Raw genomic sequence first — 56372 nt, forward strand, 5'->3', positions numbered from 1 at the left:
ACGGTGCCGCAATGAACTAAGCGAGTGCCGGAAACGCCCGAAGCTCGCGTCCGGTATCGGCGGACGCCAAGGAATCGTCAGCGATGGTCATGATGGTGCACCGCAGCGTCGCCGCGGAGCAGAGCGTGGAGACGCCGTATCCGGAGTCGCCGTGGGTCGTGATGAAGTTCGGCGGCCGGAGCGTCGCCACGGCCGAGAACTGGGCGAAGATCGCCGGACTGATCCGCGCCCGGCTCGACGAAGGCGTCGTGCCGGTGATCGTGCATTCCGCGCTCGCCGGCGTCTCGAACGCGCTGATCGCGGTGCTCGATGCCGCCGAGCAGGGCGACTCGGTCGATGACGCGCTCGCGCAGATCAGAAAGCAGCACGTCGACCTCGCGCGGGCGCTCGGCGTCGACGCGGGCATTCTCGACGACCTCTTCGAGTCTCTCGGGCAAACGATCGCCGGCGCCCGGCTGATCCGCGAGGTCAGTCCGCGCGTGCACGCGCGCGTGCTCGCCGCGGGCGAGCTCGCCGCGACGACGCTCGGAGCGGCCTACCTGAACCGCGTCGGGCTGCCCGCCGTTTGGCAGGACGCGCGCACCTTGCTGACCAGCACGAGCTCGCGCAACCAGACGGAGCGGGCGCAGTTCCTGTCGGCGCGCTGCGATTACGCGCCGAACGCCGAGCTCCAGAAGCGCTTCGCCGCGGTCAAAGGCTTCGTCCTCACGCAGGGCTTCATCGCGCGCAACGCCCAGGGACAAACGGTGCTGCTCGGCCGCGGCGGCTCCGATACTTCCGCCGCGTACCTCGCCGGCATGCTCGAGGCGCGGCGTCTGGAGAACTGGACGGACGTGCCCGGCTTCTTCAGCGCCGATCCCAAGACCGTGCCGTCCGCGCGGCTCATCCGCAGCCTGCACTACCAGGAGGCGCAGGAGATTGCGTCGGCCGGCGGCGGTATCCTGCATCCGCGCAGCATCTCGCCGGTGCGCGGCTCAGGCATTCCGCTGTTCATCAAGTGCACCGCACACCCCGAATGGGAAGGCACGGTGATCTCGGCCGCGCCCGGCGACGACGTTCCGCAGCTCAAGGCGATCTCCCATCGCGGCGGCATCACGCTGTTCGCGTTGGAGTCGATGGAGATGTGGCATCAGGTGGGCTTTCTCGCGGAGGCGTTCGCCTGCTTCCGCGAGCACGGCATCTCCGTCGACCTGATCTCGACGTCGGAGAGCAGCGTCACGGTGTCGGTCGACGCGAGCGCGAACAGCGCGGACCTACCGACCCTCGAGGCGCTCGCCGAGGATTTGCGCCGCCTTTGCCGCGTCACGCTGATCCACGATTGCGCGGCGATCACGTTGGTCGGCCGGCGCATACGCACGATCCTGCATGAGCTGAGCTCGGTGCTCGAGCTTTTCGAGGAGTATCAGGTCCACCTCGTGACGCAGGCCGCGAACGATCTGAACCTGACTTTCGTCGTCGGCTCGGAGCACGCCTATCGCCTCGTGCAGCAGCTGCACGGCCTGCTCGTCAGCCGCTTCGAAGGCGGCGTGTTCGGTGCGACGTGGGAGCAGCTGTCGGCCGGAGTGCCGGCCCCGCCGCCCCCGGCGAAGCCTTGGTGGATGGATCGCCGCGACGAGCTGTTGCGCCTCGCGCACGAGCGCGGCGCCGCCTACGTTTACGACCGCCGCACGATCGAGAAGGCGATCGACGCGCTCGGGTCGCTGCGCTCCGTCGACGCGGTCTTCTACGCGATGAAGGCGAACGCGAACCCGGACGTGCTGCGCATCGTGCGCTCCCGCGGCGTGAATTTCGAATGCGTGTCGCCCGGTGAGATCGAGCGGGTGCTGCGCCTCTTTCCGGACATCGACCGCAAGCAGGTCCTGTTCACGCCGAACTTCGCACCCCGGACCGAGTACGAGTGGGCGCTGGAGCAGGGCGTGTGGATCACGCTCGACAATCTGTATCCGCTCGAGTTCTGGCCCGCGCTCTTCGGCGGCGCGGAGCTTTTCATCCGGATCGACACGGGGCAAGGACGCGGGCACCACGAGCACGTGCGCACGGCGGGCGCGCATTCGAAGTTCGGGGTGCCGCTGTTCGAAGTGGACGAGCTGCAGCACCTGGTCCGAAAGGCCGGGGCGAAAGTCGTCGGCCTGCATGCGCATACCGGCAGCGGCGTGCTCACGCCGGAATCGTGGCGCGACACGGGGCAGCAGCTCGTCGCGCTCCTCGAGCGGTTTCCGGACGTGCGCTACCTCGATCTCGGCGGCGGCTTGGGCGTCCCGGAGAAGCCCGGGCAGCGGCCGCTCGACCTCCGCGCGCTCGACGCGTCCCTCGCGGAAGTCAAGGAAGCGTGCGCCGGGCTCGAGATCTGGCTCGAGCCGGGCCGCTTCGTCGTCGCGCAAGCCGGCGTGCTGCTGACGCGCGTGACGCAGACGAAGGGAAAGGGCGACATGCAATACCTCGGCGTCAACACCGGCATGAACAGCCTGATCCGGCCGGCGTTGTACGGGGCGTATCACGAGATCACGAACCTCACGCGGCTCGGCGATGCGGCGACCGAGGTCGTCACCGTGGTCGGGCCGATTTGCGAGACCGGCGACCGCTTGGGATCCGACCGTCTGCTGCCGGTCAGCGCCGAAGGGGACGTGATCCTGATCTCGAACGTCGGTGCCTACGGCTTTGTGATGAGCTCGCGCTACAACCTCAGGGAGCCGGCAGAGGAAATCGTGATCTGAAACGCGCGGCCGCTGCTGGCGGCGGACCGCGGGGCGGCACTACACTTTCGCTTCCCGGGGGAAAGTCACGGTCAGAGTCATGGAAACCTGGCCGCGACGACGCCGGTTCACTACGGACGAGTATCACCGCATGGCCGCGGTCGGCCTACTCGCCGGGAACGTGCGGGTCGAGCTGGTCCAAGGAGAGATCCTCGACATGCCTCCGATCAATGCCGGACCGGCGAGCCTCGTCGACAAGCTGAACCGGCTGTTGGTCCGGGCCGTCGAAGACCGGGCGATCGTGCGCGTGCACGGCACGGTGTGTCTCGATGCCGACACCGAGGTCGAGCCGGACATTGCGCTGCTCGCGCCGCGCGCGGACTTCTACCGCGCCGCGCATCCGAAGGGGACGGATACGTTCCTCGTGATCGAAGTCGAGGACGACGGGCTGCAGCACGTTCTCGACGTCGAGCTTCGCCTCTACGCCCGTCACGGCGTGCCGGAGGTATGGGTCGTCGACATCGCGAGCGGCGAGCTCATCAGCTACCACAGGCCCTCCGCGGGAACCTATCTGAATCGCTCGGCCAGCCGCGCGCCCGGCGTCGTGCCGCTCGCGGCGCTGCCCGGCGTCCATGTGAATCTGTCGGAGCTCTTCACGAGCTGATTCCCGCCGGAGCGGCCGCCGCGCGTGCCCGTCCGGCCGCACAGCCGGCGCGGGCGGCGGCCGTCACAGCCGCGGTCCGGGCGGCGCCGCACAGCGGTGACCGGAGCGGCGGCCGCACGGCCGCGGCGCTTGCCGGCAAAGCGTAGCGCAAGCAGGGCCTAAGGCGGCGGCGCGGGCGGACGCGCTCGGCCTTTGATCAGCGGCCGGCGTGCCGGCGCTCGAGCTCGGCGACGACGTCCTCGAGACGCAGATCGCGCAGGCGCAGCAGGAGCAGCAGGTGATAGACCAGATCCGCGGCCTCGGCCGCGACCCGCTCCCGATCTTGAGCGGCCGCGGCGAGCGCGAGCTCGACGCCTTCCTCGCCGAGCTTCTGCGCGACTTTCACGACGCCCTCCCGGGCGAGGCGGGCCGTGTAGCTCTCCGCGGGAGCATCCGCGGCCAGACGCTCGTCGATGACGCGCTGCAACGTCTCGAGAAACGCGGTGTCGCTCATTGCGGCGGCTCCCCTGCCGGAGGGCGGACGGCGATGCCAGCGCCGAGCAGGTAGCGCTTCAGCTCCGGAATCGTGATCGACGCCGAATGGAAGACGCTCGCGGCGAGCGCCCCGTCGACGCGCGCCCGCTCGAAGACGTCCTTGAAGTGCTTCATCTCGCCCGCGCCGCCTGAGGCGATCAGCGGCAGGCGCACCGCGTCGCGAACGAGCGCGAGCTGCTCGAGGTCGTAGCCGCGGCGCACGCCGTCCTGGTTCATGCAGTTCAGCACGATCTCGCCGGCGCCTCGGTCCTCGGCCTCGCGCACCCAGTCGAGCGTGCGCCTCCGCGCCGGACGCGTGCGCTCGGGATCTCCGGTGTATTGGTAGACGTAATAGTCGCCGTCCTCGGCGCGCGTATCGACGCCGATCACGACGCACTGCGACCCGAAGCGGCGGACGAGCCGGTCGATGAAGTCCGGGTTCTCGAGCGCCGGCGAGTTCACCGAGATCTTGTCCGCTCCGAAATTCAGGATCGCCTCGGCGTCCTCCAGCGTGCGGATGCCCCCGGCCACGCAAAACGGGATGTCGAGGATGCGCGCAACGCGGTTGACCCAGCTGCGATCGACGGTGCGCCCGTCGGGGCTCGCGGTGATGTCGTAGAACACGAGCTCGTCCGCGCCCTCGTCGCGGTAGCGCTCCGCGAGCTCGAGAATGTCGCCCATCACCCGGTGGTTGCGAAACTGCACGCCCTTGACCACGCGGCCGTCACGAACGTCGAGGCATGGAATGATGCGTTTCGTCAGCATGGCTCAAGAAGCATGGCTCAAGAATACGCGGCGATCTCGGCGACGCTCAGCCGCCCCTCCAGAAGGGCCTTGCCCGAGATCGCCGCGGCGACACCGGTGGCGGCGAGCGCCGCGAGATCGGCCGCGTCGCGAATGCCGCCGGAAGCTTGCAGTGCGAGCGCCGGCCACCGGCGCACGCATTCAGCGTAAAGGTCCACGTTCGGCCCGCCCAGCATGCCGTCGCGCGCGACGTCGGTGCAGAGCACGTGCCGCAGCCCGTGCGGCGCGAACCGCTCGACGGCGTCTGACAGCGTGAGCTCCGACGTGCGCCTCCAACCGTGCGTCGTGACGAACGGCGTGCCGGCGCCGTCGATTCGCACGTCGAACCCGAGCGTGAGGCGCTCGGCGCCGAACGCCTCGAGCCAATCCGCGACGCGCTCGGGCTCGACCACCGCAAGGCTGCCGAGGACGACGCGGTCCGCGCTTTCGAGCGCGCGCTCGAGCGCCGCGCGGTCACGGATGCCGCCGCCGAGCTGCACCTGCAAGCCCTCCGCACGCATCGAGCGCACGAGCGGCAAGTTCGCCGGCGCGCCGGCCGCGGCGCCGTCGAGATCGACGACGTGCAGCCATTCGGCGCCGAGCGCGCGGTAGCGCGCGGCGAGCGCGATCGGGTCCGCGTCGTAGCGCGTCTCCTTCTCGAAGTCGCCTTGGAGCAGGCGAACGCAGCGTCCGCCGCGAATGTCGATCGCCGGGATCAGCCGCATCGCTCACATGCTCAGGAAGCTCTCGAGCAGCCGCGCGCCGAGCGTCGAGGAGCGCTCCGGGTGGAACTGCGCACCGAAGAAGTTGTCGTGCTCGACGATCGCCGAGAACCGGATGCCGTGCTCGGAAACGGCGCGCGTGTACGGCCCGATCGGGACCGCGTAGCTGTGCAGGAAATACGCGAACTCGCCGTCGGCGAGCCGCTCGGTGAGCCGGGAGCGTCCCGTGACGGTCACCCGGTTCCACCCCATGTGCGGCACGGACACGTCGCTCGACCGCGGGAAGCGCACGACGTCGGCCGGGATCACGCCGAGGCATTCGGCGTCGTCCTCCTCGGAGGACCGGAACAGAAGCTGCATGCCGAGGCATATGCCGAGCACCGGGCAGCGCAGCGACCGCACGACATCGGCGAGGCCCGCGTCCGTGAGACGCTCCATCGCGTCGCGGGCAGCACCGACGCCCGGCAGGATCACATGGCTCGCCGCGCGCACGCGGTCCGGGTCGGTGGTGACCGGCGCGTTCACGCCGAGCCGCTCGAGGGCGAAGCCGAGCGACGCGAGATTCGCGCCGCAGCACCCGATCACGACCGGGTCGGCGGGCCGCGGCGCGGGCGTGCGGGCCGGGGCGCGCGAGGTCACAGCTTCCCCTTCGTCGAAGGCAGCGCGTCGCCCGTACGCGCGATCGCGCGCCGCAACGCCCGGGCCACGCCCTTGAAAGCCGCCTCGACCATGTGATGGGTGTTCTCGCCGCGCAGGCGAATGTGCAGCGCGGCCCCGAGCGCCTCGGACAGCGAGCGAAAGAAATGCGGCACGAGCTCGGTCGGCAGCTCGCCGACCCGCTCGCGCGTGAACCGCCCCTCGAACACGAGATACGGGCGTCCTCCGAGATCGATCGCGACTTCCGCATCCGCCTCGTCCATCGGCAGCAGAAAGCCGTAGCGCTCGATACCGCGCTTCTCTCCGAGCGCGCGCCGCAGCGCCTCGCCGAGCGCGAGCGCGACGTCCTCGACCGTGTGGTGCTCGTCGACGTCGAGGTCGCCGCGGCATTCGACCTTCAGCGCGAAGCCCCCGTGCTTGCCGAGCTGCTCGAGCATGTGATCGAAGAAGCCGATGCCGGTGTGCGCGACGGGCTCGACCTCGCGGTCGAGGTCGACGTCGACGCGCACGTCGGTTTCGCGCGTCGTGCGCCGGACGCTCGCGGCGCGCGGCCGGTCGAGGAGCGCATGCGCGACGCCCGCCCAGCTCTGCTCCGCGGGCCCTTGCTTCGCGACGACGAACCCCGCGATGCCGATGTTCTCGGCCAGCTCGAGCTCCACCGCGCCGCGGCCGACGACGGCCGAGCGCTCGCGATCCATGACGCCGGGCGCGAGGAACTCGCGCACGAGGCCGACGGCCGGCGGCCGGCAGCCGCAGGCCTCCTCGTCGGCATGCGGGCAGACGAGCGCCGCCGCGAACGCGATGCCCTGCGACGCGAACAGGGCGCGCAGGTACGCGTCGGCGCGCTCGAAGTCCGGTCGCCGGAAGCTTTCGCCGCCGAGCCCGGGCTGGCGCGAGACGATCACGATCTCGTAGCCCGCCGCGTGCAGCCGGCCGAGCGCGGGAATCACGCCGGGCATCGGCAGCACCTTCTCCGGGGCATCCACCCGGCCGTCGGCGGGCGCCTCGATCAACGCGCCTTCGCGGCCGACGAAGAGCACCTTACGCATCGCCGAGCTCCTTCGCGCCGGCCACGGCCTGCAGCAGCCGATCGTTGTCCTCGGGCCGGCCGACGGTGATCCGCACGCAGTTGGCGAGCGCATCGTCGGCGAACGTTCGGACGAGAATGCCCGCGCGGTGCGCCGCGTCGCGGAAGCCGCGACCGTCGCGGGCGCGCACGAGAATGAAGTTCGCGGCGCTTGGATACACCTCGAGCACCTGCGGAACGTCGAGCAGCGCGCGCGCGAGACGCTCGCGTTCGCGCTTCAGGACGGCGATCCGCTCCTGCGATACGCGCAGCGAATCCGCGGCGAGCGCCTTCAGAACGAGCTCGATCGACGGCGTCGGGAACGTATACGGCGGAAGCACGTTGCCGAGGAACTCGACGACCTCGGCGGCCGCGATCAGCGCGCCGCAGCGCACTCCGGCGAGCGAGACGAACTTCGACAGCGTCCGCAGCAGCACGACGTGGTCGTAGCGCTGCTGGAGGTCGAGATGGTTTTCGTCGGCGAATTCGTGGTAGGCCTCGTCGATCACGACGAGCGCCTTGCCGGCGAGCGCGGCGCAGATCGTCTCGACGTCGGCGCGCGGGACCGAGTGACCCGTGGGGTTGTTCGGCGTGCAGAGGAAGACGATCTTGGTCGCGGCGTCCACCGCGTCGAGCACGGCGGCCGTGTCGAGCGCGAAGCCCGCGTCGCGCCGCAGCGGAACGTGAACGATGTCGGCGCCCTGGATCGTCGCGTAGACGCGGTACATGTCGAACGTGGGCGGGCAGATCAGAATCTTGTCGCGGCCGGCGCGGCAAAAGCCGCGGATCAGCACGTCGATCGCCTCGCTGCTGCCGCGCGTGACGAGGAGATCCCGCGGGCGGGCGCCGTAGTGGGCGGCGAGCCGGTCGCGCAGCGCTTGCGGGCGCGGCGGCGGATAGACGTTCAGCCCGCGCTCGGTCGTGTCGCCGGGCGCCCGCCATGGAGACTCGTTCGCGTTCAGTCGAACGTATCCGGGCTCGTACGCGCCCGGGACGTAGGGGCGCAGCACGCGGAGATCCGGGCGCGCGAGATCGAGCACGCTGCCCGCCGGCTCGGTGCGCACATCGTCGGGCGGCGTCTCTTGCCGAACGTCGCTTGCGCTCATGCAGCGTCTCCGGCCAGATCGTCGAGGCGCGTCGTGACCGCGCGCGCGTGCGCGTCGAGGCCTTCGAGCTCGGCGAGCGCGGCCGCGACCGGGCCGATCTCGGCGAGACCGGCCGAGGTCAGCTCCTGCACCGTCATCGAGCGAACGAAATCGCCGACGCCGAGTCCCGAGCTTCGGCGCGCGTAGCCGTAGGTCGGCAGGACGTGGTTCGTGCCGCTGCAATAGTCGCCGACCGACTCCGGCGCCCAGGGCCCGAGAAACACCGATCCCGCGGCTTCGACGCGGGACAGCGCTTCGCGGGGGTGCGCGACCTGGAGAATCAGGTGCTCGGGCGCATAGGCGTTCGAGATCGCGAGCGCGGTGTCGAGATCGTCGACGACGATCGCGGCAGAGTGGGCGAGGGCGGCGTCGACGATCTCGCGGCGGGTCAGCCGCGCCTTCTGCGCGGCCACCTCGCCGGCGACCTGCGCCGCGAGGTTCGCGCTCGTCGTGACCAGCAGCACTTGGGAGTCGGCGCCGTGCTCGGCTTGCGACAGAAGGTCGGCGGCGACGAACGCGGCGTTGGCGGTCTCGTCGGCGATCACGAGCACCTCGGACGGACCGGCCGGGAAGTCCCGCGCCGCGCCGTCGGGGTCGGCGTCGACGAGCGCTTTCGCCGCCGTGACCCAGCTGTTGCCCGGACCGAAGATCTTGTCGACCTTCGGCACGGTCTCGGTGCCGTAGGCCATCGCCGCGATCGCCTGCGCGCCGCCGACGCGAAACACGCGGGTTACGCCCGCGACGCGCGCTGCGTGCAGCACGGCGGCGTCGACGCGCCCGTCGGGCTGCGGCGGGCTGCACAGGATCCGAGTGCGGCAGCCCGCGAGGCGGGCGGGAATTCCGAGCATCAGGGCCGTCGACGGCAACGGCGCGGTGCCGGCCGGCACGTAGAGACCGACGCGCGGGATCGGCCGGCTCACGCGCTCGCAGCGCACGCCGGCGGCCGTCTCGACGTCGATGTCGGCCGGCACCTGCGCACGATGAAAGGTTTCGATGTTGCGGGCCGCGGCCTGGATCGCCGCGCGCTGCGCGTCGGTCAGCGCCGCCTCGGCCTGCTCGATCTCGTCGCGGCTCACCTCGAGAGACGCGACGTCGACGCCGTCGATCTCGCGCGTCAGCCGCCGCAACGCCGCGTCGCCGTCGCGCCGCACTTCGGCGACGATCTCCGCGACGCGCGCCCGTTGCGCGTCGTCCGCCGCGAGGGCAGGGCGGCGCAGCAACGCCGTGCGCGAAGCGTCATCCAGTCGGCCCCAGAACAGCGGGGTCAGCACCTCGTTTCGGAAAATGGTGTCAGACACCTTTTTTGGGTCCTCTGATCCGTCTCCATGCGAAAAAGGTGTCTGACACGATTTTTTCGCGAAAAGGGTGTCTGACACCGTTTTTCGGTTTCGGCTACGCGAGCATCTTTTCGACGGGCAGCACGAGCATCGAGCTCGCGCCGGCTTCCTTCAGCTGCTCGAGCGTCTCCCAGAAGACGTTTTCGCGGCAGACGGCGTGCACGGCGACCTTGTCGTCGCGACCTTCGAGCGGGATGATCGTGGGCGCCTCGCTGCCGGGCAGCAGCGCGGTGATCGCCTTCAGCGCGTTCCGCGGCGCATGCAGCATGATGTACTTGCTCTCGCGCACCTGAAGCACGCCCTCGATGCGCATCAGCAGCCGCTTCATCCACTGCTCCTTCTCCGGCGGCGTCGCGGCCGGCGTACGAATCAACGCCGCGCGGCTTTCCAGGACCCGTGCCGCCTCGACCATCTGGTGCGCGCGCAGCGTCGCGCCGGTGGACACCAGATCGCAGATCACGTCGGCCTTGCCGAGGCTCGGCGCGATCTCGACAGCCCCCGAGAACGCCACGACTTTCGCGTCGATCTCGTTTCGACGCAGGTAGTCCGCCACGATCCGAGGGTAGCTCGTCGCGATCCGCTTCCCGCGCAGCGACTCGGGGCCCGTGAACTCGAACCCCTCGGGCACGGCGAACGACAGGCGGCACTGACCGAAATCGAGCGTGCTGACCTGCTCGAACAGTCGGGTCTCGCCGCGCTCGATCAGCTCGAGACGCCGTTCCTCGATCACGTTGAGGCCGGCGATGCCGAGATCGCAGACGTTTTCCTGCACCAGCCCGGGGATGTCGTCGTCGCGGACGAGGAGCACGTCGATCGGCATGTTCTCGCCGTAGCAGATCAGCCGATCCCGCCCGCGCGAATAGCTCAGGCCGCAGCGGACGAGCATTTCCATCGAGTGCTCCGTCAGGCGGCCGGACTTCTGCACCGCGATCTTGATCCGCGCGTCCTGGTCAGTCTGCATGCTCCTGTCTCCCGGAGTTCGGCGAGGCTGCCGGCCGCGTGCGCTCGAGCGCCGTACGGTACCCGCCGTTGCCGTTGCTCAGGAACCTCGCGACCCGACCGATGGTCGTGACCGAGACGCCGGTGAGCTCGTGAATTCTTCGATACGGGACGCCGTCCTCGAGGTAGGCCACGACGGACCAGCGGTCGACGAGCGCCTCGAGCTCGGCCGGCGTGCACAGGTCGGCAAAGAACCTGCGACATTCGGCCTCGGTCTCGAGGCTGAGAATCGCTCGATAGAGGCTCGCCTCCGCGCGGGCCGCGGCCCGTGCGTTTCCGCGGTGATGATGCTTCATCGGAGTATCCGAGGCGCCCGGCCCGGGCGTTCCAATGTATTAACGCGCTGTTACATTAGCACAGCCGCGGCGGGCCGGTCAACGGCCGGCGGCGCCTAGCCGCTCGACGACCGCCGCGCCGAAAGCCTGCGTGCCGACCGGCGCGCGTCCCGGCACGGCAACGTCCCGCGTGCGCAGGCCGGCCTCGAGGCAGCTCTCGACCGCACGCTCGATCTCGGCCGCCGCGCTTTCGGCGCCGAGCGAGTGGCGCAGCAGCATTGCAGCGCTCAGGATCGCACCGCACGGATTCGCGGCGTCGCGGCCCGCGATGTCGGGCGCGGATCCGTGGATCGGCTCGTACAGGCCGACGGTGCCTTCGCCGAGAGACGCCGACGGCAGCAGCCCCATCGAGCCCGCCAGCATCGACGCCTCGTCGGTCAGGATGTCGCCGAACATGTTCTCCGTGACGATCACGTCGAGCTCGGCCGGGCGGCTCAGGAGATGCATCGCCGCCGCGTCGACCAGCAGGTGCTCGACCTCGAGCTCCGGAAACTCCTCGGCGAAGACACGGGTCGCGGTATCGCGCCACAACCGCGAAGTGTCGAGCACGTTCGCCTTGTCGACCGAGGCGATCTTCCGGCGGCGCGCGGAGGCGAGCCGGCCGGCGACGCGGCACACGCGCTCGATCTCCTCGACGCCGTACTCGCACGTGTCGAACGCGGACGTGGCCGTGCGCGCCCGCTTGCCGAAATAAATTCCGCCGGTCAGCTCGCGGACGACCATGATGTCGACGTTCGCGAGACGCTCGGCCTTCAGCGGCGAGGCGTCGGCCAGGTAGGGCAGGGTCCTGACCGGCCGCAGATTCGCGAAAAGCCCGAGCGCCTTGCGCAGGCCGAGCAGGCCTTGCTCCGGACGCTGTGGAACCGGGACGTCGGCCCACTTCGGCCCGCCGACGGCGCCGAGGAGGACGGCGTCCGCGGAGCGGCACGCTGCAAGCGTCTCCTCGGGCAACGGCGAGCCGGCCGCGTCGTACGCCGCTCCGCCGATCAGTGCCTCGCGAATCTCGAGATCGAGGCCGGCGCGGCGCGCGGCCGCCTCCAACACGGCCGTGGCGGCGGCCGTGACCTCCGGCCCGACGCCGTCCCCGGGCAGCGTGACGACGAGCGTCATCGTCGCGCCTCGAAGGCCGCGATCGCCTCGTCCTGCTCGAGCAGAAAGCCGAGCTGATCGAGGCCGTTCATCAGGCAATAGCGCGAGAACCGGTCGATCGGGAACGCCGCACGCGCGCCGGTCGGGAGCTCCACGCTCGTCGTCTCGAGATCCACCGTGATCTCGGCGCCCGGATGCTCGAGCAGCCAGGCGTGCGTGTCGGGATCGACGATGACGGGCAGCAAGCCGTTCTTCAGTGCGTTGTTGCGGAAGATGTCCGCGATCTCCGTGCTCACGACGGCGCGGAACCCGTAATCGAGCAACGCCCACGGTGCATGCTCGCGGGACGAGCCGCAGCCGAAGTTGCGGCCCGCGACGAGGATTTCGGCGCCTTCGGCTTCCGGTCGATTGAGCACGAAATCCGGCTTCGGTGCGCCATCCGACGAGTAACGCCAGTCGGCGAAGAGGTGTCGGCCGAGCCCATCCTTCGTGGTCGTCGTCAGGAAGCGGGCCGGGATGATTTGATCGGTATCGATGTCCTCGAGCGGCACGACGACCGTGCGCGACCGAATGCGTTTGATCGGCTCCACTGCGGCTACCTCATGTCCGGCACCAGGTGGCGGGGGTCGGCGACGGCGCCGTTGATTGCGGCCGCGGCGGCGGTCAAGGGGCTCGCGAGAATCGTGCGGGCGCCGCTGCCTTGCCGGCCCTCGAAGTTGCGGTTGCTCGTGCTGACGGAGAGCTTCCCGGCCGGCACCGTGTCGCCGTTCATCCCGATGCACATCGAGCACCCCGGCTCGCGCCACTCGCCTCCGGCCGCGCGGAAGATCTCGTCGAGCCCTTCGGCCTCGGCCTCGCGCTTCACCTGGTCTGAACCCGGCACGACCATCAAGCGGACGTGCTCGGCGACCTTGCGGCCCTTCAGGAGCTTCGCCGCCTCGCGCAGATCGCTCAGGCGCCCGTTCGTGCACGAGCCGATGAAGACGACGTCGACCGGCGTGCCGAGGAGCGGCTTGCCCGCCTCGATGCGCATGTAGTCGAGCGCCTTGCGGAACGCGGCGTCGCCGCCGTCGGGGACCGGCTGATCGACCTCGACGACCATGCCCGGATTCGTCCCGAACGTGATCATCGGCGCGAGCGCGGACACGTCGATCCGCACCTCGCGGTCGAAGCGAGCGCCCGCGTCGCTCGAAAGCGTGCGCCAGCGTGCGACGGCCTCGTCCCAGTCTGCACCTTGCGGCGCGAGCGGACGGCCGGCGACGTATTCGAACGTCGTGTCGTCCGGCGCCACCATGCCGGCGCGCGCGCCGGCCTCGATCGACATGTTGCAGACCGTCATCCGCTCCTCCATCGTCAGGGCGGAGATCGCCTCCCCGCGATACTCGATCACGTGGCCGGTGCCGCCGCCGACGCCGATCGTGCCGATGATCTTCAGGATGAGGTCCTTCGCGGTCACGCCCGGCCGCAATCTTCCGGCGACGTCGATCGCGAGCGTCTTCGGCCGGCGCTGCAGCAAGCACTGCGTCGCGAGCACGTGACCGACCTCGGTCGTGCCGATACCGAACGCGAGCGCGCCGAACGCGCCGTGCGTGCTCGTGTGCGAGTCGCCGCAGACGATCGTCTTGCCGGGCTGCGTGGCGCCGAGCTCGGGGCCGATCACGTGGACGATGCCGCGCCGACGGCTCCCGAATCCGTGCAGCTCGATGCCGAACTCCTTGCAGTTCTCCTCGAGCCGGCGGACTTGCCGCGCAGCGGCCGGCTCGCTGACGACCTCGAGATCCTTCAACGACGCGATCGGGACGGTCGGCGTGGAGTGGTCGAGCGTGGCGAGGGTCAGATCGGGCCGACGGACGCGAAGGCCGCGCGCGCGCAGCACGTCGAACGCCTGCGGGCTCGTGACCTCGTGCACGAGGTGCAGGTCGACGTACAGGACCGCCGGCGTATCCTCGGTTTCCGGGGACACGACGTGCGCATCCCAGACTTTGTCGAACAGCGATTTCGGTTGCATCTCTTCTGACATCCGTGATTCGACGCGAACGCGGGCCGTTCCCGCGAGCCCGCCGTTGGCGGGACCGGCTTGCCGACGCGCCGCCGCCTCCAAAGCCGAGTGCGCCGCGAGACGGAGGAGGCCGCGCCGCCGCGCTCCGACGAGTCGGAGCGGCGACGCCCGGGCGTAGGAAGCCTAGACGGTCATCGGCCGGGAGCCTAGACGGCCATCGGCCGGTCCACGCGCTTCGCGCCGCCGGCCAGGACCGGCTCGAGCCAGCCCCAGCGGTCGGCCGTGGAGCCGTCGAACAGGCCGAAGAACTCGCGCTGCAGCCTCTCCGTGATCGGCCCGCGCTTGCCGGCGCCGATCGTGATGCGGTCGATCGACCGGACCGGCGTGACCTCTGCCGCGGAGCCGGTCAGGAACACCTCGTCGGCGATGTAGAGGAGCTCGCGCGGAATGTTCTGCTCGAGCACCTCGAGACCCGCCGCACGGGCGAGCGTCATGACCGTATCGCGCGTAAGGCCGCCGAGAATCGAAGCGGCGACCGGCGGCGTGAAAATGCGCCCGTCCTGGACGAGGAACAGATTCTCGCCGGCCCCTTCGCTGACGTAGCCGGCGGTATTGAGCGCGATGCCCTCCGCGAAGCCGAGGCGCCGCGCCTCGAGCGTGACGAGCGCGCTCGAAAGATAGTTGCCGCCCGCCTTCGCGAGCGCCGGGATCGTGTTCGGCGCGACACGCTGCCACGACGAGACGCACACGTCCACGCCCTTCTCGAGGCCGCCCTCGCCGAGGTAGGAACCCCATTCCCACGCGGCGATGGAGCACCGTGCGGGCTCCTCGATGTTGCCCGCGACTCCCATCTCGCCATAGCCGCGATACGCGATCGGGCGAATGTACGCGCCCTTCAGCAGATCGTTCGCGCGAATCACCTCCTTCGAGGCGTCGACGAGCACCTGCTCGGTGTACGGCAGCTTCATCCGGTAGATCTTCGCGGAGCGGAACAGCCTCCGGATGTGGTCCGTGAGCCGAAAGGCCATCGGCCCTTTCGGGGTGTCGTAGACGCGAACGCCCTCGAAGACCGAAGAGCCGTAGTGCAGCGCATGGCTCAGCACGTGCACCGTGGCCTCTTCCCAAGGCACCAGCCGGCCGTCGTGCCAGATGTACTTGCTCGTCTTCAGGGGCATCCGTCGATCTCCGGAAATGTGCGGCCGCTGCCGTCGATTATATGCGACGGGGGCAGCTGCCTCACGTTCGCAGCCGCGGGCGCAACGTGCCCGTCACTCCTGCAGCCAGCTCATCCGGCCGCGAAGCTCCCGCCCGACCTTCTCGATCTGGTGCCCCAGATCCTCGTTCAGCAGCCGCTTGTAATTCGGCAGCCCGTTCCGGTTCTCCGCGATCCACTCCTCGGCGAACTTGCCGTTCTGCACCTCCTTCAAGATCGTGCGCATGTTCTCCTTGACGCGCGCATCCACGACCCGCGGACCGCGGCTCAGATCGCCGAACTTCGCCGTCTCGCTCACGAACTCGTGCATCTTCCGCAGGCCGCCCTCGTGCAGCAGGTCGACGATCAGCTTCACCTCGTGCATGCACTCGAAGTAGGCCACCTCTGGCTGATAGCCCGCCTCGACCAGCGTCTCGAAGCCGCGGACGATGAGCTCCGTCAGTCCGCCGCAGAGTACCGCTTGCTCGCCGAACAGGTCGGTCTCGGTCTCCTCCGCGAAAGTCGTCGTCAGCACTCCGCCGCGCGTGCCGCCGATGCCGTGCGCGTAGGCGAGGGCGCGCGCCTGCGCCCGCCCGGTCGCGTCTTGCGCGACGGCCATCAGGCACGGCACGCCGCGGCCGGCCTCGTACTGCCGGCGCACGAGGTCGCCGGGCCCCTTCGGCGCGATCAGCACGACGTCGAGATCGGCGCGGGGCGTGACCTGCTTGTAATGGATGTTGAAGCCGTGCGCGAACAGCAGCGTCGCGCCCTGAGCGAGCCGCGGCTCGATGTCCTTGTAGAGCTGCCCCTGCGCCATGTCGGGGACGAGGAACGCGACGAGACCGGCGCCGTCGACGGCGTCGACCGGCGCGCGCACGGCGAAGCCGTCGCGCTCGGCCTTCGCGGACGTAGCGCCGCCGGGGCGCAGGCCGACGACGACGTCGAAACCGGAGTCCCTGAGATTCAGCGCGTGAGCGCGCCCCTGGCTGCCGTATCCGAGCACCGCGAGCCTTTCGCCGCGCAGCGCGTCGGGCTGAACATCCGATTCCACATAAAGTTGCATGGCATTTCCTCTTCAGCGGCGGACGAGCCGCCCAAATGAAAAACCCCGCAGCCCGTCCGGGTGCGGGGTCGTCGCCGAGGCTTCGCCGTCAAGCCGCGCGCCCGCACCCGCGCAAGCCGAGCGCTACGGAGGCGGGCGTGGCGGGACGGCGAGTGATCATGGATCCGACGGGTGACGCGTGAACCGGCATCATATAAAAACCGCAAACCATGTCAACGTCTTAGCAGCCGAGCGCGCGGCGTCCGATCGCGCTCGAGGACCGCGGCGCCGGCCGCGCCGGCGGCGTCGCGCCGGCGCGCTCGACTGCTTGCCGGTTCGAGAGCATTCTTCCTGTCGTGGTTCAGGAGACAACAGAGCGAGCCGGATCGATCGCGGGGAGGCGCTGAAGCCTTCCGTTGGAGCCGATCGATGGTGGGTCACGTCGAGACGAGAGGGACCAGGCCGCGTGCGTCGTGGCCGGCGGCTGCGCTCGGTGGCCTCGTGATCGCGAATGCGGCGGTGGGTCAAAGCCTGGACTCGCTCATCGCCGCGGAAGAGAATCGAATCGAGCAGGCGCAGGAAGCCCAGAGGGAGATCGACGCGATCGCGCAGGCGACGCGTGCCCGATTCGACGCGTACCGGCTCCTTCTGAAGGAGATCGACGGGCTCGCCGTCTACAACGAGCTGCTCGAAGCGCAGATCGACGACCAGCACGGCCGGCTCGAGCACCTGCGCGCGTCCATCGACGAGGTCACGGTCATCGAGCGCCGGATCCTGCCGCTCATGACCCGAATGATCGACGCGCTCGAAGCATTCATCGAGCTCGACGTGCCGTTCCGTCGCGAAGAGCGCCTGGACCGCGTCGAGACGCTCAGACGGATGCTCGGAGCGGACGTGACGGTGGCCGAGCAGCTCCGCAACGTGATGGAGGCCTGGCAGACCGAGATCGACTACGGCCGCTTTCCCGACACCTACCGCGGGCGTCTCGAGATCGGGGATGTCGTGCGTGAAGTCGACTTCCTGATGATCGGGCGCATCGCCCTCTATTACGTCACGCCCGACGACCGGCTCGCCGGCGCGTGGGACCGGCGCACGCGCAGCTGGGTGGCGTTGTCCGCGTCCGATGCGCAAACGATCCGGGCCGTCATCGACGGGCTCGGCTCCGATGCGCCGCCGGACCGCCTCTACATGCTTCCCGTTGCTCCGCCGCAGGCCGATCGAGGACAGGAGAATCGAGGATGAGGTGCCATCGTCTACTCGCCGCCGCCGCGCTCGGCGCCGTGATCGGGGCGGCGCCGGCGCGCGCGCAAACGGATGCCACGAGCCTCGACGAGCTTCTCGATTTGGTACGCCAGGGGCAGACGCGCGACGACCGGCAGCATCAGCAGCGTCTCGAGGAGTTTCGGCAGAGGCAGGCCGAGCGGACGGAGCTGCTGCGCGAGGCGCAGGCGCGCAAGGCCGAGGTGCAGCAGCGCAGCGAGCAGCTCGAGGCCACGTTCGAGGAGAACGAGCGCCTGATCGACGACGTGCAGGCGCAGCTCGACGAGCGGTTGGGCACGCTGCGCGAGCTCTTCGGCGTGCTCCAGCAGGTCTCCGGGGACGCCCGCTCCCTGTTCCGGAGCTCGCTGACGAACATCGAATACCCTGACCGCGACGCGTTCCTCACGGAGTTTGCCGCGAAGGCGGGCTCGAGCGGCCGGCTCCCTACGATCGACGAGATCGAGCGGCTGTGGTTCGAGCTTCAACGCGAGGCCACCGAGCTCGGGAAGATCAAGCGGCTCGAAGACTTCGAGGTCCTCACGGCCGACGGCCGGAAAGTCACCGAGGACATCGTTCGGGTCGGGCCGTTCAACCTCGTCGCGGACGGCCGCTATCTGCGCATGACCGAGAGCGGCTCGGTGGCCGAGCTTCAGCGCCAGCCGCAGGGGCGCTTCGTGAACAGCACCTCCGATCTGCTGCGGGCGGCGCCCGACGACGAGATGGTGCGCTTCGGCATCGACGTCACACGCGGGCAGCTACTCGCGCTGCTGATCGAGACGCCGACCTTCGGCGAGTACGTCCAGCTCGGCGGCATCATCACTTTGATCATCATCGCGCTCGGCGTCATCGGCATCGCGCTCGCCGCCGAGCGACTGATCACGCTCGGCATTGCCGCCCGCCGCGTGAAGGCGCAGCTGAAGAGCGACATGCCGAACGAGGACAACCCGCTCGGCCGCGTGCTGAAGGTGTACCACGACAATCCGAACGTCGACACGGAGACGCTCGAGCTGAAGCTCGGCGAAGCCATTCTGCGGGAGGTGCCGAAGCTCCAGCGCGGCATCCTGTTCATCAAGGTCATCTCGGTCGTTGCGCCGCTGCTCGGACTGCTCGGCACGGTCGTCGGCATGATCCAGACGTTCCAATCGATCACGCTGTTCGGCACGGGTGACCCCACGGTCATGGCGTCGGGCATCTCCGTCGCGCTGATCACCACCGTGGCCGGCCTCTGCGTCGCGATACCGACCGTGCTGCTGCACACGCTCGTCAACACGCGTGCACGCAATTTGATCCAGATTCTGCAGGAGCAAAGCGCCGGCATCGTGGCGCGTCAGGCCGAAAGGCGCTGAGGGGCCGGCGTGCGCTAGGAGGGATCGTGCAGCTCCTCATCGACGCATACGAGAAGATTCGCGACTTCCTCGAGCTCGGCGGGCCGGTGCTGCGTCTGATAGCGGTGGTCCTGCTGATCATGTGGACCCTGATTCTCGAGCGCTTGATCTATTTCCGGACCGGGCTGAAAGAAGTCATGAGCGAAGCGCTCGCGGAGTGGGAAGCGCGGCCGGAGAGGCGCACCTGGCACGCACGTCAGATTCGCGCGGAGATCATCTCGCAGGCGCGCATGAACGCGAACAGAGGGCTGCCGTTGATCCGGACGCTCGTTATGCTGTGTCCGCTTCTCGGCCTCCTCGGCACGGTGACGGGCATGGTCGCCGTCTTCCAGGCGATGGCGTTCTCCGGCACGGGCAACGCCAGGGCAATGGCAGCCGGCGTCTCGATGGCGACCGTGCCGACGATGGCGGGCATGGTGGGCGCGCTTTCGGGCGTCTTTCTGGTGACGATCTTGAATCGCCAGGCGAAGCGGAACATCGCGATGCTCGAAGACGCAATGACGATGGATCACTAGGGAAGAGCATGCGCAAGCACATCGCGACCGTGCAGCCGCAGGACGACGAAGCCGAGATCGACCTCACGCCGATGCTCGACGTCACGTTCATCATGCTGATCTTCTTCATCGTGACGTCGACGTTCATCCGCGAGACCGGCATCGACGCCGCTCGTCCGGACGAGGACCAGCCGCAGGTCGTGCAGGAGGCGGGGGCGATTCTCGTGATCATCGACGGCGGCGATCGGATCTGGATCGACGATCGACCCGTCGACGTGCGCGCCGTCCGCGCGCATATCGAGCGGATGTCGGCCGAGAATCCCGGCCGGCCGGTCGTGATTCAGGCGGCGCCGAATTCCTCGGCGCAGACGCTGGTGTCCGTGATGGATGCGTCTCGACAGGCCGGCGTCCGCGACATCTCGCTCGCGGCCCCGCCCGACTGAGCCGCCGCAGGAGAAGCGCCGTGGACGACGACTTCCTCACCGAACAGCAAGAAAGCGAGATCAACATGACCCCGATGCTGGACGTCGTGTTCATCATGCTGATCTTCTTCATCGTCACGGCAGTGTTCGTCAGGGAGCCCGGAGTCGAGGTCGCGCGGCCGCACGCGGTCACGGCCACCACCCCGAACGCCGCGAGCATCTACGTGGCGATCACGGCCGGCAACGAGATCTGGATCGACGGCAGGGCCGTCGATCCGCCGGCGGTGCGCGCCGAGATCGAGCGGCTCCGCGCACAGAACCCGGAAGGGGGCCTCGTGATCCAGGCCGACCGGGCGGCGAGCAACGGCGTGCTGCTCGCGGTCATGGATGCGGCGAAGGAAGCGGGCGTCACTGCGGTGACGATCGCGGCCGGATCCGGATGATCGCTCGCGGCTCCCATCGTCCAGCGGCGGCGTTACCGTGCCTCGCGGGCGTTGACTCCCGGCCGAGCGCACGGGTAACAATGGGATCGTATCGACGCTCTCGAGAGGGACCGAGCTTGGCACGAGTAAGCGTCGCGGGTGTTCTGCTCCTCGCGGCCTGCGGCGCGTTCGCGCAGGACGTGCGCGAGCGGCAGGACCCGCAGGAGACGCGGGCGGCGGAGCCCGTGCCCGCCGTGAGCCAGCCCGTCTACGAGCGGCTCGCGGAAGCACGAGCCTGCGCGCAGAAGGACGACATGCAATGTGCCCTGCGCGCGCTCGAGCGGGTTCGCGCGATAGGCGATCTTACCGATTACGAGCTCGCGCAGATGTGGCGGCTCTATGCGCTCGTCTATCTCAGGCAGGGAAGCCACGCCGAGGCGATCGCGGCGTACGAGAACGCGCTCGAGCCGTCCGCCCAGCCGCTCGGTCTCCGGGCGGCGACGATGCTCGCGCTCGCGGAGCTGTACGCCCGGCAGGAGCGCTACCAGGACGCTCTCGACACGCTCGGCGAATGGTTCCTGATTGCCGAGAATCCCAACCCGGAGGCTTACGTCCTGAAAGCGCAGATCCACCACCGGCTCGAGCAGTACGAGCAGGCCGTCGAGCCGCTCGTCACCGGGATCGAGATCGCACGCGCACGGGGAAGAGAAGCCGAGGAAGGTTGGTACCAGCTCCTCGCCGCTCTCTATTTCGAGCTCGAGAACGACCCGAAGGTCATCGAGACGCTCACGGTCCTCGTCGAGCGCTGGCCAAAGAAGGAATACCTCGTCCAGCTCGCCGCCATGTACGGGCGCACGGGCGAGGAGACGCTCCAGCTCGCGCTTTACGAGGCCGCGTACGAGGCGGGCTGGCTCACGAGCGAGCAGGAAATCGTGAATCTCGCGCGGATGCTCCTGCAAGCGGACATTCCTTACAAAGCCGCGCTGTTGCTGCAGCAAGGGCTCGACGACGGCGCGATCGAATCCACGGAGTCGAACTGGCAGCTGCTCTCCGAAGCGTGGCGGCTCGCGCGACAGGACGAGAAAGCGCTGCCGGCGCTGACGCGCGCCACGCAGCTTGCGCAGGACGGCGAGCTGCACTTCATGCTCGCGCAGTCTTACGCGAATCTCGCGCGATGGGAGGAGTGCGCCGAGGCCGCCCGCGACGGTCTCGAGCGCGGCGGTCTCGAGCGCCCGGACCAGGCGAACCTGCTGCTCGGCAATTGCCTCACGGAGCTCGAGCAGTATGATGCGGCGCGCAGCGCATTCGAGGCGGCCGCTCGCGACGAGCGCAGCCGGGAACGCGCCGAGCAGTGGCTGGACTACATCGAGAACGAGCAAGACCGCGAGCGGCAGCTCGAGCAAGCTGTGCGGCGGCGCGCCGTGCAGCGGCGCGGCTGAAGCCGCCGTGCTTTCCGTGCGTCACGGCGAGGTCGACTTCCGATTCAAAGGAGGAGAGAAATGACGATCAAAGTGGGCGACAAGATGCCCAAGGGCCAGTTCACAGTGATGGGCGAGAACGGCCCGCAAACGATGACGACCGACGAGCTGTTCTCCGGGCGCAAGGTCGTCCTTTTCTCCGTGCCCGGCGCGTTCACGCCGACCTGCTCGGCCAAGCACCTGCCGGGGTACGTCGAGAACGCCGAAGCGCTGCGCGCGAAGGGTGTCGATACGATCGCGTGCATGGCGGTCAACGACGCGTTCGTGATGTCCGCGTGGGGCAAGAGCGCGAACGCCGACGGGAAGGTGTTGATGCTCGCCGACGGCAACGGCGACTACGCGCGCGCGCTCGGTCTCGAGCTCGACGCCACGAAATTCGGAATGGGGCGGCGCAGCCAGCGCTTCTCGATGATCGTCGACGACGGCGTCGTGACGCAGCTCAATATCGAGCCGGCCGGGCAGTTCGGCGTGAGCTCCGCCGAGACCGCGCTCAGCCAGCTGTCGTAGCCGAGGAAAAGGTGTCAGACACCTTTTTTCGCCGGGGGAAAAACGTGTCTGACACCGTTTTGGGGAAAAAAGGTGTCAGACACCACGGCCGGCGCGCTTCTCGAGCGCGTCGATCATCGCCGGCACGGCCTCGAAAAGGTCGGCGACGAGGCCGAGGTCCGCGACCTCGAAGATCGGCGCCTCCGGGTCCTTGTTGATCGCGACGATCGTGCCGGCGTCCTTGATGCCCGTCAGGTGCTGAATCGCGCCCGAGATCCCGAGAGCGATATAGAGATCCGGCGCGATGACCTTACCGGTTTGCCCGACCTGAAGGTCGTTCGGCGCGTACCCCGCGTCGACCGCGGCCCGCGAGGCGCCGATCGCTGCGCCGAGCGCGTCCGCGAGGCGGCCGACCAGCTCGAAGCGCTCGGCGCTGCCCAATGCCCGGCCGCCCGCGACCACCTTCGTCGCCGTCTGGAGGTCCGGCCGCCCGGTGCGGGTCGCGTCGAGGCGCACGTAGCGGGTGTGGCCGGGCGGCGCGACGCTCGACGTCCACGGCTCGATCGGCGCCGGCCGGTCGCTCGGCTCCGCGGGACGGTACGACGCGATTCTGACCGTGCCGACCAGCAGCCGGTCGGGCGCGGCCTCGACCGTGACGATCGCGTTCCCGGCGTACGTCGGCCGCTTGAAGCGGCGGGGGCCTTCGACGGCCATGATGTCGCTCAGCTGCCCGACGCCGAGCAGCGCCGCCGCGCGCGGCAGCAGGTCCTTGCCGAACGTCGTCGAAGGGGCGAGGACGTGGGTATAGCCGCGGCCCGCGAGCTCCGCGAGGCGCGGCGCGAGCACGGCGGCGAGCAGCCCTTCGTGCGCGGCGTCGCGAGCCTCGAGCACGCGGGTGACCCCGCGGATTCGGGCCGCCTCGGCGGCGAGCTCGTCGGCGTCCGCCGTGAACACGACGACGTCGAGCGACTCGGGCTCGAGCTCGAGCGCGCACGCGACGCATTTCGCGGTGCTTTCCGCGAGGCGCCCGCCGCGGTGCTCGGCGACGACCAGCACCTTCGCCGTCACAGCAGCCCCCGATCGGCCAGCGCTTCGACGAGCTCGGCCGCGTCGCGCACGACGACGCCGCGCCGCCTCGCCTCGGGCTCCTCGACCTTGACCGTGCGGAACTGCGGCGTCGCATCGACGCCGAGCTCCGCGAGCGGCACGGATTCGTAGGGCTTGCGCTTCGCTTTCAGAATCTCCGGCAGCTTCACGTACCGCGGCTGATTGAGCCTCAGGTCCGTCGTGACGACGGCGGGGAGCTCCACCTCGATCGTCTCGATGCCGGCATCCACCTCGCGGCCGACGGTGGCGACGCCGTCCCGGATCTCGACCTTCGATGCGAAGGTGGCCTGCGGCCGGTCCCACAGCGCGGCGAGCATCTGCCCGGTCTGATTGTTGTCGCCGTCGATGGACTGCTTGCCGAGAAGCACGAGCAGCGGCTGCTCGCGGCGCACGATCGCGAGCAGCGTGCGCGCTACGGCCAGCGGCTCGAGCTCGAGATCGGTGAGGACGTGCACCGCGCGGTCCGCGCCCATCGCGAGACCGGTGCGCAGCTGCTGCTGCCACTCGGCCGGGCCGATCCCGCAGACGACGACCTCGTCCGCGAGACCTTGCTCCTCGAGGCGCAGCGCCTCCTCGAGGGCGATCTCGTCGAACGGATTGATGCTCATCTTCGCGCCTTCGGTGGCGACGCCCGAGCCGTCCGGCTTGACGCGCACGCGCACGTTGTAATCGACGACGCGCTTCAGAGCGACGAGAATTCTTCGCGGATCGGCCATCGCATCACCCGGTGCTTTTCCGCCATTCTATCGGCAACGGGCGCCGCGGCGCTCGCGCGCACGAGCGCGCGCCTTCTCCGTGTCGCCCCGATCCGGGGCCGCACGGATCGCGCGCGCCGCAGCGGCTTGCCGAACCGCTCCTTTCCGCAGGCTTCGTCTTCGGGGCAGAATAGGCCTCTTTTCGTCGATACGGGTGCGGCCGTGGCGTCGAGGCAGACTCATACGATCCAGCCCAGCACGCAGCTGAAAGGCGTGCGGTACGAGATCCGCGGCAGGCTTGCGCGCCGCGCCCTCGAGCTCGAGCGTCAAGGCTACGAGATCATCTCGCTCAACATCGGCAACCCCGGGCGCTTCGGGTTTCGCACGCCGGAGACGATGCGCCTCGCGATGATCGAGAATCTCGCCGCCGCGGAAGGGTACTGCCACCAGAAGGGCATCTTTCCGGCCCGCGAAGCCGTCGTGATGCAGCAGCAGGAGCGCGGCGTCTTCGACACCACGGCCGACCACGTCTTCATCGGCAACGGCGTCAGCGAGCTGATCGATCTCACGCTGCGCGCGCTGCTGAACCCGGGCGACGAGGTGCTGATCCCGAGCCCCGACTATCCGTTGTGGACGGCGGCGACGACGTTGAACGGCGGCCGCGCCGTGTACTACCCGTGCCCGGAGGATCAGAAGTTCAATCCCGACGTCGACGCGATCGAGAAGCTCGTCACGCCCCGCACCCGGGCGCTGGTCGTGATCAATCCGAACAACCCCACGGGCGCGGTGTACGAGCGCGAGTGTCTCGCGGGGCTTGCGCGCGTCGCGGAGAAGCACGGCCTCGTCGTGCTGAGCGACGAGATCTACGACCAGATGGTGTACGACGACGCCGAGTTCGTGCCGATGGCGACGCTTGCGCGCAATACGCTGTGCGGCACGTTCAGCGGCCTTTCGAAGGTGTACCGCGCCTGCGGGTACCGCGTCGGCTGGGTCGCGTTCAGCGGCACCCTCGACCGGGCGGAGCCGTTCTTGACCGGCATGGATCTCCTCGCCGCGCTGCGGCTCTGCAGCAACGTGCCCGGGCAGTGGGCCGTGCAGACCGCGCTCGGCGGCTACCAGAGCATCTCGCAGCTTTGCGGGCGCGGCGGCCGTCTCTACGAGTCGCGCCGCGTCGTGATCGACGCGGTTACGCGCAGCCGTTTTCTCCACCTCGTGCCGCCGCGCGGCTCGATGTACGCCTTCATCGGCGTCGATACGCGGCAGCTGCCCGGCTTCGACGACGAGGCGTTCGCGATGGAGCTGCTCGAGCAGAAGCATGTGCTCGTGGCGCCCGGGTCGAGCTTCAATACGCCTTATCGCGATCATTTCCGGATCACGACGCTGCCCGACGAGGATCAGCTCACCGAGGTGTTCAAGCGGATCGAGGACGTGCTGTCGCAGATGTCCCGGCATCCGCCGAAGCTCGAAACCGCATAGACGGCGCGGCCGCGCGCCGTCCGGGTAACGACGCAAGCTTTGTCCGCGACTTCGCCGGTCGACCCGCTCCGGTCTCCGCAGGCCACGCACGTGGTCGCGGATCGCCTCGCCGCGCGCCAATGGGAAGCCTATCTCGCCGAGCGCGTCGTCGGGCGCGAATGCCGAGCTTGGCCCGGGCCGCTGGCCGAGACGTATCGCGAGTGGACCGAGCGCATCTGGCTCTTGCGCGCGGCGCCGGACGCGCCCGTGCTGCTCGCGCCGCGGCAGTCCGCGGCGCTGTGGCGCCGGGTCGTCGCCGAGTCCGCCGAAGGCCCCGAGCTTCTCGGCGTCGCGGGGGCCGCGGCCTGGGCGGAGGACGCCTGGCGCCGGGTCGCGGCGTGGCGCATCGATCTCCGGCCCTTCGACGCGGCGCGGCACGGCACGGACTTCGGCGCCTTTCTGCGCTGGGCCGAGGACTACCGGACGCGGCTCGCCGACGGCGGCTGGATCGACGCGGCCGGGCTCGACGCCGCGCTCGCGGCCGCCGTCGAGCTGCCGTCGGTCCCGGTCGTGCTCGCCGACTTCGAGGCGACGCCCGCGCAGGAGAAGGTGATCGAGCGCTTGCGCGCGTCGGGCGCGACGATCACGACCGCGGCGCCGCCCGAGTGCCCGGGCGCCGCGTATCGCATCCGCTGCGCGGACCCGCTCGACGAACTGCGGGCGGCCGCGGCGTGGGCCGCGCGCCGGCTCGATGAGCATCCGTCCGCGCGGGTCGCGATCGTCGTCGACGACCTCGCGGAGCGTGCGGACGAGGTCCGCCGCGCGCTGCTCGAGACGCTCGGCGGCGGGAACGCGTCGCCGCCGCCGCTGTTCGTCGCCGCACCCGCGGCCGACGTCGACGCGCTGCCGCTCGCGGGGGCCGCGTTGAATGCGCTCGAGCTGGTCTCGCCGAAAGGCGCCTTTTCGCACCTGAGCCGCTGGCTCCGCAACCCGCGGTTCCACTGGGATCCTCGTTCGTCCGCCGCGGCGGCCCGCGCCGAGGCGAAGCTCCGGGAGGCGCTCGGCGCGAGCTTGCCGTTCCTCGAGGCGTATCGTCGCGCGGGGCTGGCCGACCGCCTCCGGGCGGCGGCGCCGGACGCGGCCGCCAAGCTCGACGCCGCGCTCGATTTGCTCGGCCTCGACGGCGCCGCGCGCACACCGGCCCAGTGGGTCCGCATTTGGCCGCCGGTCCTCGAAGCGCTCGGTTGGCCCGGCTGGCCCGAAGGCGACGCGGCCGGCGACGCCGAGCGGCAGTCGTGGGAGCGGGCGCTCGAGGACGTCGCGCGGCTCACGCCGATCGTCGGCGCCATCCGCGCGCCGCGGGCGCTCGCCGAGCTCGAAGCCGGCTTGCGCGGCGGCCCCCTGGCTCCGATGCCCGTCACGGGCATTCACGTGCTCGCCGACCTCGGCGACGTCGGCCCGGGCTACGCCGGGTGCTGGGTCGCGGGCGTCGCGGCCACCGCGTATCCGCGGCCGGTGCGGGTGAATCCGCTGTTGCCGCGAAGCCTGCAAGCGGAGCACGGTCTGCCGTGGTCCTCGCCGCGCGACGCGCTGCTTCGCTCGCGCGCGCTCGTCGCCCGGCTGATCGCGCGCGTCCCGGAGGCGGTCCTGAGCTGGCCTGCGCGCGTGCGCGACGAGGCGGCCGATCCGAGCCCGCTAATCCGCGACCTCCGGCCCTTGGAGCGTCCCATCCCCGGGCCGGCGCGGCGCCCCGACCCGCCGCCGCGCGCACGGGAAACGGTGGCCGATCCGCCGCCGCCTCTCGCCGAGCCCGAGATTCGCGGCGGCGTTGCCGCCGTCGCCGCGCAAGCGCTGTGCCCGCTGCGCGCCTTCTGCGAGCACCGGCTCGGCGCCCGTCCGCTCGCGAGGCCTGAGCCCGGAGTCCCGGCCCGTCTCCAAGGCGTGATCCTGCATCGTGCACTCGAGCGATTCGTCCGCCGCTACGCGAGCCGCGACGCGCTCTCCGCCGCCGCCGGGCCCGAGATCGCGGCCGCGGCGCGAAGCGCGACGCGGGCCGCGGCCGCGGAAACGTTCGGAGCCGCGCGGGATGCGCTTCCCGCGCTGCTCGAGATCGAATCGCAGCGCGCGGCGGCGCTGATCGAGGCGTTCGCCGCGAAAGAGCTCGAGCGGTCGCCTTATCGGGTAAAGGCGCTCGAGTGGCCGCTCGAGATCGAGATCCGCGGCAAGACGATTCGCTGTCGAATCGACCGCGTCGACGAGCTCGCGGGCGGCGACGGGCTGGCCGTGATCGACTACAAGTCCGGACACGCGCCGCAGGCGCCTCGGGCGGATGCGCTGCGCGGGGACCTGCAGCTCCCGATCTACGCGGTCGCGCTCTCGCCGGGCGTCGCCGCGCTCGCGGTCGCGGCGCTCCGCGCCGAGCGAGTCGGCTATCTCGGCATCTGGCCGCGCGGCGCGTTCCCCGGTCGTCCCCGCGATACCGGCGAGCACGCGACGCTCGACGCGCTGATCGAGGCGTGGCGCTCGGCGATCCACGCGCTCGTCGATGCGTACGCGGCGGGCGATACGCGCTTCTTTCTGGGGGACGACGCAGCTGCGGGGCCGTACGCGCCGCTGACGCGCGTGCACGAGCAAACGGCGCTGCACCGCGGCTGGCTCGCGCCATGGAGCCCGCCGTGACCGACGAGGCCGCGCGGCGCGAGGCGCTCGATCCTCGGCGCTCGTTCATCGTTCAGGCGCCGGCCGGATCCGGGAAGACGGAGCTCCTTATTCAGCGCTACCTCACGCTGCTCGCGACCGTCGACGAGCCGGAGCAGGTCGTCGCGATCACCTTCACGCGCAAGGCCGCCGCCGAGATGCGCCGGCGCGTGGCCCGCGCGCTGCAGGAGGCGGCGTGCGGCGCGAGCGCCGCCGAGCCGCACCGGGCGGCGACGCTCCGTCTCGCGCAGCGCGTGCTCGCGCGAAGCGACGAGCGCGAGTGGGCGCTCGCCGAGCACTCGAGGCGCATGCGGATCGAGACGCTCGATGCGCTGAACGCGCGCCTCGCGCGGCAGCTGCCGACGTCGTCGAACGGCGTCGCCGGCGCGCGGATCGTGGAAGACGCGGCCGAGCACTATCGGCTCGCCGCCGCACGCACGGTCGCCGAGCTCGGGGATCGCGGCGAGCTCGGTGTTGCGCTTCGGCGGCTGCTCGGCTATTGCGAGCATTCCGTCGCGCGGCTCGAGACGTTGCTCGCGGAGCTGTTGCCGAAACGCGAGCAATGGCTTCGCCACTTCGCGCTGCACGACGAAGCGGCCTTGCGCCACGATCTCGAGGCGGCCCTCGGCCGGCTCGTCTCCGAAGCGCTCGAGGCGGCCGCGAAAGCGCTGCCTCCGGAGCTCGAGCAAGCGCTGCCGCCGCTGCTCGCGCACGCCGCCCGGCACGCCGAGACGGCGGAGCTGCGCGCGGCGTTCGCGCCCTGGCTCGGCGGCGTGCGCGCGGACGCCGCGTTCGACCGCTTGGACTCCTGGCACGCGGCCGCGCGCCTCTTGCTCACGAAGCAGAACGAATGGCGCCGGCGCCTCGACCGTGCGCTCGGCTTCGGCCCGGCGCACCCGAGCGAGCGGGTCCGCCTGCGGCGCCTGCTCGACGGCCTCGCGGCGAATGAGCGCGCGCGCCTCGCTCTCGCCGACGCGCGGCGCTTGCCGCGCCCGCAATATTCCGATGAGCAGTGGGCGGCGCTCGCGGCGCTCCGCATCGTGCTGCGCCGGCTCGCGGCGGAGCTGCGCGTCGTCTTCGCCGAGCGCCAGGCGGTCGACTTCGTCGAGCTCGCGCTCGCGGCCCAGCAGGCCCTGGCCGGCGCGGACGGGCCGTCCGACCTGCTGCTCGCTCTCGACTACCGCGTGCAGCACGTGCTCGTCGACGAGTTTCAAGATACGTCGCACTCGCAGCTTCGCCTGCTCGAGCTGCTGACCTCCGGCTGGGAGCCGGGCGACGGGAGGACGCTGTTTCTGGTCGGGGATCCGATGCAGTCGATCTACCGCTTCCGGGACGCGGACATGTCGCTGTTCCTGCGCGTTCGCCGCGACGGGGTAGGGTGCGTGCGCTGCCATCCGCTGACGCTCGAGCGAAACTTCCGCAGCGCCCCGGCCGTGGTCGACTGGGTGAACGAAACCTTCGCGCGCGCGTTTCCCGATGCCGACGACATCGGCGCGGGCGCGGCTCGCTTCTCGGCGTGCCGTGCGGTTCGCGCCGAAGCTCCCGACACTTGCGTGCGCATGCACGCGATGCGCACGGACGACGACGAGGAAGAGCTGCGCGCGGCTCTCGAGATCGTCGAGCGCGAGCATCGGCGGGCGCCGGAGGAGTCGCTGGCCGTCCTCGTGCGCAGCCGCACGCATCTCGCCGGGCTGCACGAGCATCTCCGCGCGCGCGGTCTCGCCGTCTCGGCCCCCGAGATCGATCCGCTCCACGAGCATCAGGTTGTTCAGGATCTGATCGGCCTGACGCGCGCGCTGACGCACGCCGGCGACCGCATCGCGTGGCTCGGCGTGCTGCACGCGCCGTGGTGCGGCATCGGCTGGCGCGACCTCGAGGCACTCTGCGGCGCGGAGCGCGACCGCACGGTTTGGGAGCTGCTCCACGATCACGCGGCGCTCGCGCGCGTCGGCGAGGACGCGCGCGTGCGCCTCGAATGGATCAAGGCGCGCTTCGCGGAGGCTTTCGAGCGGCGGGACGCGAGTCCCTTCGCCGACTGGATCGAACGAACGTGGATCGCGCTCGACGGCCCCGCTTGCCTCGATTCGGAGGACGACCGCGAGCGCGCGCAAGTCTTCTTCGCGACGCTCGCGCGGCTGTCCCGCCGCGGCGATCTCGACGATCCCGCGGCGCTGGAGGAAGCGTTCCGCACGCCGCTTCCGTACTCGTCGGCTCCGGAGGGCGGCATCGAGATCATGACGATCCACCGCGCGAAGGGGCTCGAGTTCGACACCGTCGTGCTGCTCGGTCTCGGTCGCGAGCCGCGTCGTGACGAGGCGAAGGCGCTCTACTGGATGCAGCGCGTCGCGAACGACGGCAGCGAGGACCTGATCATCGCGCCGCTGAATCGCCCGGGAGCCGAGGACGCGTTGACCGCGACGATCCGCCGCGCAGACGACGCGCGCGAGCAGGCCGAGAGGACGCGGCTGCTCTACGTGGCGGCAACGCGCGCGAAGAAGCGGTTGCACCTCGTCGGCCGGATCGCCGCGCTCGCGGACGCGCCGCCCGAGCGCAGCCTTCTGGTGCCGCTTTGGCCCGCAGTGGCGGAGCGGTTCGGACCGAAGGCGGAGGCGCCTCCGGCGAGCGCCGAGGAGCCGGAGGCAGTGCAGCCGGTGCTGCGCCGCCTCGCCGACGGCTTCGATGCAGGCAACGGCCGTACCCGCGCCGACGCCGAGCCGCCGCCCCCGGCCGCGGGTCGGCCGCGGTTCGAGTGGGCCGGGCTGCCCGCCGTGCAGATCGGCACCGTCGTGCACCGGTGGCTGCATCGCGTGGCCGCGGCAGGGCTCGATGCTTTCGACGCCGCCGCGATTCGCGCGTCGACGCGCACCTTCCGCCGCGAGCTCGAGGTGCTCGGCCTCGAAAGCGACGAGGCGTCGGCCGGCGCCGACGCGGTCGCCCGAGCGCTCGCATTCACGCTGACCGACGACCGCGGGCGTTGGATCCTCGGTCCCCGTGCAGAGGCACGCTCGGAGCTCGCGCTCACCGTGCGCAACGGCGTCTTCCTCGAGCACGTGCGTCTCGATCGCACCTTCGTGGAGGAGGGCACGCGTTGGATCATCGACTTCAAGACGGGCTCGCACGAAGGCGCGGACGTCGACGCGTTTCTCGACGCCGAGGTGGAGCGGTGGCGCGCGCAGCTCGAGCGCTACGCCGCGGCGATCGCCGAGATCGATCCGCGGCCGATCACTGCCGGGCTTTATTTTCCGATGCTGCGGGCGTTCCGCTGCTGGCCGGCGGGCGGAGCGAGCCGGTGAGCTCGAACGGCCGCTTTCCGCCGGCTTCGGGCGGCCCGGTCATCAGCTCGAGCCCCTGCACGAGCTCGGGCGGCGCGCCGGCGCGAGCCGCGACGAGCCCCGCGAGGCGGTAACCGCCGTCGGGCTCGAGCGCGAGCGTGCCGGTGACCTCGAGCGGACCGCCGGTGTCGCGAAGCTCGCCGAGAATACCGGGATCGGGCGTCTCCGCGAACGTGAGCTCATAACCGCCGAGCGGAATCAGCCCGGGATGTCGGACGGGTAGAAGCGGCGGCACCGCGAGCTCCGCGACTTGCGCCTCGCCGACGAGCTCGACGGGCCAGCCGTCACGAATCTCGGCACGCTCGAGCGAGATGCGGAGCTGCCCTTCGACGCCGGCGAGCGGGACGAGCGGCGAGAGTGCCGCGACGCTGATGCCCGCCCGCACGTTGCGCAGCACCGCCGTGCGCGGCGTCACCCGCACGTCGCCTTGGATGACGCCGTCGGCGAGCCTCGCCTCGACGTGCGCGGCCACGCGGCCCGTGAGCAGCGGAAGCGCGTCGACTTGCCAGCTGACGTCGCGCAGCGGCAGACCGACGACCGACCCGACGGCGGCGCCGCCGGACCAGACGGTGCCCTCGACGCCGGCGAGCCGGACGGTCTCCGGCGCGAACAGCCGATAGGCAGTCGCGGCTGGAAACGTCGAGAGCGCGAACGCGACATACGCGCCGATGCCGAGCGCAAGCCAGGCGTACTTGCTCGGCATCGATCAGGACCGCCGCAAGAAAATTTGGCCGTTGACGAGCCCGGGCCCGCTGCCGCTCGTGACCGAGGCCGCTTCGACCCCGATGCCGTGCTCGGTTTGCAGCGCCACGAGCCAGCTCACGAGCGCATCGAAGGAGGCGTTCTCGAACGTCACGTCGATCCTGTCGGGCCCGTCCGGACGCCTGCGGGTAAGGGCCTCGGCGACCCCGTGAGCTTGCGCGGTGCTGTCGACGAGCACGACCAGCGACTGCCCCGGCGCGCTCCGCGCCGGGCGCGCAGTGTCGGGCACGGCGGCAGCCTGCTGAAGGTCGATCAGCAGGCGGTTCTTCTCTTCGACGCTCTCCCGAAGCTCGGCCGTGCCCGCCGCGAGCGGCCTCCAGATGAAGCCGAACAGGACGATCACGCCGGCCACGGCGGCGCCGACGGCGAGGATCACGCGCTCGCGCGGCTCGCGGCTCAGGAACCACTCCTTCATCGCTCGGCCCCGATCAGCTGCACGCGGCCCTCGACGGCGCTCTCCGCGGAATTGGCGGACTGGATTCGCACGGCGAACTGCTCCGAGCGCTCGACGGCCTGTGCGAACGCGTCGAGCGCGGGAACGTCGGGCACCGTGAGCTGAAGGTCGAGCACGTCGTTGCGCCAGCTCAGCGCTTCGAGCCGGCTGTCCTCGACGCGCGCCTCGGCGATGACGGCGAGCGCGCTCAGGAATCCGTCGTCCGGGCCCTGCAGCAGACCGCGGCCGCCAAGGCGGCTGCGGACGGCCGCGCGGCACGCATCGAGGGCCGGCGCGCCCATGTCCCGCCGGCAGCTCTCGGTCAACAGGTCGGTCAGCGCGCGATCCTGACGCACGAGGGAAAGGTACTCGACGCCCTGAGCCAGCACACCGAGCACGAGCACCGCCGCTGCGAGCCCCGCAGCGACGCGCCACGGCTTCAGCAGCACGCCGATGCTCGACTTCGGCGCGTACGGCCCTTGCAGCAGGTTCACGCCCGGGCGGCTCGTGATCGTCGCCGCGAGGTGGTAGAGGGCGCCGTCCGCCATCAGCTTCACCTGACAGTTCGGAATGCGCTCGGAGAGCGCGCGCAGCGCTTCCTCCTGGCGTGCGCTCGCCGCCTCGTCGACGTAGACGAGCGCATGCCGCAGCTCGGACGAGCCGTCGACGATGTCGGGAACCTCCTCGAGAGCGACGCCCTCGAGCACGAACGGCGGCCGCCCCGGCGCTCTGCCGTAGACCAGGTCGCCCGCGACGACGACGGTCAGCGTGGACGGCGTGTCCGGCACACCGTCCGCGTCGGAGTACACCGCGCTCGGCGTGATCCCGCTCTCCGCGAGCGCGCCGAGCCATGCCTCGAGCCGCTCGCGGCCGACGACGGCGACCGTCACGGCGCCCGATTCGAGCCGCGGACCTACTGCGAAGAAGAGGTCGTCGACATCCTCCGCGAGCGCGTCCTCGAGCGAGTAGGGCAGCATCTTCCTGAGCCGCGACGCGCTCGCCTTCGGGAGCGTGGCCTCCGTGGAGATGACGTCGACGGCGGGCACGAGCACGATCACGCGCCGTCCGGCCGCAACGCCGGCGGCGTCGGCGAGGGGGCCCACGGCCGCCCGGCTCACGACGCGCCCGCTATCGTCGAAAACGGCCCACTCGGCCGTCGCCGGATCCGCGTGCAGACGAATGACGAGATGCTCCACGCTCACTCGACTCCCCCGAGGGTGCGGAACAGCGCGCGCGTGACCCCGCTCGGATCGCGCTGCAGCACCGACCGCAACGTGACCTGCGTCGTACCAAGCACGACCGTCGCCGTCAACAGGAAATGGTCGGTGACGCCGTCGATACGCTCCAGCATCTCCGGCTCCACGAGCCCGGAGAACGCCGCATCGATGTCCGCGAAGCCCGTATCGCCGCGCTGCTCGATCAGCGCCGCCGCCTGCGACAGATCGATCATATCGGACAGCGACGCGAGCACGACGTCGGATGCGGTGTTCACGTTGATCTTGGTGCCGGCCGGCAGCGCGGTGACGTACGGCGCGAGGCGCTCGTACGCGTCGCGGTCGAAGCCGTTGACCGCCATCAGCTCCGTCGGCGTCGTGACCATCGCGTTCGCGGTTCGGTACTGCGGGTTCGTGTCGGCGTACGCCTCATCCTCGCCGCCGTTCGGGAAATGCGGCTCCGCGTCGGGGTCGAGCCAGTCGACGACCGCGCCCGCGAGGGCGGGATCGAGCTCGACGAGCTCGAGCAGACGCTCGAATTGCGCGACGGCGATCTCGTCCGGCGTGCCGTCCGCGGCGATCAGGTTGTTCAGATTGAAGCGGCCTTGAAGGTCCTCGAGGCGTCCTGCGATCGCGCCCCCCTCGACCGGCAGCGGCGCGAGCTCGAGCGCCCAATCCTCGCCGAGATTGTCGCTGTCCGGCGAGTCGACGAGGTCCTGCCGCAGAATGTCCGCGGCCCAGGCCTCGGCGCCCTGCACGTACATCAATCCCTGGTCCGCGCCGAGCGCGGCCGTCGTACGCCGCAGGTCGAGCGTCGCTTCCCACATCAAGTTCACGGCGAGCACGGTACCGATCGTGACGACGAGCATCGCGGTGAGCACGGCGATCCCGCGCTGGCGGTCGCGCGGGCTCATCCGCTCGTCTCCACGAGACGCCATATGCGGCCGAAGTCCTCGAGCTCGACCGCGAGCTCGATCGCCCGCGGCCGCATCACGAGCGCCTGCGGCCCCTGAACCTCGAGCGGCGGCCATTCGAGATGCCACGTGCCGCCGGCGTCGAGAAAGCGGACCTCGACGTTCTCGACGCCGGTCAAGAGCTCGTCGCGGATCGGCGGCGTCGCAAGCGTGCGGTCCATCACGGGCCAATGGAAGCGGACGAGCTTGTCCTCCTCGAAATCGTAGGCGACCCGCAGCACCGTGCCCCGGCGGAAGCCCGCAGGGTTCGACCATCCGCCGCGGCTGAACTCGAGAGCGAAAAGGGAGTTGGGGTTCGCGAGGACGGCCGGGCTGTAGCCCGCAGCCAGCTCGTCGCGCGTGGGTCGGGGCTGAATCTGTGCGAGATCCTGAGCGACGATGCGCATCGCGAACTGCACCTCGCGCCAGCGCTCGGCGCGCTCGTGAGCGATCTCGCGCTGCCGGATCACGGTATTCAGCCCGCCGAGCGCCATGACGCCGATGATCGCGAGGATGGTCATCGCGACGAGCAGCTCGATCAGCGTGAACCCGCCGGCCTTCCTCATCCTCCAGCCTCCACCGCGGGCGGCAGCCAGCTCGCGGGCACGAAGCCGCGGGGCGGCGGCGGCTCGACCAGTCCCATGACCTCGTGCACGACGTCGTCCGGCGACTCCGAGAACGACACGGCGACTTCGACGCGCCGCAAGTTCGGCACTTGCGTCTCGAAGATCTCGGTGCGGAGGTGCCACATCCGGCCGGCGAACTCGAGCTCCTCCTCCTGCTCGCCGATCTCGGGCCAGCCGTTCTGCACGCTGAGCTCGGTGATCTTGTTCGTCGCGATCCAGCTCGCGAGCGTCTTCTCCTCGATGCGCGCGGCCCCGACGGCGTAGCGGCCGAGCTGGGTGTTCACGGCCATCATGCCGAGCGCGACGATCACGAGCGCGACCATCACCTCGAGCAGCGTGAAGCCCGCGCTCGAAGCGCGCTCAAGGCGAGTCGAAGCCATCCTTCGATACCGTGAAGGTGCCGTCGAAGTCCGCGGTCATCGTGAAGCGGCCCCCGGCCGGATCCCGATAGAACGCCGCCGTGAAAGGCGTGATCTCGCCGCTCGCGAGAATCATCACCTGCGGCTGCGGGCCCTCGTCCTCCGCGTCGCTGTCGTCGCCCGAGTCGTCGCCACTCGAGTCGTCGCGGGTCGACATGCTGCTCGACATCGGCTCGAGCACGAGGTCGCGATCCTCGATCTCGAGATCCACCTGCAACGGCTCCGGAAGCTCGTGATGGACGAGGAGATTGTCGCCGGGCGGCTCCACCCAACGCCGCTGCTCATAGTCGTACGTATAGAAGCGGTAACCGTCCTCGGCGAAAAGAACGCCGAAGTCGCGCGACTGCATCACCGCTTCTTCACGGACGAGGCTCAGCAAGCTTTGAAGCCTCGTGACCTCGCGCTCGAGGCCGCGCTCGTCGTCGACCAGATCCATCGAGAGGACCGCCGCACCGGCGAAGAGGCCGATGATCGTGACGACGACGAGCAGCTCGAGCAGCGTGAAGCCGCGGCTCGAGCGCGGGCGAGCGAGGAGCGCACGGCGGCGGCGCCGGCGTTCCCGCGCGGCGTCAGTCGAGATCCCAGTTGCCGATGTCGGCGTCGACACCTTCGCCGCCCTGCTCGCCGTCCGCGCCGTACGAGAACACGTCGAACTCGCCGCGCTGCCCGGGATTCAGGTACTGGTATTCGTTGTTCCACGGGTCGATCGGCAGCCGCGGCAGGTACCCACCGGGGTTCCAGTTCGGCGCGACGGCCTCGCCGGGGTTGGTGACGAGCGCCTCGAGCCCGTCCTCGGTGCTCGGGTAACGGAAGTTGTCGAGGCGATAGAGATTCAACGCGGTTTCGATCGCGCGAATGTCCTGCTTCGCGCGATTCACGGCGGCGGTGTCGATCCGGCCGAGCAGCCGCGGGGCCACCATCGCGGCGAGCAGCCCGATGATGACGACGACGACCATGATCTCGATCAGCGTGAAACCTCGCTGGGTCCGGATCGCCGTTGCTCTGATTGCTCGCATACTCTTACCTATTGCATGCTGGGACGCGCCGGAAGGCGCAGGCGGCACGCGCGTACCTCATACCTGCTCATACGCGCAGCGCGGCGCGGCGTCACGGGGAGCGGCTCCGGGGCCACCGGCCTGCGCAGGCGCAAGATAACACAACCCTAACAGGGGGAGTCGTGAACAGCGGCCATGTAGCGGCGGGCACGATCCCGTCGATTCGACAACGCGCGGCGCGATGGGTGCCCGTGCTCGTCCTGGCCGCGGCAGTGCTCGCGCTCGGCTTCGGCGGGGACGCGGCACGCGAAGCGCTGCGCTACGAGCGCGAGGCGCTCCAGGCCGGCGAGGTCTGGCGGCTGCTCACGGGCCACCTCGTGCACCTCGGCTGGGGGCACGTCGTGATGAACCTCGCGGCGCTCTTCCTGATCGCGTCGCTCATCGACGACGCTTTCGCAACCGCCGACTGGATCGGGGCATTCGCCGCGTCCGCGCTCGCGATCGACGGCGGGCTCTATTTTTTCGCTCCCGAGATCGACTGGTACGTCGGGCTTTCGGGCGTGCTCCACGGGCTCGTCGCGGCCGGCGCCGTGGCGCTGCTGCGCAGCTTTCCGCTGCTCGCCTGGCTTCTCGGCGCAGGTCTCGCCGTCAAGCTCGCGTATGAGCAGCGCTTCGGGCCGATTCCGCTTTCGGTGGAGACGTCCGGCGGCGCCGTGATCGTCGCCGCGCATCTCTACGGCGCAATAGGGGGGTTCGCGTTTGCGCTGCTTCGCCGCGCGGTTCCCGCCCGCAAAGCCGCCTCGCTATAATCGCGCCCGTTCCGACACGCGAGATTCTCCATGGACCCATCGACGTCGTCGCATCCCTTGCCCGGGATCGCCGGCCGCATCGCGCTCGTCACCGGCGCATCGCGCGGCATCGGCAGCGCGATCGCGGAAGCACTGGCCCGGCAGGGCGCCGTCGTCATCGGCACGGCCACGAGCGAAGCGGGCGCCGAGGGCATCGGCGCCCGGCTTCGCGACATCGGTGCCGCAGGCCGCGGCGTCGTGATGCGCGTCGACGACCCGAAGTCGGTCGACGAAGCCGTGAACGACATCGCATCGAGAGAGGGCGCGCCGACGATCCTCGTGAACAACGCGGGAATCACACGCGACAACCTTCTGATGCGGATGAAGCCGGAGGAGTGGGACGAGGTGCTTTCCACGAACCTCGGCTCGCTGTACCGGCTCTGCAAGGCCTGCGTTCGGGGGATGATGAAGGCGCGGCAGGGCGCGATCGTCAACATCGCGTCCGTCGTCGGCCTCTCGGGCAACCCGGGTCAGACGAACTACGCCGCGGCGAAGGCCGGGATGATCGGCTTCTCGAAGTCGCTCGCACGGGAGCTAGCGTCGCGAAACATCAGGGTGAACGTCGTCGCTCCCGGCTTCATCCAAAGCGACATGACGCGCGCGCTCGATGAGACGCAGGTCGAAGCCCTGCGCGCGCAGATCCCGTCCGGGCGCCTCGGCACGCCCGACGACGTCGCCGCCGCGGTCGTCTTCCTCGCGTCCGATGCGGCCGCTTACATCACCGGCGAAACGTTGAACGTGAACGGCGGGCTGTACATGCAGTAGCCTTGCGGCGTCCCGTCAAGCCATTGATCCGGCGAAGATAACGAAGCCGCCGTACGGCCCGCGGGACGGGCAACCGGCGTTGTAGAATGGCCCGGGTGATTCCAATACAATACGCGCCACGCCGGCCGGACCAATTGGTTCGGCCTGTCAATTAATGAGGGGTATCAGAGACATGAGCAGCGTCGAAGATCAGGTTCGGGGGATCATTGCCGAGCAGCTGGGGGTGAAGGCCGACGAAATCAGGAACGATGCCTCCTTCGTCGACGATCTGGGTGCCGACTCGCTGGATACCGTGGAGCTCGTGATGGCGTTGGAGGAGGAGTTCGAGACCGAGATTCCGGACGAGGAGGCCGAGAAGATCACCACGGTTCAGCAAGCCATCGACTACATTCTCGCAAAGAAGAACGAATCCTGAGCCCATCCACGACGCTGTCTGTCCTTCATCCCCGCACCCGAACCGAGAATCACGCGTGGCGAAGCGTCGGATCGTAGTCACAGGGCTCGGGCTGATTTCACCCACGGGCAACACCGTCGGGGAGGGCTGGCGCAACGTTCGCGACGGGAAGAGCGGCATTCGGCCGATCGACGCCTTCGACACGAGCGCGTTCTCCACGCGCATCGCCGGCACGATCGTCGGGTTCGACGTCGGCCGGTACATGGAGCCGAAGGAAGCCCGCAAGTGCGATCCGTTCATCCATTACGGTATCGCCGCCACGAAGCAAGCGCTCGACGACTCCGGAATCACGATCGACGATTCGAACGCGCACCGCATCGGTGTGATCATGGGTTCCGGGATCGGCGGCATCAGCACGATCGAAGCGAACTACCAGAAGTGGCTCGACAGCGGCCCGCGGCGCATCTCGCCGTTCTTCGTGCCGAGCAGCATCATCAACATGATCTCCGGCAACGTGGCGATCATGTACGGCTTGAAAGGCCCGAATCTCGCGCTCGTCACCGCCTGCACCACGTCGACGCACTGCATCGGCGTCGCGGCCCGCCTGATCCAGTACGGCGACGCGGACGTCATGTTCGCGGGCGGCGCCGAGTACGCGACCACGCCGCTCGGGCTCGGCGGCTTCTGCGCCGCCCGCGCTCTTTCGCAGCGCAACGACGATCCGCAGGGGGCGAGCCGCCCCTGGGACCGGGACCGCGACGGCTTCGTGCTGAGCGACGGCGCCGGCTGCATCGCGCTCGAGGAGTACGAGCACGCACGCGCCCGGGGCGCGAACATCTACGCCGAGCTGATCGGCTTCGGCATGAGCGACGACGCGCATCACATCACGGCGCCGGCGGAGGCGGGGGAGGGCGCGCAGCTCTGCATGCGCAACGCCCTTCGCGACGCCGGGATCGCGCCCGACGCCGTCGATTACATCAATGCTCACGGCACATCCACTCAGCTCGGCGACGTCGCCGAGACGGTCGCGATCAAGGCCACGTTCGGCGACCACGCGAAGAAGCTCGCGGTGAGCTCCACGAAATCGACCACGGGCCACATGATCGGCGCGGCCGGCGTCGCGGAAGCGATCTTCACGATCCTCGCGCTGCGCGAGCAGGTCATTCCTCCCACGATCAACCTCGAGAATCAGGACCCGGCCTGCGACCTCGACTACACGCCCAACGAGGCGCGGGAGGCGAAGCTCGAGGTCGCGCTGTCGAATTCGTTCGGTTTCGGCGGGACGAACGGCACGGTCGTCTTCAGGCGGTGGAGCTGACGCAGGTCGGCGCCCGGCGCTTCATCGCACACGACCGATCGCCTCGGCGGCCGCCGCAGCATTGAGCCGGAACCGGCACGGAGCGTGTCGTGGAATCGCTTTGGCTCGTCAACGGTGAGCGCAAGAACGTCGATCCCTCGGATCGAGGTCTCGCCTACGGCGACGGCGTGTTCGAGACGATGGCGTGCCGGGCCGGACGCATCCGCTGGCTCGACTACCATCTCGATCGCCTCACGCACGGTTGCGCTCGGCTCGCGATACCGACGCCGGACCGCTCGGCCCTGCGCGCCGAGATCGAAGCCCACTGCCCCGCGCTCGAGGATGCGGTCGTCAAGCTGATCGTCACGCGCGGTTCCGGCGCACGCGGCTATGCGCCGCCGGAGCCCGCGAAACCCACGCGGATTCTGTCGATCGCGCCCTGGTCCGAGCCGCCCGCCGCCGATTACACTCGGGGCATCGGCTTGAAGACCTGCGCCTTGCGGCTGGGCGAGAACCCACAGCTCGCGGGGCTCAAGCATTTGTGCCGGCTCGAGCAGGTGCTTGCTCGGATGGAGCTCGTGGGAACCAGCGCGCAAGAGGGACTCGTGCGAAGCAGCGGCGGCTTCGTCGTCGGCGGGATCTCGAGCAACGTATTCGCCGTTCGCGGAGGCCGCCTGCTGACGCCGCGGCTCACGCGCTGCGGCGTGCACGGCGTGATGCGGCGCGTCGTTCTCGAGCAGGCCGCACGAGCCGGGCTCGAGGCGATCGAGGCCGACATCGACCTTCCGACGCTCCTCGACGCGGACGAGCTGTTCGTGACCAACGCGCTGTTCGGCATCAAGCCGGTCAGCCGTGTCGATGCATGCGTCTTTTCGGTGGGGCCGCGCACGCAAGCGCTGATGCGGCTGCTCGGGTACGGGCCGAATGCGTAAGACTCTGCTGATCGCCGTCACGGCGCTCGCGCTGCTGCTGATCGGCGCGGCGGCGGCGGGTGTCGTCGCGTGGCGCGAGCTCGCTTCGCCGATGCCGATCGCGGAGCCGGCCGAGTTTTTCGAGATTGCTCCGGGAACGCCGCTCGCGCGGGTCAGCGCGGAGCTCGGCGAGCGCGGCCTCGTTCGACAGCCGTGGATTCTGACCTGGTACGCGCGCCTGTCGGGGGCCGCCACACACATCCACGCGGGCGAGTACCGCGTCGCACGCGGCACGACGCCGCTCGAGCTGCTCGATATGCTGGTCGCGGGGCGAGTGCATCTGCACCAGGTCACGATCGTCGAAGGTTGGCGCTTCGAGGATCTGCTGCGCGCGCTGCGCGAGCATCCCGCGGTGCAGGCCACCGACCTCGACGGAGCCGAGATCATGGCCGCGCTCGGTGAGCCCGGCGTGCATCCGGAAGGGCAGTTTCTCCCGGATACCTACTCGTTTCCGAAAGGCACGTCCGATCTCGAGCTGCTGCGACTCGCGCACGAGGGGCTCGAGCGCGTGCTCGGCGCGGCATGGGCCGACCGGAGCGCCGACGTCGCGCTCGAGACGCCCTACGACGCGCTGATTCTCGCTTCGATCATCGAGAAGGAGACGGCGCTCGACAGCGAGCGGCGGCTGATTGCCGGCGTCTTCAACCAGCGGCTGAAGCGCGGCATGCGCCTGCAAACCGACCCCACCGTGATCTACGGGCTCGGCGACGTCTACGACGGGAACCTGCGCCGCCGCGATCTCTCGACCGACACGCCCTACAACACCTACACGCGCGCCGGGCTGCCGCCGACGCCGATATCGCTGCCGAGCGCCGCGTCGATCGAAGCGGCCGTGAATCCGGCCCCCGGCGATGCGCTGTATTTCGTCGCCACCGGGCTGCCCGACGGCAGCCACTATTTCTCGTCCACGCTCGAAGAGCACAACCGCGCCGTCGGCCGCTATCTCGAGCGGCTGCGCAACGCACCGGATCAATGAAGCGACGCCGCTTGCGGCGACCGAGAACAATACGCACGTGCGAGGAGCATTCATCACGGTCGAAGGCATCGAAGGCGTCGGCAAGACGTCGAGCCTCGCAGTCATCGAGCGATGCCTATCGGCGCAAGGCCGCCGCGTCGTCGTGACACGCGAGCCCGGGGGCACCGTCCTCGGGGAACGGATCCGGGAATGGGTGCTGAGCTGCGATCATGAAAGCCTTTCGGCCGAGACGGAAGCGCTGCTGATGTTCGCGGCGCGCGCTCATCACCTGCGTCACGTTATCGCTCCGGCGCTCGAGGCGGGCCGATGGGTCGTCTGCGACCGATTCAGCGATGCGACGTTCGCTTACCAGGGCGGCGGGCGAGGCGTGTCGGCACCGTTCCTCGAATGCCTCCGCGACGGCGTGCACGGGGCGTACGGCGGTCTCGATCCGGATCTGACCCTTCTGCTCGACGCCCCCGTCGATGTGGGACGGGCGCGCATCCGCGATCGCGAGCCCGACCGCTTCGAGCGCGAGCAAACCGAGTTCTTCGAGCGCGTGCGCGAGACCTACCTTCGTCTTGCGGAACGCTACCCGGCCCGCATCCGGCGGATCGATGCGTCGGGCACGAAGGCCCACGTCGAGCAGGAGGTCGCGGAGGCGGTGATGCGCTTCGCGGCGGAGTTCGACCGCCGATGAGCCTACAGGAACCCGCGCTCGTCACGCTCGGCACGCGCCTTTGCCCTTGGCTCGCGGCGCCGCTCGAGCGCCTCGAGACGGCCCGCCGCAGCGAGCGGCTCGGCCATGCTTGGCTGATTCACGGGCCGGCCGGCACGGGCAAGCTGAATCTCGCGCTGGTCTTCGCGCACCGGCTGCTGTCGGGAACCGAGAGCGCGCCTCCGGACCTCGACGCGGAGGCGGCGGCCGCCGCGATGCGCGAACGCCGTGCACCCGGCGATCATCATCCCGATCTGCATTTCGTTTTTCCGCAGGAGGACAAACGGACGATCGGCATCGAGCAGATTCGCGACCTCTCGCAGAGTCTGACGTTGAAGGGCTTTCGCGGCGCGGCGAAGGTCGCCGTGGTCGAGCCGGCGGAGGCGATGACGGTCGCCGCCGCGAACGCGCTTTTGAAGACGCTCGAGGAGCCGGCGGAGCAGACCTACCTGCTGCTGATCAGCCATCAGCCCGATCGCCTGCTCCCGACGATTCGCAGCCGCTGCCAAGGGCTCGCGGTCGAGCCGCCTCCGAGCGGGATCGCCGCCGAGTGGCTCGGGCTCGACCCCTCCGAAGCGCACCCGGTTCTCCTGGTTTCCGGGCGGGCGCCGCTTCAAGCGGTCGAGCTCATGGATCCGGAAAAACTAGCTTTTTTAAATAATCTAGAGGAACAACTTGATCTTATTTCTCAGAGCAAGCTCGATCCGAAGGCGGTCGCCGAGGAGTGGGTGCGGAAGGACGTCGAGCAAGCCCTGTGCTGGCTGATCCGCCGTCTCGAGCACGCCATTCGGGAACGCAGCGCTTCGGGAGCGCATACGACCGCGGTCACACCGCCCGGAGGCGCACGGCTGCATAATGCATGGCTCGTCCTGCCGGTCCGGGCGCTCTTCGAGCGGCGAGACGCCGCGGAGAAGCTTCTCGATCGGCTCGGCAGCGGCATCAACGTCGAGCTGGCTCTGCACGCGTTACTACTCGACTTCCGACTCGAAAGAGGGCGGCGAACGTGACGAAACCGGGATTGCTGACGCTTACAATCAAGGACAAGAGCGCGCTGTATCTCGCGTACATGCCGTTCGTCAAGAACGGCGGCCTGTTCATCCCGACGAATTCGAGCTACAAGCTTGGCGACGAGGTCTTCATGCTCCTGAGCCTGATGGGCGAGGAGGAAAAGATTCCGGTGGCCGGGCGAGTGATCTGGATCACGCCGAAGGGCGCGCAGGGCAAGCGCACGGCCGGGATCGGCGTTCAGTTCAGCGAGCAGGACCAGGGCAACACGCAGAAGCGCATCGAGACGTACCTGGCCGGCGCACTCGGCGGCGACAAGCCGACGCACACGTTGTAGGCGACGCGGGGCAGCATTCGAATCGACGGCGGGGCGCGCGCGGGATTATTGCGCGCGCAGGTCGGTACGGTTCAAGCCGCCGCGCAGCACGTACGTCTGAAAGCCGCGCTCGTTGAGGATGAAGGCGCCCGCCGAGCTGCGCCTTCCGGTATCGCAGCAGACGACGTACTTCACGGAAGGGTCGAGGGTCTTCAGCTTCAGCCGGATGAAATAGAGCGGCACGTTGATCGCGCCCGGGTTGTGGTACGCCTCGAACTCGCTCGGCAGCCGCACGTCGAGCCACTGGCCGCCCGCGCGCACGATCTCCTCCGCCTCGTCGCGATCGACCCAGTCGAGCATCGGCTCGTTCAGCAGCGTGCGGAAGTCCTCCTTCCCGAGCCGCATAACCGAGCCGTCCGTATCCATGTAGACGGTGGCGTTGCGCTTGGACTCCGAGATCAGCGCCTCCTCGCCGAACGTGTCGCCGACATGAAGCTCGGCGAGGCGGATGCCTTCCTTGTTCAGCGGCGTCTCGCGGGTGACGATGCAGCGGCCGCGGGTGATGATGTAGAAGTAGTCGCCTTCGTCGCCCTGCTTGATGACGACGTCGCCGGCCTTGTAGTTGACCTGCTGAAGGCGCATGAAGATCGCCTGGATGTTGGCCGGCGGAATCTTGTAGAACGCCTTCGTCTGCAGGAGCGTGGTCATCCAATCGTCCGACGCCGGGGCGTCGCCGCGCAGCTCGCTGACTTCGTACGAGCCCGTCTGGTCCCACGTGAGCATCACGTCCAGAAGATCGCTGTCGACGGCGATGTACTCGCACGGCGTTGCGGCGACCGCCGAGCAGCGCCGCGGCAGGACCGGAGCGAGCGGGTTCGCCGCCTCCTCGGTTCCGCCCTTGATCGTCTGCACGACGCGCCCGCCCTCTCGGAGCTGGACCGTGCCGCGGAGCACGTAGACCGTGCGCTTCTCTGAATCGCCCTCGTGGAACAGCGCCTCTCCGGGCTGCGCGTTTCTCACTCTGACCTTCTTCACCAGCGCATGAAGATTTTCCTTCTTCAAGCTGGCCATCGGCGACAGCTTCTTCAGCTCCTTGACGTCGACGGGTCTGCTCATCTCATTGTTTCAGAAGGCTTTGGGCGACGAGTGACAACGGGCTCGGAGTCTACCACACGGCGCCTCGGGGCCGTGTTATTGCGTTCACGCTTCAAAGCGCCGCCAGCCGCCGTGCGGGACGAATCGAGGGCCGTGGCGCTCGGCCAACTGCTCGAGCCGCGCGACGATCTCGTGCGGACCGCGCTCGCGGGCATAGCGCAGCGGGCCTCCGGTGAACGGCGCGAAACCGGTGCCGAAGACCACGCCGGCATCGAGCAGGTCGGGATCGTCGGTGACACGCTCTGCGTAGCAGGCGACGGCTTCGTTGATCAGCGGCAACATCAATCGATCCTCGAGGTCGCCGTCGGGAGGCGGGAAGGTGCGCTGCTTGATCGCCCGCTCGCCGTCGTACCGGTAGAAGCCGGCGCCGCGTTTCACGCCGAGCTCGCCGGCTTCGACCTTGCTCGCGAGCGCCTTCGGCACCGATCGGCCGAGCGGCTCGGCCAGGATTCTCGCGACGTGGAGCGCGACGTCGAGACCGACCTTGTCGGCGAGCTCGACCGGGCCCATCGGCATGCCGAACGCCTTCGCCGCGGCGTCGATCGTCTCGAGCGCGTAGCCGTCCGCGTGCGCCTCGAGCGCTTCCAGCATGTAAGGCATCAGCACTCGATTCACGACGAAACCCGGCGAGCTACGGCAGGGGAGGGGCAGCTTGCCGATCTGGACGACGAACGCGAGCGCCTCCCGCATCGCGTCCTCGCCGGTGCTCTCGCCGCGGATGACCTCGACGAGCGGCAGGCTCGCGACCGGGTTGAAGAAATGCAAGCCGACGAACCGCTCCGGCCGCTCGAGCGCGCCGGCCATCTCCTCGAGCCGAATGCTCGACGTGTTCGTGGCGATAACCGCTTCCGGGCGCAGCCTCGGCCCGAGATCGCGCCACAGCGCCTTCTTCGCCTCGACGTCCTCGACGATGGCCTCGATCACGACGTCCGCCGCCGCCGCGCCGCGGCCTTCGAGGTCCGGCTCGAGGCGCTCGAACGCGGCTTGCGCGGCGCCCGGCGCCTTCAAGCGCTTCTCGAACAGCGTCCGAGCCCGCTTCAGCGCCGGCTCCACGAATTCCATCGCCCGGTCCTGCACGGTGACGTGCAGCCCGCGGAGGGCGCACCACGCAGCGATGTCGCCGCCCATCACGCCGGCGCCGATCACGTGCACGCGGCGCACGGTGTCGCTGCGAGGGGCGAGGTGGCGCATGCGCTCGCGGAGCACGAACAACCGCACGAGATTCTTCGCCGTCCGGCTGACCAGGAGCTCGCCGATCGACTCGGCCTCGGCGACGTACGCGGCCGGGCCGCGGCCGCCGTGACGTAGCCAAAGATCGAGGATCGCCTGGGGCGCCGGATAGTGCTTCGGATTCGCCTTCCGCGAGACCTCTGCGCGGATACGCCGCGCGAGCAGGTTCCGCACCGGCCTGCGGCTCAAGAGGCGCAGGTGGAGCGGCGCCTTCCGCGGCGCCGGCTGCGCTTCGATGAGCTCCACGCATGCGCGATCGAGCTCGTCGCGCTCGACCACGCGGTCCACCAGGCCGGCCTCCGCAGCCTCGACCGGCGATAGCGACCGACCCGTCAGCATCAGATCGAGCGCGCGCGGCGCGCCGAGCAGCTCAACGAGTCGCACGGTGCCGCCGAAACCCGGGTGGATGCCGAGCTGCACCTCGGGCACGCCGATGGTGCGCTCGTAGCCGATCACGGCGACTCGATATCGGCAGGCGAGCGCGAGCTCGAGCCCCCCGCCGAGCGTGTACCCGTCCAGAGCGGCGACGGTCGGAACGTCGAGCGCTGCGATCCGCGCAAGCACGATCTGCCCCTGCATCGCGAGGCGCGCGCCGTCCGCGGCGTCGGAGATCCGCTCGAACTCCTTCACGTCCGCGCCGAGGATGAATCCCGTGGATTTCGCCGATCGGAAGATGACGCCGCGAGGGTTCTCGTCGGCCAGCTCGCGCAGCTCCGCATCTAGCTCGAGCAGCACGTCCTTCGAAAGCGTGTTCGCGCTCGACTCGGCCTTGTCGAGCGTCAACCGGCAGATGCCGCTCGCATCGGTGTCGCGGCGCCAATGCTTCCGGACGGCGGCGGCCACGTGCGGTCCCGCTCCGTCAGGCCGCGACACGGGACTTGCCGGCGACCTCGAAATCGCACACGAGCGGCAGGTGATCCGAGTAGTTGACGTTCGGGATCGAGAAGCTCGTGACGCTGATGCCTTCGCCGTAGAGGACGAAGTCGAGCTCCTTGCGCGGGGAGCGGCTCGGATAAGAAGGCAGGCCGCGCGAATTCGCGCTTTGCAGCCCGGTGGCCTTCATGAAGAGATAGATCTCGTGCTCGCCCCAAAAGGTGTTGAAGTCGCCTGCGACGAGCACCGGCTTCTTCGACTGAAGGATCAGATCGTGCAACGAGCGCAGCTGCGCGTGACGATGCCGATACTTCAGCGACAGATGCACGAGGAAGATGGAGCAATCCTCGAGCTCGAGCTCGATGATCAGCCGCTTGATGCCTTTGTCGAAATAGTGAAAGCGCTCGCCGTGCACGTGCGGCGCTGCGAGAAACGCGTTGCCCTGCTTGCGAACGATCGGCAGGTGCTGGTTGAGCGACGCGGCGCCGTATTTGCATTGGTAAACGGAGTAGTGGCCGAGGGCCTTGCCGATGGCTTCGGCCTGGTTGATGCGGCGGGTGCGGATCGAGCCCGTGTCGACCTCGACGAGCGCGACGATGTCCGGGTTCTGGGCCTTGATGAAGTCCGTGATTCGCTGGAGGTTGCCGAGGTTGCCGAGCAGATAACCGACGCCCGGCAACGGCCAATGAAGGGCCTTTCCCAAACCGAGCCCGTACCGAATGTTGTACAGCAGAAGGCGCATTCGGGTAGTGTACCTAAGCCGTAGGGCCATTTTGAGGCGTAATGCCGCTGATCGCCCCGTGTTCGGAACGGCATCACAAAAATCCCGCGCGTTTCGTTGCAAACGGCGCGACCCGGTAGTAGGTTCCACGACACGAGACGGGTCAGGGGCCGGAGCCGATGTCGGAGAAGAATCCTATTCGAGTGTTCGTCACCCACGCCTTCGGGCAGCACGACGACTACCACCGCGTCTTCGAGTATCTGGAAGCCGCCTCCAACTTTTTCTACGTCAATTGCAGCGCCCCGGATCGCGTGCCGGCAGCCGGAGGCAAGGAGGCGCTGAAGGAGGAGCTGCGCAACCAGATCAAGAACGCCGAAGCGGTGCTCGTGCTGAGCGGGTTGTACTTGGAGAACCGCGACTGGATCACGTATCAAATGGACGCCGCGCAAGCCATGGACCTGCCGCTGATCGCGCTCGAGCCGTTCGGCGGGCTCGGCAAGGTACCCGAGGAGGTGGCGAAGCGCGCCGCCGAGGTCGTCGGGTGGAACGAGCGCTCCATCGTCGACGCCGTCCGCCGCCAGGCCCGGCACGAGGAGACCACCCGCTGGGACGTCATCGAGTTCCAGATGCCGGACTGACGTCGCCGACCGCGCGCCGCCCGCCCGCGCCGGCCCACGGCGCCGAAAACCGATGACCCGCGCTCCGGCGGTCATCGCGCATCGCGGCGCGAGCGGCTATCTCCCCGAGCACACGCGCGAAGCGAAAGTGCTCGCTTACGGTCAAGGCGCCGACTTCGTCGAGCAGGACGTCGTCGCCACGCGCGACGGTCATCTGGTCGTGCTGCACGACCTCTTTCTCGACCAGGTCACGGACGTGGCCGCGCGCTTCCCCGGCCGCGCTCGCGACGACGGCCGGCACTACGTGATCGACTTCGATCTGGACGAGATCAAGGCCCTGCGCGTGCGCGAGCGCCGCCGGCCGGACGGGCCGCAACCGTTGTTCCCCGAGCGGTTCCGGGACGACGCCGTCGCTTTTCGGGTCGCGACGCTCGACGAGGAGCTGCGGCTCGTGCAGGAGCTGAACCGTGAGACCGGGCGGAACGTCGGGATCTGCCCGGAGATCAAGCACCCCGATTTCCATCGCCGGCACGGCATCGACCTGGCGCGTCGGCTGCTCGAGACGCTCGCCGCGTTCGGCTATCGTTCCGCCGAGGACCGGGTCTTCGTCCAGTGCTTCGATGCCTCCGAGCTCAAGAGGTGCCGGGAAGCGCTCGGCACGCGCTTGCGGCTTGCGCAGCTGGTCGAGGACGACCGGCCGTTTCCGGACCCGGGCGCGCTCGCCGAGATCGCCTCGTACGCGGAGATCCTGGGCCCGCATTTCGCGCAGCTGGTCGACGTCCGGCGAGCGGGCGAGGGCGTCGCCGTCGTCGAGACCGCGGACACGGCCCTCGCCGCGGCCACCGCCGGGCTCGAGCTCTACCCGTATACGTTTCGCCGTGATCAGGTGCCGGCATTTTTTCCGACGTTCGAGGCGCTCTTGGCGTTTTTCTTCGAGGAAGTCGCCGTGAGCGGGGTCTTCTGCGACCATCCCGACATCGCGGTTCGGGTGCGCGACGGTCTCGCGCGGCGCACGAGCGGAGAAAGGGGCGAAGCGAGGCGCTGAACCCGATGGACAGCCCCTCGGAACTCACCTACAGTTGACTGTCTAGAGTGTCTTCACGTTTTGCTCCGAGACACTTCCGATGAAGCTGCTGGCCGCAAGCCTCCTCCCGCTGATGGTGGTCGGTTGCGCGGGCGCTCCCACGACGAGCGATACGGGCCCCGCCGACCGCTGCGAAGTCACGGACTGTTTCTTCGAGCGTGACGTCCGCTCGTTCGAGGTCGTCGACAGCGACACCGTCGTCGTCTACGTCGGGTCGCAGCGCTGCCCCTTCGTCGTCGAGCTCGAAGGCATCGCGTGCGACGTCGCGATCGCGCCTCAGATCCATTTCATGCAAGCCGCCCTCGGGCGGTTCGATCGGGTCGCGCCGGTCCGAAGCGCGCAGATTTGCAGCACGACCACCGGGCTCTACCTGTATGCGGGCATCATCGACCCGTCCGCGTTGTTCGACCGCGAATCGATCGATCCGATCACGGGCCGCCGCCGGGGTCTCGGCGGCTTCCCGAGCGACGACGCCGGGTTCGACGGGGCGATCCAGGTCGATCCGACGTCCCGGGACATCTGCCGCGTCGACGACATCCGCTCCGTCAACGACGATCAGCTGATCGAGCTTTTCGTGGAGGAGGGCGTCGCCGCTCCGCCGCCGCCGGTCGGGAGCGGGGAGCTCGAGGTGCCCGAGCAGCCGGAGGAGGCTGGGGCAGCACCCGGCGGCGCTGCCGCGCCGCCGACGCAAGACGGCGGCAGAGAGGAGGCCGAGCAGCCTTCCAGCGCGCCCGCCGAGGGATCGCGCTCCGAGCCCGCCGCGGAAGACTGATCCGTTAGAGCTGGCAGGCCGGTCGCTTGCCCGCCTCGCGAGCGGCGTTGTACTGGACGAGCGCGGGCGTCAAGTTCTTGATCAGATCGTCGAGGCGCCGGTCATCGCCCGGGTGCGTCGACAGGAACTCCGGCGGCTTATTCTCGTTGGCGGCCGACATGTTCTTCCACAAGTAGATCGTCGCGCGCGGATCGAATCCGGCCTTCGCCATGTATTCGAGACCGACGACGTCCGCCTCGCTCTCCTGCTTGCGGCTGTACGGCAGATTCCACAGCAACGCAGTGGCCGTGCGCGCGATGTCGGTGCCTGCGACGGCGCCGCCGAGAATCGCAAGCGCGTCGCCCCGTGACTGCCGCTTGGCGCGCTCCATCACGTGATCGGACGTGAGATGCGCGATCTCGTGCCCGATGACGGCCGCGAGCGCGTCCGGCGTGTCGGCGACTCTCAAGATGCCGGTGAACACGCCGACCTTACCGCCCGGCATCGCGAAGGCATTCATGGTCTCGTCGTCGAACACGCGGATCTCCCATGGGAGATCTCCGAACGACGGGTCCAGCACGTCGATGATGTCGTTCGTGATGCACTCGACGTAGGCTTGCACCCTGGCGTCCGGCGCAGGCGGCAAGTGCTTCTTCATCATCAGCCATTGCACGCGCGCTTCGCGCTCGATTTCCTTCTCGGAGACGAACAGGCCGGCTTGGGCCGTGCTAGCCAGCAAAACGCCGCCGAGCAGACCGGCGGCTAGGGCGGCGGCACCGCTCCGGATCGTGACTTGGCGCATGGGTCACCTGCCTCGTGATCGCTGCGTCTTTGGAGTCCCGGAGGACTCCGGCGGTTCACTCTGAGAAGCATACTACAAGCGGTCCCGGGGTGCCGCGACGCCGGTCCCCCAGCACCGGCGGCCGTTGCGCGGGTGCCACGCGGCGTCTGGCCTGAGGGCGCCGCCGCATGGGCGGCGGACCGGGGGCTGGCTGACGCGGCATCCCGCGGGGCTTGTCCCGCGGCAACCGTGGCGGCAGGCGGCGCCAAGCCGCCCCGGAGCCGCGGGCCGCAGGGCTGCCGGTTCGCTGTCAGAGCCGGGCGCCGTCGAGCGCCGGGCGCCGTCAAGGGCCGGACGCGCCCGGCGGACGAGGCCGTCAGTCCGCCGGAGGAGCGTCAGTCCGCCGACGCCATCCGTATTCGCTTATCGGCGAATCCGAACAGCAGACGCGGATCGAGCTTCAACTGCAGAAACACGAGCCCGCTGACCGTGGGATCCACGCGGGTCACGTTCGTCGCGCTGTCCATCATCGACTGGGAAAGATAGGTCAGATTCAGCGCGACGCTCCGGGTACCGAACGTCAGCGCCGGCAGAAGCCCGGGAAACGGCTCGTTGTCGTTGACGTCTTGGCGCGTCATCAGGAAGCCCACGACGCCGACATCGACGAAAAGGCCCTCGTGGAGCGACGAGAGCCGAAAACGGCGCTTCAGGCCGCCGCCGGCCATGTACGACATCTCGTCGGCGCTGTCCACGAAGCCGTTGAAGAGCGCTACTTTGACCCAGCGCGACCCGGCGTCGAATTCTCGCTCGATGCCGAGGCCCCAGTTTTGCTCGTTCCAATCTTTGGACGAGTTCACATGGATCGATTTCCCGTTCAGGACAAGGCTCCAGTCTTGAGCCGCCGCCGGAAAGGAGATGCCGAGCAAGAGCGCAAGCATGGCGCTCGCGAAGAGCTTCGAGGTGTCCATGAACCATCGGAAGCAAGTCGTATGCCATTTCGAAAATTTTCTCTACACCAATAAGTTAGCGACGCTACTTAATGACCGAAATCAGAAAGTGTAAAGCGTTCCGACAGCGTGGCGGCGCCGGCTGGCGCGAAGCTCGAGGGGCTCATCGACGCCTCGGGATGGCGTCGCGGGAGGCAAACGGGCACGGGACGGTCACAGGACGGTCGGTGAAGGAGGAACCGACCGTCGATAGTCCAGTGCGCATAATGTATATTATGTCAATTTAGAGCTTAGTCGACGAAAGTAGCTGTCGGCAGATGTTGTCCGGCCAACGAAATTCCGGTAACCCTCTTCAAAATTCCGGTATCGCATTGAGCGTCAGGGATCGGCGGGCTCGGGCTGAGGCGATAGCCTGCGCCGGGCGGCTTTATCGCATTCGAGCCCCCTCGCCTTGTGTATCGTCGTTATGGACTTCGCGGGAGGCATTGGCCGCACGTAGGAGCGTCAGACTGCTGCTCCGCATGCCTTCTCAATGGTGGGCGGCGATTTTGAACGTGCTCGATGCGAAGCTCGGACCGAACTGCACGCTCGTGCCGTAGGCGTGATCGTCTTAGGTGCTGACGAAGCCACGGCCTGACCTGCGCTGAAAGGTGAGGTCCGACGAAACCGTTGCCGAGCTCCGATGAGCTACTCGCTTGACATTTCGATTATCCTCGGAATATCGTAGTAGACATGAAAACCCGCGACGCCATCGAAGCTCTGGCCGCTCTCGCGCACGAGCACCGCCTCGCCGTCTTTCGCCTCCTCGTCGAGAGGGGCCCGGAGGGACTCCCGGCCGGCGAGATCGCCGAGCGCATCGGCCTCCTTCCGTCCTCGCTCACTTTCCATTTGCAGCATCTGACGCGCGCGGGCCTGCTCACTCAGCGGCGCATGGGTCGGCAGCTCATCTACGCCGCCGACTTCGACGCGATGAATGCACTGGTCGGCTATCTGACCGAGAACTGCTGCAGCGGAGCCGGCGGCTGCACGCCCGCAACCGCGCCTAAGAAGCCGTCCGGCAGTCGCAAGGCCACCCAGGTCGCCTGACCGAGACCGCATCATGACAACGATCACCGCTCGCCCCTCTCTTTCGGCTGCCGTCGATTTCCTTGCAGCGGTCCGCGTCTGCTGCACCTCCCCGGAGAAAGCGGAAGCGCAAGATCGCAGGGCCGCCTGCTGCGCTTGAGGCACGCCGCGAGTGCGACCCATGCCGGATCCCGACACTCTGCCGAACCTCGACTCCGACCACGTGGACGCACCGGATGTCGGGCGCTTTGCCCTCCCACACCCTTCGATGCATCCACCGCGCATCCTGCTGCTGTACGGCTCGCTGCGCGAGCGCTCCTACAGCCGCCTTCTGACCGAAGAAGCGGCGCGCCTGCTGCGTCGCTTCGGCGCCGAGCCGTGCATCTTCGATCCGCGGGAGTTGCCGCTGCCGGATGCCACGGCCGCGAATCATCCGAAGGTGCAGGAGCTACGCGCCCTGTCCGAGTGGTCGGAAGGCCAAGTGTGGTGCAGCCCGGAGCGCCACGGCAATATCACCGGCGTGTTCAAGAGTCAGATCGACTGGCTGCCGCTGAACACCGGCAGCATCCGCCCAACCCAGGGACGCACGCTCGCAGTGATGCAGGTCTGTGGCGGCTCGCAGTCCTTCAACGCAGTGAACGCGCTGCGGGTCCTCGGGCGCTGGATGCGCATGATCACCATCCCGAACCAGTCCTCGGTGCCCAAAGCGTTTCAGGAGTTCGATGAAGCTGGACGCATGAAGCCGTCGCCCTACTACGATCGCGTGGTCGATGTAATGGAAGAGCTGGTGAAGTTCACGCTCCTCACACGCGATCACGCCTCATATCTAAATGATCGCTATAGTGAGCGACGAGCGGACGCCGAAGCCGCTCAGAAGATCGAGCGCATGGTTGATGCCGCGTCGAACACCCGTTGAGGCACGAGCCCCTGCGCTTCGTGAGCGCCGGGACGCGTATACCTTCCGGATCACGGACTTCGTAACGGGTCCATGCTGACCATCAAGTCGCCTCGAACCGCGACTCGAGCGGTAGACGTGCTGATCGTGGGCGCCGGCCAGGCCGGGCTCGCCGCGGCCCGGGCGGTGACTGAGCGCGGCGTAGCCTGCGTCGTGCACGAGCGCCACCCCAGAATCGGCGATTCGTGGCGCAGGCGGTTCGATTCCCTCGTGCTCTTCACGCCCCGTCGTATCAGCACCCTGCCCGGTCTCGACCATGAAGGCGATCCGCGCGGCTATCCCGGCAAGGACGAGATGGGCGACTACCTCGAGCGCTACGCCAAGCGCTTCTCTCTGCCCGTCGTCGCCGGCAACGGCGTTGCGCGTCTTACGAGGGAGCAGGAGCATTTCCGGGCAGAGCTGGACGACGGTAGCGTCATTTCCAGCCGAGCCGTCGTCGTCGCCATCGGGACCTTCCAGCGCCCGCGCGTTCCCGGCTTCGCTTCTCGACTTGCACCGCACGTGCTGCAACTCGATGCCGCCTCGTATCGCAACCCTGCGCAGATCCGCGGACGTCGCGTGTTGATCGTCGGCGATGGCGCAACGGGCCGGCAGATTGCGCTCGAGCTCGCGCCTCACTACAGCGTCATCCTCGCTACCGGACGTCGGCGCAACTTCGGCTTTCAACGCTTGTTCGGCACTGATACGACGGAGCTCGCGCTGCGCACGGGCCTACTCACCGCGGACAAAGCCAGCGTCGCCGGTCGTCTCGTGCGTGCGCTCGACTTGACACCCGGGCTGAATCTCCAGCTCCGGGCGCTGCGTAGAGCGGGCATCGAGGTGATGCGCCGTTGCGTCGACGCGGAGGGGCAGCGGGTGACCCTCGCGGATGGTAGCCAGCGTGACGTCGATGCCGTGATTTACGCGGCGGGTTACGTTGACGACACGACATGGGTAGACATTCCGGGTGCGACCGAAGGGGGGCGGTTGCTGGAGCACCGCGGAATCTCGCCGGTACCCGGGCTCTACTACGTGGGACGCGATTGGCAAACGTCTCGTGCTTCCGGGCTCGTCTGTGGAGTCGCATACGATGCAGAGGCAATTGGCGCTCGTCTGAGCGAAGGAGCGACGTTCTCCTAGAAGCGGTGTCGAGGAGGAGTAGCAAGCAATGAGCAGAGCATGGGACGGTGACTGGTGGCGTTCTCCGGGTGAAAGCCGATGGGCAATTCTCATCCGGATCATGCTGGCTGGCGTGTTCATCCCGGAAGGGATACAGAAGCTGATCTTTCCCGAGATCCTTGGCAGCGGGCGTTTTTCGGGCATCGGCATCCCGTGGCCCGAATTCACGGGGCCCCTCGTCGGCTGGGTGGAGCTCGTCTGCGGGCTGCTGCTGCTCGTCGGTTTCCTGAGCCGCTACGCCGCCGTGCCGATCATCGTCATCATGATCGTTGCCATCGTCTCGACCAAAATCCCGATTCTGCTCGGTTCGGACTGGCTGATCTTCAACGTGCGTGAGCTCAGTCGTTACGGCTTCTGGAGCATGGCGCATGAAACGCGCACCGATTGGGCGATGCTTTTGGGCGCGATGTACGTGCTCCTCGCAGGTGGCGGTCGATGGTCTGTGGATGCGCGGCGGCATAGCAGTGGCCGACCCGTTTCGCCAAGGATGGCACCGTAGAGGACGAGCCGCCGATCGTTAACGCCGCACGAGGGCAATGCGGAGTACGATCGTCCTGTTCGATGCGGTTGACCACCCCGCATTCGGCTGCTACCGGCGCACGACCAGGTGCATCGCCGCCCCGGTGGAGACGTGCTCCTTCACTTCGTAGCCGAGCGATGGAAGGTCGAGACCTTCGAACAAGGGCTCGCCGCGTCCGAGCAGAATCGGCGATATCGCCAGGTGCATCTCGTCGATGAGTCGCGCCTGGAGATACTGGCGAATGGTGGCGGCACCGCCGCCGATCCGCACGTCCTTGCCGTTGGCCGCAGCCCGTGCCCGCTCGAGCGTAGCCTCGATTCCTTCGGTGACGAAATGGAAGACGGTGCCGCCCTCCATCTCCAGAGGCGGACGTGG

59 protein-coding genes (2 of these 59 cut by a window edge) are annotated in these 56372 nt (G+C 69.0%); 29 read left to right on the forward strand and 30 right to left on the reverse strand.

All coding sequences use genetic code 11. The features are described from left to right. The 3 genes from ilvD to VF329_04630 all read left to right on the forward strand — a co-directional run. Window positions 1–15: the final stretch of a dihydroxy-acid dehydratase gene (ilvD, locus tag VF329_04620; protein HEX7080274.1), read on the forward strand. Its footprint begins 1674 nt before the window's first position; the window shows 15 of its 1689 coding nt (coding positions 1675–1689); its start codon lies beyond the left edge, outside the window; the stop codon is at window positions 13–15. Between the two features lie 68 nt (window positions 16–83). After that, a complete protein-coding gene (locus VF329_04625; GenBank protein HEX7080275.1) occupies window positions 84–2714 on the forward strand; it encodes a bifunctional aspartate kinase/diaminopimelate decarboxylase in 2631 nt (876 codons plus the stop codon). 79 nt (window positions 2715–2793) lie between these two features. Then, window positions 2794–3357 (forward strand): Uma2 family endonuclease, encoded by a 564-nt coding sequence (locus VF329_04630; GenBank protein ID HEX7080276.1) that lies wholly within the window; start codon window positions 2794–2796, stop codon window positions 3355–3357. 196 nt (window positions 3358–3553) lie between these two features. On the opposite strand, the gene hisE is transcribed toward VF329_04630, so the two are convergent. The 14 genes from hisE to ilvC all read right to left on the reverse strand — a co-directional run bounded on the left by hisE (window position 3554) and on the right by ilvC (window position 16257). Further along, window positions 3554–3850 carry a phosphoribosyl-ATP diphosphatase gene (gene hisE / locus VF329_04635; GenBank protein ID HEX7080277.1) on the reverse strand — a complete coding sequence of 99 codons (297 nt, stop codon included), beginning with the start codon at window positions 3848–3850 and terminating at the stop codon, window positions 3554–3556. Then, window positions 3847–4635 (reverse strand): imidazole glycerol phosphate synthase subunit HisF, encoded by a 789-nt coding sequence (gene hisF, locus VF329_04640; GenBank protein ID HEX7080278.1) that lies wholly within the window; start codon window positions 4633–4635, stop codon window positions 3847–3849. Before hisF ends, hisE begins: the two co-directional genes overlap by 4 nt. Window positions 4636–4652: 17 nt before the next feature. Beyond that, window positions 4653–5378 (reverse strand): HisA/HisF-related TIM barrel protein, encoded by a 726-nt coding sequence (locus VF329_04645; protein ID HEX7080279.1) that lies wholly within the window; start codon window positions 5376–5378, stop codon window positions 4653–4655. A gap of 3 nt (window positions 5379–5381) precedes the next feature. Further along, entirely contained in the window at window positions 5382–6014 is a 633-nt protein-coding gene (gene hisH / locus VF329_04650; GenBank protein ID HEX7080280.1) for an imidazole glycerol phosphate synthase subunit HisH, read from the reverse strand. Further along, the gene (gene hisB / locus VF329_04655; protein HEX7080281.1) at window positions 6011–7081 is read right to left on the reverse strand and encodes a bifunctional histidinol-phosphatase/imidazoleglycerol-phosphate dehydratase HisB; all 1071 of its coding nucleotides are present in this window, start codon (window positions 7079–7081) and stop codon (window positions 6011–6013) included. The genes hisH and hisB overlap by 4 nt, the downstream gene beginning before the upstream one ends. Then, window positions 7074–8204 (reverse strand): histidinol-phosphate transaminase, encoded by a 1131-nt coding sequence (gene hisC, locus VF329_04660; protein HEX7080282.1) that lies wholly within the window; start codon window positions 8202–8204, stop codon window positions 7074–7076. Before hisC ends, hisB begins: the two co-directional genes overlap by 8 nt. Next, window positions 8201–9541, reverse strand: coding sequence for a histidinol dehydrogenase (hisD, locus tag VF329_04665; GenBank protein HEX7080283.1), 1341 nt, complete (start codon window positions 9539–9541; stop codon window positions 8201–8203). Before hisD ends, hisC begins: the two co-directional genes overlap by 4 nt. A 94-nt stretch (window positions 9542–9635) precedes the next feature. After that, the gene (gene hisG / locus VF329_04670; protein ID HEX7080284.1) at window positions 9636–10541 is read right to left on the reverse strand and encodes an ATP phosphoribosyltransferase; all 906 of its coding nucleotides are present in this window, start codon (window positions 10539–10541) and stop codon (window positions 9636–9638) included. Next, entirely contained in the window at window positions 10531–10875 is a 345-nt protein-coding gene (locus VF329_04675; protein HEX7080285.1) for a YerC/YecD family TrpR-related protein, read from the reverse strand. The genes hisG and VF329_04675 overlap by 11 nt, the downstream gene beginning before the upstream one ends. 78 nt (window positions 10876–10953) lie before the next feature. Further along, entirely contained in the window at window positions 10954–12024 is a 1071-nt protein-coding gene (leuB, locus tag VF329_04680) for a 3-isopropylmalate dehydrogenase (protein ID HEX7080286.1), read from the reverse strand. Beyond that, on the reverse strand, window positions 12021–12593 hold the full coding sequence (leuD, locus tag VF329_04685) for a 3-isopropylmalate dehydratase small subunit (protein ID HEX7080287.1): 573 nt from the start codon (window positions 12591–12593) through the stop codon (window positions 12021–12023). The genes leuB and leuD overlap by 4 nt, the downstream gene beginning before the upstream one ends. A 5-nt stretch (window positions 12594–12598) precedes the next feature. Then, window positions 12599–14011, reverse strand: coding sequence for a 3-isopropylmalate dehydratase large subunit (gene leuC / locus VF329_04690; protein ID HEX7080288.1), 1413 nt, complete (start codon window positions 14009–14011; stop codon window positions 12599–12601). Between the two features lie 197 nt (window positions 14012–14208). Further along, the gene (locus VF329_04695) at window positions 14209–15177 is read right to left on the reverse strand and encodes a branched-chain amino acid transaminase (protein HEX7080289.1); all 969 of its coding nucleotides are present in this window, start codon (window positions 15175–15177) and stop codon (window positions 14209–14211) included. A gap of 93 nt (window positions 15178–15270) precedes the next feature. Next, window positions 15271–16257 (reverse strand): ketol-acid reductoisomerase, encoded by a 987-nt coding sequence (ilvC, locus tag VF329_04700; protein ID HEX7080290.1) that lies wholly within the window; start codon window positions 16255–16257, stop codon window positions 15271–15273. A 408-nt stretch (window positions 16258–16665) separates the two neighbouring features. Between ilvC and VF329_04705 the strand changes: the two genes are divergently transcribed. From VF329_04705 to VF329_04735, 7 genes are all read left to right on the forward strand, one after another. Then, entirely contained in the window at window positions 16666–17478 is an 813-nt protein-coding gene (locus tag VF329_04705; protein ID HEX7080291.1) for a DUF3450 domain-containing protein, read from the forward strand. Next, window positions 17475–18842 (forward strand): MotA/TolQ/ExbB proton channel family protein, encoded by a 1368-nt coding sequence (locus tag VF329_04710; GenBank protein ID HEX7080292.1) that lies wholly within the window; start codon window positions 17475–17477, stop codon window positions 18840–18842. The genes VF329_04705 and VF329_04710 overlap by 4 nt, the downstream gene beginning before the upstream one ends. A 26-nt stretch (window positions 18843–18868) precedes the next feature. Next, on the forward strand, window positions 18869–19396 hold the full coding sequence (locus tag VF329_04715; protein ID HEX7080293.1) for a MotA/TolQ/ExbB proton channel family protein: 528 nt from the start codon (window positions 18869–18871) through the stop codon (window positions 19394–19396). Window positions 19397–19404: 8 nt separating this feature from the next. After that, on the forward strand, window positions 19405–19818 hold the full coding sequence (locus tag VF329_04720; GenBank protein HEX7080294.1) for a biopolymer transporter ExbD: 414 nt from the start codon (window positions 19405–19407) through the stop codon (window positions 19816–19818). A 20-nt stretch (window positions 19819–19838) separates the two neighbouring features. Next, on the forward strand, window positions 19839–20240 hold the full coding sequence (locus VF329_04725) for a biopolymer transporter ExbD (protein ID HEX7080295.1): 402 nt from the start codon (window positions 19839–19841) through the stop codon (window positions 20238–20240). A 116-nt stretch (window positions 20241–20356) separates the two neighbouring features. Further along, the gene (locus VF329_04730) at window positions 20357–21658 is read left to right on the forward strand and encodes a tetratricopeptide repeat protein (GenBank protein ID HEX7080296.1); all 1302 of its coding nucleotides are present in this window, start codon (window positions 20357–20359) and stop codon (window positions 21656–21658) included. A gap of 60 nt (window positions 21659–21718) precedes the next feature. Next, window positions 21719–22204 carry a peroxiredoxin gene (locus VF329_04735; GenBank protein ID HEX7080297.1) on the forward strand — a complete coding sequence of 162 codons (486 nt, stop codon included), beginning with the start codon at window positions 21719–21721 and terminating at the stop codon, window positions 22202–22204. A 75-nt stretch (window positions 22205–22279) separates the two neighbouring features. Here the strand turns inward: VF329_04735 and VF329_04740 are convergent, their stop codons facing one another. Beyond that, complete coding sequence (locus VF329_04740; protein HEX7080298.1) at window positions 22280–23251, reverse strand: electron transfer flavoprotein subunit alpha/FixB family protein; 972 nt, start codon at window positions 23249–23251, stop codon at window positions 22280–22282. After that, window positions 23248–24006 (reverse strand): electron transfer flavoprotein subunit beta/FixA family protein, encoded by a 759-nt coding sequence (locus VF329_04745; GenBank protein ID HEX7080299.1) that lies wholly within the window; start codon window positions 24004–24006, stop codon window positions 23248–23250. Before VF329_04745 ends, VF329_04740 begins: the two co-directional genes overlap by 4 nt. Window positions 24007–24207: 201 nt before the next feature. Here VF329_04745 and VF329_04750 point away from each other — a divergent pair, with 201 nt between their 5' ends. The 3 genes from VF329_04750 (at window position 24208) to VF329_04760 (ending at window position 31430) form a co-directional block, all read left to right on the forward strand. Continuing rightward, window positions 24208–25461 carry an aminotransferase class I/II-fold pyridoxal phosphate-dependent enzyme gene (locus tag VF329_04750; GenBank protein ID HEX7080300.1) on the forward strand — a complete coding sequence of 418 codons (1254 nt, stop codon included), beginning with the start codon at window positions 24208–24210 and terminating at the stop codon, window positions 25459–25461. 90 nt (window positions 25462–25551) lie between these two features. Then, window positions 25552–28119: a PD-(D/E)XK nuclease family protein gene (locus VF329_04755; protein ID HEX7080301.1), complete on the forward strand. Its 2568-nt coding sequence runs from the start codon at window positions 25552–25554 to the stop codon at window positions 28117–28119. Beyond that, the gene (locus VF329_04760; GenBank protein HEX7080302.1) at window positions 28116–31430 is read left to right on the forward strand and encodes a UvrD-helicase domain-containing protein; all 3315 of its coding nucleotides are present in this window, start codon (window positions 28116–28118) and stop codon (window positions 31428–31430) included. The genes VF329_04755 and VF329_04760 overlap by 4 nt, the downstream gene beginning before the upstream one ends. Here the strand turns inward: VF329_04760 and VF329_04765 are convergent. From VF329_04765 to gspG, 8 genes are read right to left on the reverse strand one after another with little or no spacing between them, the layout of a single operon-like run. Further along, a complete protein-coding gene (locus VF329_04765) occupies window positions 31360–32172 on the reverse strand; it encodes a type II secretion system protein N (GenBank protein HEX7080303.1) in 813 nt (270 codons plus the stop codon). The two genes, VF329_04760 and VF329_04765, sit on opposite strands and share 71 nt — an antisense overlap. A gap of 3 nt (window positions 32173–32175) precedes the next feature. Further along, complete coding sequence (locus VF329_04770; protein HEX7080304.1) at window positions 32176–32646, reverse strand: type II secretion system protein M; 471 nt, start codon at window positions 32644–32646, stop codon at window positions 32176–32178. Beyond that, a complete protein-coding gene (gspL, locus tag VF329_04775; protein ID HEX7080305.1) occupies window positions 32643–33860 on the reverse strand; it encodes a type II secretion system protein GspL in 1218 nt (405 codons plus the stop codon). Before gspL ends, VF329_04770 begins: the two co-directional genes overlap by 4 nt. Window positions 33861–33862: 2 nt before the next feature. Next, entirely contained in the window at window positions 33863–34792 is a 930-nt protein-coding gene (gene gspK, locus VF329_04780; protein HEX7080306.1) for a type II secretion system minor pseudopilin GspK, read from the reverse strand. Next, window positions 34789–35397 carry a type II secretion system minor pseudopilin GspJ gene (gene gspJ, locus VF329_04785; GenBank protein ID HEX7080307.1) on the reverse strand — a complete coding sequence of 203 codons (609 nt, stop codon included), beginning with the start codon at window positions 35395–35397 and terminating at the stop codon, window positions 34789–34791. Before gspJ ends, gspK begins: the two co-directional genes overlap by 4 nt. After that, window positions 35394–35837: a type II secretion system minor pseudopilin GspI gene (gene gspI, locus VF329_04790; GenBank protein ID HEX7080308.1), complete on the reverse strand. Its 444-nt coding sequence runs from the start codon at window positions 35835–35837 to the stop codon at window positions 35394–35396. Before gspI ends, gspJ begins: the two co-directional genes overlap by 4 nt. Next, window positions 35818–36483, reverse strand: coding sequence for a type II secretion system minor pseudopilin GspH (gspH, locus tag VF329_04795; protein HEX7080309.1), 666 nt, complete (start codon window positions 36481–36483; stop codon window positions 35818–35820). Before gspH ends, gspI begins: the two co-directional genes overlap by 20 nt. Next, a complete protein-coding gene (gene gspG, locus VF329_04800; protein HEX7080310.1) occupies window positions 36446–36892 on the reverse strand; it encodes a type II secretion system major pseudopilin GspG in 447 nt (148 codons plus the stop codon). The genes gspH and gspG overlap by 38 nt, the downstream gene beginning before the upstream one ends. 161 nt (window positions 36893–37053) lie before the next feature. Here gspG and rrtA point away from each other — a divergent pair, with 161 nt between their 5' ends. The 9 genes from rrtA to VF329_04845 all read left to right on the forward strand — a co-directional run bounded on the left by rrtA (window position 37054) and on the right by VF329_04845 (window position 44161). Beyond that, complete coding sequence (gene rrtA, locus VF329_04805; GenBank protein ID HEX7080311.1) at window positions 37054–37680, forward strand: rhombosortase; 627 nt, start codon at window positions 37054–37056, stop codon at window positions 37678–37680. Between the two features lie 30 nt (window positions 37681–37710). Then, window positions 37711–38484 (forward strand): 3-oxoacyl-ACP reductase FabG, encoded by a 774-nt coding sequence (gene fabG / locus VF329_04810; protein HEX7080312.1) that lies wholly within the window; start codon window positions 37711–37713, stop codon window positions 38482–38484. Window positions 38485–38656: 172 nt separating this feature from the next. Beyond that, window positions 38657–38899 (forward strand): acyl carrier protein, encoded by a 243-nt coding sequence (gene acpP, locus VF329_04815; protein ID HEX7080313.1) that lies wholly within the window; start codon window positions 38657–38659, stop codon window positions 38897–38899. A gap of 55 nt (window positions 38900–38954) precedes the next feature. Then, window positions 38955–40196, forward strand: coding sequence for a beta-ketoacyl-ACP synthase II (gene fabF / locus VF329_04820; protein HEX7080314.1), 1242 nt, complete (start codon window positions 38955–38957; stop codon window positions 40194–40196). A gap of 89 nt (window positions 40197–40285) precedes the next feature. After that, window positions 40286–41107, forward strand: coding sequence for an aminodeoxychorismate lyase (gene pabC, locus VF329_04825; GenBank protein ID HEX7080315.1), 822 nt, complete (start codon window positions 40286–40288; stop codon window positions 41105–41107). Further along, window positions 41100–42122, forward strand: a complete 1023-nt coding sequence (mltG, locus tag VF329_04830; protein ID HEX7080316.1) for an endolytic transglycosylase MltG — start codon at window positions 41100–41102, stop codon at window positions 42120–42122. Before pabC ends, mltG begins: the two co-directional genes overlap by 8 nt. A gap of 37 nt (window positions 42123–42159) precedes the next feature. Further along, window positions 42160–42801: a dTMP kinase gene (gene tmk, locus VF329_04835; GenBank protein ID HEX7080317.1), complete on the forward strand. Its 642-nt coding sequence runs from the start codon at window positions 42160–42162 to the stop codon at window positions 42799–42801. Beyond that, window positions 42798–43826: a hypothetical protein gene (locus VF329_04840; GenBank protein ID HEX7080318.1), complete on the forward strand. Its 1029-nt coding sequence runs from the start codon at window positions 42798–42800 to the stop codon at window positions 43824–43826. The genes tmk and VF329_04840 overlap by 4 nt, the downstream gene beginning before the upstream one ends. Then, window positions 43823–44161: a PilZ domain-containing protein gene (locus VF329_04845; protein ID HEX7080319.1), complete on the forward strand. Its 339-nt coding sequence runs from the start codon at window positions 43823–43825 to the stop codon at window positions 44159–44161. The genes VF329_04840 and VF329_04845 overlap by 4 nt, the downstream gene beginning before the upstream one ends. Before the next feature lie 45 nt (window positions 44162–44206). Here the strand turns inward: VF329_04845 and VF329_04850 are convergent, their stop codons facing one another. The 3 genes from VF329_04850 to VF329_04860 all read right to left on the reverse strand — a co-directional run bounded on the left by VF329_04850 (window position 44207) and on the right by VF329_04860 (window position 48140). Beyond that, the gene (locus VF329_04850) at window positions 44207–45256 is read right to left on the reverse strand and encodes a cyclic nucleotide-binding domain-containing protein (GenBank protein ID HEX7080320.1); all 1050 of its coding nucleotides are present in this window, start codon (window positions 45254–45256) and stop codon (window positions 44207–44209) included. 84 nt (window positions 45257–45340) lie between these two features. Continuing rightward, complete coding sequence (locus VF329_04855) at window positions 45341–47368, reverse strand: 3-hydroxyacyl-CoA dehydrogenase NAD-binding domain-containing protein (GenBank protein ID HEX7080321.1); 2028 nt, start codon at window positions 47366–47368, stop codon at window positions 45341–45343. A 16-nt stretch (window positions 47369–47384) separates the two neighbouring features. Continuing rightward, a complete protein-coding gene (locus VF329_04860) occupies window positions 47385–48140 on the reverse strand; it encodes an endonuclease/exonuclease/phosphatase family protein (GenBank protein ID HEX7080322.1) in 756 nt (251 codons plus the stop codon). Between the two features lie 182 nt (window positions 48141–48322). Here VF329_04860 and VF329_04865 point away from each other — a divergent pair, with 182 nt between their 5' ends. The 3 genes from VF329_04865 to VF329_04875 all read left to right on the forward strand — a co-directional run bounded on the left by VF329_04865 (window position 48323) and on the right by VF329_04875 (window position 50592). Further along, on the forward strand, window positions 48323–48757 hold the full coding sequence (locus tag VF329_04865) for a TIR domain-containing protein (protein ID HEX7080323.1): 435 nt from the start codon (window positions 48323–48325) through the stop codon (window positions 48755–48757). 52 nt (window positions 48758–48809) lie between these two features. Continuing rightward, entirely contained in the window at window positions 48810–49781 is a 972-nt protein-coding gene (glpQ, locus tag VF329_04870) for a glycerophosphodiester phosphodiesterase (protein HEX7080324.1), read from the forward strand. Between the two features lie 79 nt (window positions 49782–49860). Continuing rightward, window positions 49861–50592 carry a hypothetical protein gene (locus tag VF329_04875; GenBank protein HEX7080325.1) on the forward strand — a complete coding sequence of 244 codons (732 nt, stop codon included), beginning with the start codon at window positions 49861–49863 and terminating at the stop codon, window positions 50590–50592. Between the two features lie 4 nt (window positions 50593–50596). On the opposite strand, the gene VF329_04880 is transcribed toward VF329_04875, so the two are convergent. Then, window positions 50597–51373, reverse strand: coding sequence for a M48 family metallopeptidase (locus VF329_04880; GenBank protein HEX7080326.1), 777 nt, complete (start codon window positions 51371–51373; stop codon window positions 50597–50599). A gap of 374 nt (window positions 51374–51747) precedes the next feature. Beyond that, a complete protein-coding gene (locus VF329_04885; protein HEX7080327.1) occupies window positions 51748–52320 on the reverse strand; it encodes a hypothetical protein in 573 nt (190 codons plus the stop codon). A gap of 711 nt (window positions 52321–53031) precedes the next feature. Here VF329_04885 and VF329_04890 point away from each other — a divergent pair. The 4 genes from VF329_04890 (at window position 53032) to VF329_04905 (ending at window position 55976) form a co-directional block, all read left to right on the forward strand. After that, window positions 53032–53385, forward strand: a complete 354-nt coding sequence (locus tag VF329_04890; GenBank protein HEX7080328.1) for a metalloregulator ArsR/SmtB family transcription factor — start codon at window positions 53032–53034, stop codon at window positions 53383–53385. A 160-nt stretch (window positions 53386–53545) separates the two neighbouring features. Next, complete coding sequence (gene arsH / locus VF329_04895) at window positions 53546–54280, forward strand: arsenical resistance protein ArsH (GenBank protein HEX7080329.1); 735 nt, start codon at window positions 53546–53548, stop codon at window positions 54278–54280. 72 nt (window positions 54281–54352) lie between these two features. Further along, the gene (locus VF329_04900) at window positions 54353–55438 is read left to right on the forward strand and encodes an NAD(P)/FAD-dependent oxidoreductase (GenBank protein ID HEX7080330.1); all 1086 of its coding nucleotides are present in this window, start codon (window positions 54353–54355) and stop codon (window positions 55436–55438) included. 28 nt (window positions 55439–55466) lie between these two features. Further along, window positions 55467–55976 (forward strand): DoxX family protein, encoded by a 510-nt coding sequence (locus tag VF329_04905; GenBank protein ID HEX7080331.1) that lies wholly within the window; start codon window positions 55467–55469, stop codon window positions 55974–55976. Between the two features lie 90 nt (window positions 55977–56066). On the opposite strand, the gene VF329_04910 is transcribed toward VF329_04905, so the two are convergent. Next, window positions 56067–56372, reverse strand: the final stretch of a protein-coding gene (locus tag VF329_04910) for a dihydrofolate reductase family protein (GenBank protein ID HEX7080332.1). 339 nt of this gene lie beyond the right edge of the window; the window shows 306 of its 645 coding nt (coding positions 340–645); its start codon lies off the right edge, out of view — the gene reads right to left on this strand; its stop codon occupies window positions 56067–56069.

Source organism: Gammaproteobacteria bacterium, assembly GCA_036381015.1.
GTDB lineage: Bacteria > Pseudomonadota > Gammaproteobacteria > Steroidobacterales > Rariloculaceae > ZC4RG20.

Coding starts and splice junctions, on each gene's coding strand:
- VF329_04625 (HEX7080275.1), top strand. CDS start 84: ATGGTCATGATGGTGCACCGCAGCGTCGCCGCGGAGCAGAGCGTGGAG.
- VF329_04630 (HEX7080276.1), top strand. CDS start 2,794: ATGGAAACCTGGCCGCGACGACGCCGGTTCACTACGGACGAGTATCAC.
- hisE (HEX7080277.1), bottom strand. CDS start 3,850: ATGAGCGACACCGCGTTTCTCGAGACGTTGCAGCGCGTCATCGACGAG.
- hisF (HEX7080278.1), bottom strand. CDS start 4,635: ATGCTGACGAAACGCATCATTCCATGCCTCGACGTTCGTGACGGCCGC.
- VF329_04645 (HEX7080279.1), bottom strand. CDS start 5,378: ATGCGGCTGATCCCGGCGATCGACATTCGCGGCGGACGCTGCGTTCGC.
- hisB (HEX7080281.1), bottom strand. CDS start 7,081: ATGCGTAAGGTGCTCTTCGTCGGCCGCGAAGGCGCGTTGATCGAGGCG.
- hisC (HEX7080282.1), bottom strand. CDS start 8,204: ATGAGCGCAAGCGACGTTCGGCAAGAGACGCCGCCCGACGATGTGCGC.
- hisG (HEX7080284.1), bottom strand. CDS start 10,541: ATGCAGACTGACCAGGACGCGCGGATCAAGATCGCGGTGCAGAAGTCC.
- VF329_04675 (HEX7080285.1), bottom strand. CDS start 10,875: ATGAAGCATCATCACCGCGGAAACGCACGGGCCGCGGCCCGCGCGGAG.
- leuB (HEX7080286.1), bottom strand. CDS start 12,024: ATGACGCTCGTCGTCACGCTGCCCGGGGACGGCGTCGGGCCGGAGGTC.
- leuC (HEX7080288.1), bottom strand. CDS start 14,011: ATGCAACCGAAATCGCTGTTCGACAAAGTCTGGGATGCGCACGTCGTG.
- VF329_04695 (HEX7080289.1), bottom strand. CDS start 15,177: ATGCCCCTGAAGACGAGCAAGTACATCTGGCACGACGGCCGGCTGGTG.
- ilvC (HEX7080290.1), bottom strand. CDS start 16,257: ATGCAACTTTATGTGGAATCGGATGTTCAGCCCGACGCGCTGCGCGGC.
- VF329_04705 (HEX7080291.1), top strand. CDS start 16,666: ATGGTGGGTCACGTCGAGACGAGAGGGACCAGGCCGCGTGCGTCGTGG.
- VF329_04710 (HEX7080292.1), top strand. CDS start 17,475: ATGAGGTGCCATCGTCTACTCGCCGCCGCCGCGCTCGGCGCCGTGATC.
- VF329_04720 (HEX7080294.1), top strand. CDS start 19,405: ATGCGCAAGCACATCGCGACCGTGCAGCCGCAGGACGACGAAGCCGAG.
- VF329_04735 (HEX7080297.1), top strand. CDS start 21,719: ATGACGATCAAAGTGGGCGACAAGATGCCCAAGGGCCAGTTCACAGTG.
- VF329_04745 (HEX7080299.1), bottom strand. CDS start 24,006: ATGGCCGATCCGCGAAGAATTCTCGTCGCTCTGAAGCGCGTCGTCGAT.
- VF329_04765 (HEX7080303.1), bottom strand. CDS start 32,172: ATGCCGAGCAAGTACGCCTGGCTTGCGCTCGGCATCGGCGCGTATGTC.
- VF329_04770 (HEX7080304.1), bottom strand. CDS start 32,646: ATGAAGGAGTGGTTCCTGAGCCGCGAGCCGCGCGAGCGCGTGATCCTC.
- gspK (HEX7080306.1), bottom strand. CDS start 34,792: ATGAGCCCGCGCGACCGCCAGCGCGGGATCGCCGTGCTCACCGCGATG.
- gspJ (HEX7080307.1), bottom strand. CDS start 35,397: ATGAGGAAGGCCGGCGGGTTCACGCTGATCGAGCTGCTCGTCGCGATG.
- gspI (HEX7080308.1), bottom strand. CDS start 35,837: ATGGCTTCGACTCGCCTTGAGCGCGCTTCGAGCGCGGGCTTCACGCTG.
- gspG (HEX7080310.1), bottom strand. CDS start 36,892: ATGCGAGCAATCAGAGCAACGGCGATCCGGACCCAGCGAGGTTTCACG.
- fabG (HEX7080312.1), top strand. CDS start 37,711: ATGGACCCATCGACGTCGTCGCATCCCTTGCCCGGGATCGCCGGCCGC.
- acpP (HEX7080313.1), top strand. CDS start 38,657: ATGAGCAGCGTCGAAGATCAGGTTCGGGGGATCATTGCCGAGCAGCTG.
- mltG (HEX7080316.1), top strand. CDS start 41,100: ATGCGTAAGACTCTGCTGATCGCCGTCACGGCGCTCGCGCTGCTGCTG.
- VF329_04840 (HEX7080318.1), top strand. CDS start 42,798: ATGAGCCTACAGGAACCCGCGCTCGTCACGCTCGGCACGCGCCTTTGC.
- VF329_04850 (HEX7080320.1), bottom strand. CDS start 45,256: ATGAGCAGACCCGTCGACGTCAAGGAGCTGAAGAAGCTGTCGCCGATG.
- VF329_04860 (HEX7080322.1), bottom strand. CDS start 48,140: ATGCGCCTTCTGCTGTACAACATTCGGTACGGGCTCGGTTTGGGAAAG.
- glpQ (HEX7080324.1), top strand. CDS start 48,810: ATGACCCGCGCTCCGGCGGTCATCGCGCATCGCGGCGCGAGCGGCTAT.
- VF329_04875 (HEX7080325.1), top strand. CDS start 49,861: ATGAAGCTGCTGGCCGCAAGCCTCCTCCCGCTGATGGTGGTCGGTTGC.
- VF329_04880 (HEX7080326.1), bottom strand. CDS start 51,373: ATGCGCCAAGTCACGATCCGGAGCGGTGCCGCCGCCCTAGCCGCCGGT.
- VF329_04885 (HEX7080327.1), bottom strand. CDS start 52,320: ATGGACACCTCGAAGCTCTTCGCGAGCGCCATGCTTGCGCTCTTGCTC.
- VF329_04890 (HEX7080328.1), top strand. CDS start 53,032: ATGAAAACCCGCGACGCCATCGAAGCTCTGGCCGCTCTCGCGCACGAG.
- arsH (HEX7080329.1), top strand. CDS start 53,546: ATGCCGGATCCCGACACTCTGCCGAACCTCGACTCCGACCACGTGGAC.
- VF329_04900 (HEX7080330.1), top strand. CDS start 54,353: ATGCTGACCATCAAGTCGCCTCGAACCGCGACTCGAGCGGTAGACGTG.
- VF329_04905 (HEX7080331.1), top strand. CDS start 55,467: ATGAGCAGAGCATGGGACGGTGACTGGTGGCGTTCTCCGGGTGAAAGC.